This window comes from uncultured Roseivirga sp. (assembly GCF_963973945.1).
In the GTDB taxonomy this organism is placed as follows: Bacteria; Bacteroidota; Bacteroidia; order Cytophagales; family Cyclobacteriaceae; genus Roseivirga.
The window spans coordinates 57,672-98,292 of record NZ_CAXBBV010000013.1 but is presented as its reverse complement, the minus strand read 5'-3'; the positions used below and the strand labels follow the sequence as shown (position 1 = coordinate 98,292).

Below are 40,621 nucleotides of genomic sequence, written 5' to 3'. Positions count from 1 at the left end.
AGCTAAAAGCAGAATATCCTAGTGCCAACATCTTCACCAGTCAAAAGCGCAAGCTTGACTACCTCTACATCGAAAGCCTGAACGACTTTGACAAGGCCATCGCCCGCATGAAAGAGATCAGAAACGACACCCGATTCAAAAACAGCTGGGTGCATATTGCGAGGTTGAGTAGGTAAAAGAGAATGATATGCGCAACAAAATAGAAAGAGCAGCCAAACGGCTGCTCTTTCTAATTACATACAGCTAACAATCCAACTTAAATGCGAGGCTTAGCATTATTAAAGAGGTTGTTCTAGCAATGTTCTCTTTGTAAATTGGCCATTCTTGAAGTTAAAAGTTCCTACCATGAAATCATTCCTGCTCACTATTAGTGTTTGTCTATTCCTTAGTTTTCAAGCGGCCTCTGTTTTTGCACAGAAGACAGTGGAGAAGTATGAAAATGGTGAGAAGAAGTACCAAGGTAGAATGGCGGATGGGATCAAAATTGGTAAGCATTCCTTTTGGTACGAAGACGGTTCTAAGAAACGCGAGGAAAAGTATAACGACCGTGGAATTCTAATTCAATTGAAAGAATGGGATGAAGCTGGAAATATTGTGACGGATGAAAACCCTGAGGAGAAGTTTGAAAAAATTAGAGAGGATCAATTCAATAGCATAACATGGATTGAGGTAAAATATAACTTAGGGCTCTCAAAAGTGAAAGGAGAAATCCATACAGAGCCTATTTTAGAGCCTAGTGATATGGTTTTACACTACGCTACTTATTTAGAGAATGGAAAAGAAATTGATAGCTCCTTCAGAACAAAGAAACCAATAGGTATTAACCTAAAAAAGAGTGATTTGATTGATGGTTTTCAAGAAGGGCTCAAGTATTTTCAGGAAGGGGATAATGGTTTTATAAAAGTACCCGCACGAATGGCATATGGATCAGAAGGTACCCGTGAAGTGCCTCCTAACTCAACTCTTATTTTTCAGGTTTACATTTTAAAAAGGTAGAGTCTAAGTAGCTGAGAATTTCAAGTTACTCCGACATTCTGTATTTGGATGGATTCCCGCGGCTGTCTGAAAAAGACACCTTTCGGAATGATAGTCAGCTGTTAGTTCAGTAGTTGTGAAATCAAACTCACAGAGAAGATAGTTAACATAAACCAACCGATAAAGCCCTGAATAATCGCCAAGTAACGGGGTAAGCCTTTGATGGGAATCTCTCCAAATCCAAGTGTGGTAAAGGTGTTAATGCTTAGCATTAAGGCATTCAACATTTTTATAAAGACATCATATAGTAAGGCAATGACAAATGTAAAAATAAGCAGGGTTGTTTTGGCCGCTCGTTGGGGAGTAGGTAAATCAACCCACTTGCCTTTAAAAATATCTATTTTTTGAAGAAACCAAGAGGTTGTTTTGGTACTTGCAATGGACCATCTGTAGAGCGGTAAAGCTGTAGCTAGAAAAAACTTCGGAACAGTCTTTCCATTTTCAATAAAGAAACTTTTAAAACCATTATAATGTGCCAGTTCATCTTGTTTGTCTTCCAAGTAAACATCGTGCATACCCGCATCTTTATTCAAGTACTTAAAGAAGAATTGGTAACGGTGCAAAATTCTGTCCTTGCCATGGCTGTCCCAATGATTAGGGAAGAAAAGGTAGATTAAGGCAAAAGCAATAATAACATAGACTGAAAATGTAACTGCTTTGGCAGGCTCTGTACCATATGCTGAGAATAATTTGAGAAATTGGTTGATCCTCCACTTAAAGAAGCCGTCAAAGGTAGGGTTTTGATGATACAAATAGGCTAACCGCCTTGTCTCTAGGTCTTTAATTTCTATGTAAAATTGGTTGGCTGATGTTGCATCATGCCTGCTGTCGAAATAATTCTTAAACAAACCTCTCAAAGCCACTTCGGAGTTGTAGAAGTTCACATCTTCTATCATTTGTTTTTGCCGGTAGTTGTCTAAATCCTTTTGAGAATAGAAATCAGCTTGCTTCAATTGCATTTCATCTAATCTAGGAAGAATGTATCCCTTATAAGTTTCTTCATCAATCAGTTTCTCTGAGAGTGAAGCCCCGTCAATTAGTGTATTTATCCTATCCAATTCACTTATTGAAGTCAAGATTAGACCCGACCATCGATTACCTTTCATTGTAACTAAGTCGGTATTTTGATCATCGAAACGTAGGTTTGTTATGGGCACGTTAAATTCATTTTCATTGATCTCTAAGCCGAAAAGCCTCCCATTACTCTCGTTTTGGGTTTCTGCTGGTTCTGAACTAATTGTTAGATTCGCGGATCCTTCAACAACATTTTTATTGAATAGGATTGTTTGAAATACGGAACCTAAAATGGCAACCCTTTCTTTTTTTTCTTTGTTGGCACTAATAACATTTTCAAAAGATGTCAGATGAAGACTTCGTTTATCAGTAACTGAGTTGAATTGGGAAAATACTTGAGTGGAGCCACTGCTTATTACTAGGCCAGATTGAAAGTTAGAGCTGCATATATATAATGATGGAGGGAGAATGGGTGGTAATATTAATGCCAAATCTCGAATTTGACGATTATATTTAAAGGTTATCGTACTATTAAAGGTAGATTGAGTTACCATAAAATTGATGCAGTTGGTACATTGAACCGGTTTAGAAAATACGACTTTTCCCAACCCGAAAAGAAGAAACTCAGGGGTTGCCGTTGCAAAACTTTCTATCACGATATTGGTCAATTCCAATGCTTTATCAATCCGAATGGAATCTTCATTAGCCGATTTGAGGTTGAATGGCTTGTTGAGTTCGAAGGTCAGTATAAACTTTTGATCGGTCTCTTTATTAAATTTTAAAAAGGCATTAGATAATCTGAAGACTGAATCCTCTTCCTCTTCAATCATCTGAAAGAATTCAGTGAAAGAATATTCTTTGAGTTTGATTTCTTGCGAGGCAAGTTTGGGCAAACTAATTAGGCACAGGACAATGCAGATTACCCCTATTTTGATGGTTCTGATCATGGGTTGAATTTGGTATACCCTTTAAAAAGTCTATCAATATATCGAAATACTCAAGGCTAAACAACTACCTGAATTTCAGTGTCTTCCTTTATGGAATAGTCATTACGAGAAATTAAGCCTGTGATAACAAGGTTTAATGAATCGGCAATCTGTCTGTTCTTTACCGCTGCTGTTTTGAACGGACACCCCGAGGCACCGGAACCAGCGGTCGCTTGAAAAAGGCATCCCTGCGCCAACGCTGAATCTGAAGCGTAAGCTTTCGGAATGACGGTCGATTTTTGTGTTTTCTTCCTTTCACTGAAGCCAATGAGCAATGACGATTAATTGTTTAGCTCGTTTTCACTATTGACTATTGACTATTGACTTCTAACTCCTAACCATCCAAATCACTATCTTACAGCAAAGAGACATTGCAATGGCCCTGATCAGTAAAAAGAAGATTCCGTTTAAAATAAGCGAAGAGCTACGCGCCTATCTTTTGCGCTATAAAAGGCTCATTGAAGTACCTATTCAATACAATGATTTATTGAGGTACAACAATGCCATTCCGCTTTACAATTCTAAAGGCGATGACACTCTTTGGGAAACGGTTTTCTATGCTCAAGATGAAATGAAGGACATTTACTTGTCACTCAAAAAAATCTACTCTGTATTAATGGCCGATGGAGATGTTGGGGTGATGGAACATCTTAAAGTAGATAGGGTTGACCTCTGTGCTTTTGGCAATACGAAGCCTTTCAGGGTACGCATTGTAAACCAGATCAACGATAACTTCGATTATTTCTATGTGAAGAATGCTGATGCCTCCAGAATTTATGGGCTAGAGTTAGAACATTTGCTTTCGCCCAACCGCATGAGCTACGTGGTGCATAAAAACACTTTAATCGAAGAACACATTGTGGGTATTCCCGGAGATGAGTTTATAAAGAACCATATGAATAGCAAAATGCTTAATGAGATTAGACTGGCCAAAGAATTTGTTAAGTTCAATGAACGATGTTTCGTTCGGCTTTTGGGTGATATGCACTCTAGTAACTTTGTGGTAAACGTAACTCCTGATTTTGAAGAAGTGACGTATCGATTGAAGGCCATAGATTTCGATCAGCAATCTTATGAAGGGCGAAAAAGTGTTTACCTGCCTCAATATTTCAAACAGAATAATGAACTGATTGAATTGGGGCTTAAACATATGACGCCCGCTACGGTAAAGCAATATCAAAAGGAAGAGCGCTCATTGATTGCCAACCGACTTAGGGTAGAGCGTTATCGTGTGCTAGACCTTATCAATGCTATGATTAAAGATACGCTGGCTTTTCCCGAACAAGTAAAAAAGTTGCGAAAAGACCTCGCTAAATATTACGATGAAAAAGCATTTTTGTCCTGTACCAACATGGGGGAAATCGTAAAGCTTAGTCTTTGGATGGTCATTAAAAAGCCTGACTTGTATGGAGAGAAATGATTACCAGCATAGATGAATTTTGCAAGACGTGAAAACAAGTAAGATGGATACAGGTAAATTTTTAGAAGATGGCTTTTGCCTAATTAAAGAAGGTATTTCAAAAGAGGTGCTTAACAGGTTGAGAACAATTGCCAATGAAATAGAAAACGAAGCATTGGAGCTTCATCATAAAGGAAGTGCTCTGCAAGGCGCCTGTGTTACCAATGATTCTGTTGGGCCAAGAGTAATGCGCTTTGATGATTTACACCTAAAATATACTGATGATCTTCTGAATCTGCTGGCAACTCCGAGTTTATTAAAACTGATAAAGGTATACAGTGGAGTTACCTCGGTGGTGCTTCAAACAGATATTCTCTATAAACATCAACACCCTCACCCAGTGGTCAAGTGGCATCAAGATGCGCCCCACTCAAGAAATTATCCGTACCTGAACGTGGGTATTTATTTAGACGATGCCAACTTGAATGATGGGTGTTTAAGCTTTGTTCCCAAAACACAATTTAAGACCCAAGACCTGTTTGAACTGGAATCAAAATATGGTTGGAATCCGCCAGGAGTAGTTCAGCAACCAGCTAAGGCAGGAGATATTTTAATACATGATGCCATGATTCTTCATAGTTCAGCACCAAAGCGATCTGAGGGAGTGAGAAGAACAATATATGTTGAAGTCAGACCCATTGAAGCCGTTTTAGAAGATGCTCATCAAGATGAAAAATGGGCGCTCCTTAGAAAGCAGTGGATGAAAGAAATTCTGAAACGAGATGTTACCGGAGTGTTTACAGAAAATGAAAAGGCATATTTCGAATCTGAAGAGATAGAAATAGAGGATCTAATGCAACAAATCTCCGAACACAGGTGTGCACCTCTTCCTTCTGCTTATAACTTTAAGGAAGTGTCGGGGCCAGATTACCCAGTTCCGGCCGACCTTCAAATAAGTTGATAAAATCTAAATGGCAGCGGTAGCCACCATTTCTACCAGTAATTCTGGACGGGCAAAAGGCGCTTGAACACAGGCGCGGGCAGGAGGGTTTTCTTGGTCTACCCAAGCATCCCAAACCTCATTCATTTGCCCTACAAGACTCATGTCAGAAACAAAAACCTGAACCATCAGTAGCTTGGATTTATTAGAACCCACACTTTCTAAATGTGCATCTATTTTATCCAATACACTTTGGGTTTGGCCTTTCATGTCTTGCGTGTCGTCTTTACATACTTGGCCAGCCAAATAAATAGTGTCGCCATGCATTACAATCTGGCTCATTCGGTGCGATTTGTTCAGTCTTTCCATCTCTAATTTTTTTATGACTTATAATTCTAAGCTATTCAATCTTAGGTTGAAAAAGGAAGGTTTCAATGTTTATTTCAATTCTCAGTTTGCCCTTGGGCTACCAAAGCCCAAAATTGCGCTGTGTTTTTTGGGTAGGTAATGTTCATTAAATCAGTCTGTTCAGCGTTCGTCAAATCAGCATAGATATAATGGATTAAGTCAGTAGAAGTATAGCTGCTGCGGAATTCAGGTCGTAATTCTTCACTTTCGGCAAAACAAACAATTGAACTACCTTCTGGATTGTCAGGCCTAAAAGTGAGACCAATTTTTAAAAGATGTGCCACCAGTGCTTCTATCGCAGGAGACCTCTTATTGGATTGATAGGAGCTAATTTCTGACTTACTCAATCTTTCCATTGCGAATGCTTTATGGGCTTATGGTTCTAAGCTATTGAATTCTAATGTCAAATGTAATTCTCAAGACGCTTTATTTCAGTGCGGTATTATGAATAGATTTTAAAATTAAAGTGATACTTTGTTTTAGTAATTATGATGAAGAAAATGACTGAATTTCGAATTGATATATCTAAACCAAAAAAGGACTTTGCCGATCATTTAAACCTGGAAGGCAATAAACGCATCATTTTTTCGGGGCCTTTTGGTATCGGTAAGACTACCTTCATCAAGGAGTTTTCAGAAATTAACGAGAAGAAGTATAATGTGATACATCTATTCCCTGTAAACTATTCTGTCTCTTCAAATGAAGACATCTTCGAACTTATTAAGTATGATCTCTTTTATGAAATATTAAAGTTTGAACACATAGTATATGAAGCTTCGATTTCTAAGCTAGAGCACTTATCGTTTTTTGCAAAACAGGAGTTTCATAAGCTATTTCATATTTTTTTAAAGGCTGTACCAAAGATTGGAAAACCCATTTCAGAGGTATTAAAAGACTTAGACGGTTTAGTTGGTAAGTTCAAAGAAGAGCACGATGCTTTGAACAAAACAGAGTTTACCCACATAGCCTCTTTTATAGAAGATATGTCTGAATCGAAAGGCTCAATCTATGAATTTGATTTTTATTCCTCTCTCATTAAATCATTGCTAGAAAACATTAAAGGTGGGTTAGTCAAAGAGAATATTCTAGTGATTGACGATTTGGACCGCGTTGATCCAGATCATTTGTTTAGGCTACTTAATGTTTTTGCTGCGCATGTAGATTTTGATAAAGAAGAAGATAACAAGTTCGGTTTTGAGAAAGTGGTCTTCGTTTTAGACATTAAAAATGTTCATAATATTTTCCAAAACCGATATGGTCAGAATGTCAATTTTTCTGGCTATATAGATAAATTTTATTCCAAGACTGTTTTCGAATTTAATATTCAAGAAGAGATTGTAGAAAGCCTTAGAGCATTGTTCGAGTCTATAACAACTGGCCCTCATTCTGTAGCGGATTTTTCGTATTGGCGTAATGCTATTACAAGTGAAGTTGTCTTTTTAGTTAGAGCATTGATTAGATCACAAGCTTTGAATTTGAGGTCATTATTGAAGCTCAACGGTTTGATGTATAGTGAAATCGGAAGGAAAATTACTTTGTCAACGAAAACAAGTAGAGATGTAGAAAGCTCAAAACAATTGAACTTTCCACTTATTATCGAGTTTTTGAGATTTCTCTTTGGGTCTACAGAAGGACTTGAAACTGGGTTGATCAAGTTAAAAAATACAGGAGCACCAGTAATGGCTTCCGATAGCAATAGTAGCAATAAGGTTGAGGATAGAATTTCTGACCTAATTCCGCTGTTAGACAGGAGTAATTTTCCTTACAACGATTCTTTCACTGAGAAAAAATTATTTAGATATGATGACTATTTAACCCACATCTCTTTTGACTACACTATCACTAGGGATAACTATAGGTATGGGGCGGCAGTTCAAAGAGCTTTTATACTAGAATCAAACTTGGAAAGAGGGACTGAATTGGCGGATATTTCCTTAGAGGCTTATTTTGAATTGCTTTGGGAGACCTATCTTATATATAAGAAGTCAATTACCTAACCAAAAAAGGTGTCCTTTCGAGACACCTTTTTCAATTCAATATTTTGGAAATGCTTATACCGAAAAACTCTCTCCGCAACCACAAGTGCGCGAAGCGTTCGGGTTTACAAACTGAAAACCTTTTCCGTTCAGTCCGTCAGAAAAATCGAGGGTAGTACCCAACAGGTACAAGAGGCTTTTTCTGTCGACCAATATTTTAATTCCCTTGTCTTCAAAAACCTCGTCTTTTTCCTTTATTTCAGAATCAAAATCAAGGTCGTACATCAAGCCAGAGCAGCCTCCGCCTTGCACCGAAACCCTAATATTATTGTCATTTGATATTCCGTCCTTAGAACGAAGCTCAAAAATTTTATTTTTTGCTGAATCTGTTACTGTTATCATTAGGCCACAGGATTAAGTACTATACTAAAAACGGTTATGGTGTTGATGTCGCGTCCATAATATAATTTATCGAGCGCATCGTACATATTGCCCGCTCTGAAATACGAAGTGTGCAATTCTTTTTCGCCCTTCGCAATCCACTGAACGGTGTAAGACTGGTATTTGTCTTTGTAAGACTTTACGTAGTCCAACATTTTTCTCAACGCATCAAGCTTATCTATGCCCAACACAGACTGGAAAAGAAAAGATTGGTTGTGCCTTGGGCTAATCGTAATCAGGTCAAGCTTGGTTTTACCCTCGCTCTGCTGAAACTCAAAACTCAATTCGCTTCCTTTAATACTTAAATGGCTTTCAATCTCGCGTTGAAGCTTAATACTCTCTACATGGATATCTGTTCCGGCACCCGTCATATGCATTGATTTTTTTATGCTGCCCAAATGCGATAATTTGAGCCTCGATTAGAAACAGGCACAAGGCCTCGAAAGTTTCCTTTAATTTACAAAGATAGTTAATGATTCAATAAGTCTATGCGAAAGATAGAACACATCGGCATTGCCGTAAAGAACCTTGATAATTCCAACGCGCTATTTGCTAAGCTATTTGGTGAACCTCATTATAAGATAGAAGATGTACTTACGGAAGGAGTGAAAACCTCGTTTTTCCAAGTAGGGCCAAATAAAATCGAATTACTAGAAGCTACCAACCCCGACAGCCCAATTGCCAAGTTCATTGAAAAGAAAGGCGAAGGCATTCATCATATTGCTTTTGATGTGGAAGATATTGAAGCTGAAATCGCTCGCTTAAAAGCGGAAGGTTTTACCGTACTCAACGAAACACCCAAAAAAGGAGCCGACAATAAAATCGTCTGTTTTCTTCACCCTAAATCAACCAACGGAGTATTGGTTGAGCTTTGTCAGGAGGTAAAATAGTAGATTGGTCATTGGTCATTTGTGAAATGAGTTTTGTCTTCTTCATTGTTTTGATTGAAAGGATGAGCGCAAAATAAAAGAGGAAAATCAAGCAACCTCTTTCTACACACGTGTTTCAATTGACTATTGACTATTGACTATTGACTATTGACTAAAATAGTATCTTTGCGACCGAAACGAGGAAAAGCCATGTCAGAAAGCAGAACAGAATTATCTCAACTAGGTGAATTTGGTTTAATCAGCCGATTGGCCCAAGGAATCAACACACAAAACCACAGCACAGTAATGGGTATTGGAGACGATGCCGCGGTGATTAATGCTGGAGATGAATTTGGTCTATTGGCAGCCGATATGTTGGTAGAAGGAGTGCATTTCGATTTATCTTATGTGCCGTTACAACACCTAGGCTACAAGGCCATTTCGGTCAACGTTTCTGACATTGCCGCAATGAACGGTAAGCCAGAACAGGTAACCGTTTCCTTAGGGATCAGTAATCGTTTTTCTGTAGAAGCCATTGAAGCACTTTACGAAGGCATGAAAGCAGCCGCCAAAGCGTTTCAAGTAGATATAGTAGGCGGAGACACTACTACTTCGAATAGTGGGCTGATCATATCCATATCTATTTTTGGTAAGGTAGAAAAGGAAAAAGTTACTTACCGCAAAGGAGCAAAAGTTGGCGATATTCTTTGTGCTACTGGTGATTTAGGAGGCGCCTTTATGGGACTTCAAGTAATGGAGCGTGAAAAACAAGCGTTTTTGGCCAATCCAGATTTGCAGCCGCAGTTAGATAATTACGAATATATTGTTCAACGCCAGTTAAAACCGATTGCCAGAATGGATATTATTCATGAACTGGCGGAGTTTGGGGTAGTACCTACTTCCATGATCGACATTTCAGATGGGCTGGCTTCAGAATGTCTGCACTTGAGCTCCAATTCTGGTGTGGGCATTCAGATTTATGAAGATAAAATTCCAATCGACAGGCAGACTTATGAAACAGCAGTGGAATTTAACCTCGACCCAATTACTTGTGCTTTGAACGGAGGAGAAGATTATGAACTTCTTTTCACCATTAAGCAAGAGGATTACGAAAAGTTAGAAAAACACGAAGACATCCACTTTATAGGCCATACCCAAGAGTTAACCAAAGGCAATAGGTTGGTAACTAAAAACAATAATTTGGTTGACTTAAAAGCACAAGGTTGGGATCATTTAAGCAGCCAAGAGGAAAATAACTAAGGTAAGGCTAAAGAAACAGCCGATAATGGCAGCATTAAATTTTCGCTCGGGTTTTGTGTTGGGAATGATTCCAAAAAACCCAGCCAGTAATACGAGGCTCGCCAAGAAAAATATCATTGAAGGAGTGTTGTAGGTAAACTGAAATTGAGTCTCATTTGCCCTTTTGTATTTGAGGAAACCGTAAATGTGGCTTTTCTTCATTTCAAGAATTTCGCCTGCATAAATGGGGCTACCAAAAGTTACAGTCTTAAAGTTGCCAAATGAGGTGGCCACATGCATAAAATAGCGACCGCCATTTCGTCCACTGTAATCACTCACTTCGGCATGTTCAACTTCCGTAGTACCTAAATCGCCCTGAACAAGCCAATCGAAAAAGAAGGTTAGACTGAAAACCAGTGCCAAAGCACATAGTCTTGTGCTTTGTTTGGCGTAGATTTTAAAATTTGTGGGAACGGGTTGAGATTCAGGCTGGTAATATTGCCTTTGGGCGGGCTCTTCAAAATCTTCGAAGTTGATAATTATCGTTCCGCTGTCATAATGTATACGAGCCTCTTCATCGCCCAAAACCTCATAAGCCTCTTTCACTTCTTGAAAAATAGCAATGGCTTCAGGAGAAGGGTTTACATCGGGGTGAAGTTCAAGTGCTTTTTGCCGATAGGCCTTTTTTATTTCCTGCTGATCGGCTTCTTCGGTAATCCCCAATATTTGATAATAATCTTTAGCCATTACGGTGATCGTAGCAAATTTTTCCTTTTAAAGTTAAGGGTTTAACAAGAATGGCAAACAGGCATTAGGAGGAAATAACATCAAGAGTTTTTCGGTCAAACACTATTTCCGATTTTAAAAATATCAGCATCTTTACTCTATAATTTTTAGCTATGGAATCCATTCAATTCTTCAATGGTAATTTTGTTCCGAAAGAGTCGATTACCTTTTCAATTGACGATGTAGGTGTATTACGAGGTTTCGGAATTTTCGATTATTTCAAAGTGTATGATGGAGCGCCTGCTTTTATGGAGGCGCATTTAAACCGTTTTGAAAACTCTGCGCGTTTGTTGGGAATGGAAATTCCTTTTTCACGCAATGAAATTGAATCCGCCATCAGAAAGCTGATTGACCACAACAAGTTTCCACTTTCAGGTGTAAAGGTGTTAATGACAGGTGGTGCTTCGCCCGATGGTTTTTCGGCAGGAAAGCCGAATTTGATTATTACCAACACCGCGGTTGCAGAAACAAATCCGTCCTTTTATACTGAGGGCGTGAGTTTAATGACTCATCAGTTTACCCGCGAAATGCCCCAAGTGAAAACTACCAACTATGCTACCGCAGTTCGGTTAGAACCCATATGGAAGCAAAAAGGACATGTTGATGTACTTTATCATGATGGTCAATATATCAGTGAGGTTTCGCGCAGCAATGTGTTTTTAGTAGAAGGAAACAAATTGATTACAAATGAAGAAGGAGTTTTGCCCGGGATTACCCGAATGAATGTGATCAATATGGCTCCTCAGCTCGGTTTTAAAGTGGAAATCAGACCTATTACTTTGACAGAGGTTTTGGTAGCAGAAGAGCTTTTTATGACAAGCACCAATAAAAAAGTAATGCCTGTTGTGAAGATTAATGATGAAGAAATTGCTAGCGGAAAAGTAGGGGTTAAAACGAAAGTACTAATGGAGGGCTATGCAAAGCTAATGGAGAAAGAAACTAAGCAACCGTCATTTCAAAACTGATTACATCTAAAAGTACATCCATAATTTGAGCGGGTAATTGTTTTTCTACTTCCTTGTAGCGGTAATTGATTACATGACCGTCTTCTAATTGAAAAGCAATTCTTCCTGTTTGATGATTACTTTCAAAAATCAAAATTTCCAAAACGGTATTATCAATTCCGTTGCTATATGTGTTATTGATTCTCCATGTTAAATCAGCCCTCATATCTGAGAGCTTGGTGAGCAGACCACGCACCATGTTTCTTGTCTCTTCGGCAATTTCACCCATACATCAATTTAATGGAATATATTGAAAGGAGAACGAAGAATCTGAGGATTGGTTATCAAGCGCTATAGCGTATAAACCCTCCAAAAGTTGATATAGCAATATTGACGGTGTTAAATCACCTAGTTAAATGCTAAAAGGAGAACTTTTGGAGGGTTGTGAAGCTAAATTTTGCCGCTAATCCTCAGGATAAGGAATAAACAAGAAGTTTGTGAACTCTTGATCTACCACAAAAAGACAACAAAACTCATCAGGGTCTTTATAAGCTTTTTTAAAAGCCTCTTCATCTTCTACCAATTTGCGCTGCACAAATTCATCTAAATAAGTGATAGAGTAGTTCCAAGTAGTATTCATTTCATTCTTTCCTATTAACAGTTGCCCAACAGAAATGTCGGTTTTAGAAATAGGAAAAATGGGAAATTCAGAGAAACCTCTTTTCTTCACTTGGTAAGCCGCTTCTTTCAATGTTTCGGCCACCAGTACAAAGTCCTTGGTAATAGTGCCCAAGTATTTGCCGCTTAATTCTGGATCGTTCTGCATGTTTTAAAAATGGCTATTGTATTACTTAATAAATTTTGTCTACGTTTTTGTCCTTGATTTTGATCTTCTCCAAAGTCAAGAATTGCTCCCAGAACTGGTCATTTGGCAAGCCTGCGCGGATGATCAAAGGCTCTTTTTTTATTGGGTGTTCAAAGTAAAGTCCTTTGGCATGTAGGTTAATACTTTTGTCTGGATTTGGTTTAGAAAAACCATAGCGCAAATCGCCACGAATGGGGCAGCCCAATTCTGAAAGTTGAACCCTAATTTGGTGCGGACGACCAGTAATTGGCTTTACTTCGATCAAATAATGATCGTTCAATTTACCTAACACCTTAAAGTCAAGTTCTGCTTTTTGCGAACCTTCTTCTTGGTAATCGTAAGCAGTGGTGATGTTTTTAGAAGGATCTTTTTTCAGCCAACTGATTAATTTTCCTTCTGGCTGTCTCGGTTTTCTTTTCACCACAGCCCAATACGTTTTCTGCACTTTTCGGGTAGCGAAAAGCTTATTCATTCTTTCAAGCGCTTTAGAGGTGCGAGCAAAAACCACAATTCCACTTACAGGCCTGTCTATTCTATGAACCACACCTAAAAACACAGCCCCCGGCTTGTTGTATTTTTCCTTTAGGTAGTCTTTGCAATAATCTACCAATGGCTTGTCGCCAGTGTTATCACCTTGAACCAGTATTCCAGCAGGTTTATTCACAATCAGCAGGTGATTGTCTTCATAGATGGGTTGAACTATTTTTTCCATTAGAATTCGCTAGTAAAGTGAAAATCAATTTCAGGGAAATTGTCCTGAACCATTTGTAACCAAGCTCTTGATTCAGCCATAAACACCAGTTTGCCATCTTTATCTCTGGCAATATGGCGCTGTTTAGAATCCATAAAGTCCTGAAGTTTCTTTGGGTTTTTTGAAGAAAACCAGCAAGCCTTATGCACTTGAATCGGCACAAAATCTGCCGAAGCGCCATATTCATTTTTCAATCGGTATTGAATTACTTCAAACTGAAGTTGCCCCACAACACCCACTGCTTTTCTAGAACCTAATTCATAACTGAACAACTGCGCAACACCTTCGTCCATAAGTTGGTTCAAGCCCTTTTCAAGTTGCTTGGTTTTCATGGCATCGCGGTTAATTACTTCCCTGAAAATTTCAGGAGAGAAGCTTGGAATACCTTTGTAGGTGCCTTTCTCTCCATCCGAAAGCGTATCGCCAATTTTGAAGTTGCCAGTATCATACAAGCCGATGATGTCACCAGGCCAAGCCTCGTCAATGGTTTCTTTGTCCTGTGCCATAAAGGCGGTGGCTTGCGAAATTCTAAATTTCTTATCCTGACGGGTGTGATAATAATTGCTACCCCTTTCAAATTTACCAGAGCAAATTCTCAAGAAAGCAATACGGTTTCTGTGCTTAGGATCCATATTGGCATGCACTTTAAATATGAAACCCGTAAACTTTTCTTCTGTTGGCTCAACCAGTCTTTCGTCAGTACTTCTGGCCAGTGGTTTTGGTGAAATTTTAAGGAAAGTGTCTAGAAGTTCTTTCACCCCAAAGTTGTTCACCGCAGAGCCAAAAAATACTGGGGCGATTTCTCCATTTAAGTAGGCATCGATATCTAGATCGCCATATAGATCTTGAATTAGCTCAACATCTTCGCGAAGCTGTTTGGCATCTTTTTCTCCAATAAATTTCTCTAAATCGGGGCTGTTAATGTCCGATAATTTTACGGTTTCCTCGTAGAGTCTTTGCTTGCTAGGTTGAAAAAGTCTTAAGCTTTTGTCGTAAAGGCTGTAAACCCCTTTAAATGTTTTTCCGATTCCAATAGGCCAGCTAAGTGGGTGAACATTGATGTTCAAACGGCTTTCAATTTCTTCCAGTAAATCGTAAGGGTCTTTGCCCTCTCTGTCCATCTTGTTGATGAAAGAGATTACAGGCGTATTACGCATACGGCAAACTTCCATCAGTTTTTCCGTCTGGATTTCCACACCTTTAACGCAATCCACTACCATTACTACGGAATCAACTGCGGTAAGCGTTCGGTAAGTATCTTCGGCAAAATCTTGGTGACCAGGCGTATCGAGTAGGTTCACCTTCATGCCTTCATATTCAAAGGCCATTACGGAAGTAGCCACAGAGATACCTCTCTGCTTTTCTATCTCCATCCAGTCGGAACGCGCATGCATATCGATTTTACTCGATTTTACAGCTCCAGCCTTCTGAATTGCCCCTCCAAAAAGAAGTAATTTTTCAGTCAAAGTTGTCTTTCCCGCATCGGGGTGACTAATAATTCCGAAAGTTCTTCGTTTCGCTATCTCCTCCTTTAAACCCATACAATTTTGAATTGAGGTGCAAAGATAAAAGAAAAAGCGCGAGGCACATTGTCTTTTAGAATGTTAGCCTTTACTGGCCAATGCTTGCTCTTCTAGCCTCTCTTCTGCGGTCTTTTTTCTTTTCCATCGCTTGTGCGTCCAAAGCCAGTATTGAGGGGCTTCAATAATTTGTTTTTCTAGACACTTGGTATGAGCTTCTGTGATTTCGCCATGCTTACATAAGGTGGGCTCATCAAAGAGTAATTCAAGCTTGAACTCGTAATAACCGCGCTTTACTTTGTGGAGGCCTCCATAAAGAACAGGGTAGTTTTTTTCTATGGCAAACTTTTCTGCCCCAAACATTACAGCAGTTTCTTGATTCAGAAATTGGGTCCAGTACACCTTCTTAGCAATACTGGGCGATTGGTCAGATCCGAAAATAGTAGCTGTGAGCTGATCGTCTTGTTCAAAGAATTTTTTCACCTCAGGGCGAGGGATAAGTTTTAAACCAAACTTACATCTCGATTTTAACACTTTATTGTCTATAAACTTGTTCCCAAGTTTGTGGTAGATCGCTACACTCTGATGTTCAATGTAATGGTCGATTCCAACTGCTAACATCTCCCAATTATTATAATGACCCCCAACAATAATAACGCTTCGGTTGGCATCAGCAAATGGTTTTAAAATTTCAGGGTTGACAACCTTAAAGCGAGCCAATGTTTCTTCTTCAGTAATACTGAAATTCCGAAAACTCTCAAAAAGAAAATCTGTGAAGTGACTGTAAAATTTCTTTCTAATTTCCCTGATCTCCTTTTCGGACATATTTGGAAATGAGTTTTTAAGGTTGGTGGTTACCACCTTTTTTCGATAGCCAACAACCCTATAAATGATAAAGCATGAGATGTCGGAAATAATATAAGTTAGCCCCAAGGGTAATAGTGAAACGGGCTTTACAAACAGGTAGTAGAAAATAGCGGCCATAGTATTTTGTCAACTGCCAGACAAGTTATGCATTCATTATGTAGTCGGAAATTTATGATAAAAAATATGGAGGAACGGTTAAGCGTGTCCTTTTTTAATGAGTTGACTTCATGTGATGCATAAATAGGATTGGTTGTTATTGTACATTTAAACCCTTAACTTTTAGTCTAATTTTTTTAATTATACTTATTGTTTAATAATAACTTAACCTCAACCTCATGAGCGCAATACAATTGAATTTTATTAATAAGTCCAACGATCAGAATAATTCGGAGATCGTTCTTTTTCAGAAGAACATGGCTACTAGTTTCGATGAAATCGCAATAGCCTGGAAAGTTATTAAGAATTGTGGCCAAGGCGATTATCATCCTTTTACTTATTCTAGTGTACTCCAAGTAGCTATGAGTGATAGCTATGGGAATTACACTCCGCATCTATCCGCCATGCCCGGTCAGGCATTCGAAATGGTTTTGGCACCTTCTGGTGATTTAATTCAATACTCAGGATCAGCCGCTTCACCAAAAAGCATAGAATTAAAAAACTCGCTGCAAAGGGGAGCGGTTAGTGGTTATGTTTATAGAGATGGGAGCGTGATCGCAATGAAATCCAATATTGCACCAGGTCAAAAAGCCGTTTTCGAATTCACACCAACAATTTTTATTGGAGTAGCTTCTCAAATTACGCAAGGCCAAATCATGAATTCGGCTATTATTAGTAATATCAACACAGAAATTTCACTCTTAGGTTTGGCCTCTGCCGATATTGTAATGACAGGTGGAGGATCTGGAGCAAACGCGACCGCTTTTGTATTCTCTTTAGAAAACGTTAAGATGGCCTAATACAATTTTTGACGCTGTAAAACAGAAGTCTAGTCAGTCGGCTAGACTTTTTTTGTGCATCCTTCTGTCAATGTGTCACCAAATGTCAGGCAAATTCCTTTGGCACAACCATTGATAAATACGGAGTGAGTTTAAATAGCAACAGAAAAGAAATCATTTATACATCATGGGAAAAATTATTGGAATTGACTTAGGAACTACCAACTCGTGCGTTGCCGTAATGGAAGGTAATGAGCCTGTGGTAATCCCTAATAGCGAAGGAAGAAGAACAACCCCGTCTATTGTGGCATTTTTAGACAATGGTAACGGAGAGAGAAAAGTAGGAGACCCTGCAAAAAGGCAGGCAATCACCAACCCAAAAAACACCGTAAGCTCAATTAAGAGATTTATGGCAAAGAAATTCTCTAATGTTTCAGAAGAACTAAGAGGCATTTCATACGAAGTAGAAAAAGGAAATAACGACACCGTAAGAGTGAAAATCGGTGATAGAAAGTATACCCCACAAGAGCTTTCAGCAATGATTCTTCAGAAAATGAAGTCTACTGCCGAAGATTACTTGGGAACAGAAGTAACTGAAGCGGTAATTACTGTGCCAGCTTACTTTAACGATGCTGAGCGTCAGGCTACAAAAGAAGCGGGACAAATTGCTGGTTTAGAAGTAAAAAGAATTATCAACGAGCCAACTGCTGCGGCTTTGGCCTACGGACTTGATAAAAAAGATAAAGAGCAGAAAATCGCGGTATACGATTTAGGTGGAGGTACTTTCGATATCTCAATCTTAGAATTGGGCGATGGCGTGTTCGAAGTAAAATCTACCAATGGTGACGTTCACCTAGGTGGTGATGATTTTGACCAAGTAATCATCGACTGGTTGGCAGATGAGTTCAACAAAGACGAAGGAATTGATTTGAGAAAAGACCCAATGGCACTTCAGAGATTGAAGGAAGCAGCGGAGAAAGCAAAAATCGAATTGTCTTCTTCTAACTCTACTGAAATCAACTTGCCATACATTATGCCAGTTGACGGTGTACCAAAGCACTTGGTAAGAACATTGTCAAGAGCAAAATTTGAATCATTAGCAGATAACTTGGTAAAAAGATCAATGGAGCCAGTGAAAAAGGCTTTGTCTGACGCGGGTTATAGCACAGGAGATATTGATGAAGTAATCTTGGTAGGTGGTTCTACAAGAATCCCGAAAATTCAGGAAGTAGTAGAAGCATTCTTTGGTAAAAAACCTTCAAAAGGTGTAAACCCTGACGAGGTAGTTGCGATTGGTGCAGCAATTCAAGGTGGTGTGTTAACTGGTGAAGTAAAAGATGTATTGTTACTTGATGTAACGCCTCTTTCACTAGGTATCGAAACCATGGGTGGTGTGTTCACTAAATTGATTGAGTCGAACACTACTATTCCAGCCAAGAAATCGGAGACTTTCTCTACTGCTGCCGACAATCAGCCTTCTGTAGAAATTCACGTATTGCAAGGTGAAAGACCAATGGCGAAGGACAACAGAACTATTGGTAGATTCCACTTGAGCGATATTCCACCAGCACGAAGAGGTGTTCCTCAAATCGAAGTAACTTTCGATATCGATGCAAACGGTATCATGAGCGTGTCGGCTAAAGATAAAGGCACAGGAAAAGAGCAGAAAATTAAAATCGAAGCTTCTTCTGGTTTAACAGATGAGGAAATCGAAAAAATGAAGCAAGAAGCTGAGGCCAATGCTGAGTCTGATAAAAAAGAGAAAGAGAAGGTTGAAAAGTTAAACACAGCCGACTCATTGATTTTCCAAACTGAAAAGCAATTAGAAGAGTATGGCGATAAGCTTTCTGAAGGCAATAAAAAGCCTATCGAAGAAGCTCTTGCTAGTTTGAAAACTGCTCACGGAAGCCAAGACATTGAAGGCATTGATGCCGCAATGGAAACTTTGAACAAAGCTTGGGAAGCTGCTTCGCAAGAAATGTACGCTGCAAGCCAAGGAGCTGACGCTGCAGGTGCACAAGGCGGTGCGGATGCAAACGCAGGTGCAGAAGACGATTCAAAATCAGGTGACGTATCTGACGTAGAGTACGAAGAAGTTAAGTAGTACTCGATTTAATATAAATGAGAAGCCAACTGTCGAAAGACGGTTGGCTTTTTTGTTTTGTAAGGGGAGAAGAAATAATTTTTGAATTACTAGACTAATCGGTCTATTTTTATTTACTTTGAACATGCTATCGACAAAGGACAAGCTAATTCAGGTTACAGCAGGCTTAATTCGTAGGAAAGGTTATTCCGGAACGGGTATTTCTGAAGTGCTGAAAGAAGTGGGTGTACCTAAGGGTTCGCTATACCACCATTTTCCCGATGGCAAAAACGGACTCATTCGCCAAGCCATTCAATATGGAGGGGAAGCACAAATGCTTAAGTATGGTGAGGCATTAAGAGGTCAGCCAGCTTTAGAAGGCCTTTCTGCTATGGTAGATGTAATGATTAATGATTTGCTTGAATCTGATTACAAAGACGCTTGCCCGATTACCGCAGTAGCAGCTGTGGCCACTTCAATGGATGAAGATATTCGTTTGGCATGCGAGAATATATTCAAAGGCTGGCAAGAAAATTTGGCAGGTTATTTAGAACGCAGAGGAATATCTAAAGCCAACCAAAAAGCAGAGCAGTTATATGCGATGTTTGAAGGAGCCTTTGTTTTAAGCCAAGCACACAAGGATGTTAAATACCTTAAAAACCAGAAAATATATATTCCTATTATTCTGAATAGCTAAAAAATTTTTAACTCAAAATTAGACAGACTGGTCTATTAATATTATGATGAAAGAATTGATTAAAGAACCCGAAAGCCAAGTATTGGTGCGTTTTCAAGATTGCGACCCTTATGGCCATCTCAATAACTCTAAGTACTTAGATTATATGTTGAATGTAAGAGAGGATCATCTCATCAGCACTTACGATTTCGATGTTTTTAAAATGGCCAAGGAAGAAGGAAGATCTTGGGTAGTGGGGCATCACGAAATGACCTATGTTAGGCCAGTTTTTGTAATGGAAAAAGTGATTGTGCAATCAAGACTGATTGATTATACCGAAAAGTACGTACAAGCCGAAATGGTAATGTACGACCTTCATAAAACACATGTAAAAGCTGTGTTGTGGACGAAATTTTTCCACTTTGATATTAAAGCCCAAAGGGGAAAGGAGCATTCAGAAGATCATTTGATTTTATTTAAAAAGTTACTGGTGCCCATTGGTGATGAAAAAATTGAAAGACGAGGGCGTGCACTGACCGAAGAGTTGAAGGCAGTACGTTTTCAGTAAAAGGTACTTTGATTCTTTAATAATGAGTTAAAGTTTGGCTAAAAAAAGAAAGCCCCGATTCGGGGCTTTCTTACCTAAAATTGACCTTAATTAAACTAAACTGACTTTGACCTTGCGAATAGTGTCTGCGGTTAGATTGCTCTAGACCAAGACTTATTCTGATATTCTGTAATACTTTTGACCTGATACTTGAGTAAGAAAATCAGCTTGTTTTACCAATTGTCTTAATTCATCGTTTTCAGTAGTTAAGCCTTGAGCGACCAACTCATTCTCGGCATTAAAAACCTTTACGTACTTGGTTTGTTCAGCAGCAATTTCTGCATAAGCTCTCTCTGTGATCGTTAATCCATCGTCAGGGAAGATGTTATCGATTTCAGCTCTCAACTCAGCTTCTTCAATTGAGGCTAAGCTTCTATCAGAAACTTCGTTTGACTTTACTGCTCCTGCTTGAAACAATGTGATGACCGCAAGTGCTAGACCTAATATTGCACTTAAATTTTTTTGAGTTTTAACCGTTGAGCTATTCATGACCGTGTTGTTTAAATTTTCGTTTTGACTTTTTCTATTCGACATGCTATTCTTTATCCAATCCATGTGCCATTAAACTTAACTTGCATATAGTTAGATAGTTAACTAAAAAATGTGTTCGTATTCGTAAAAAATGTGTAACGAAAACGTACACAAAGCGATCACTTATAGCACAGTATTTTGATGAATCGGACAGAGTTAGGGAACGAGAATTCCTATTACAGAGAATTTTTCAAATACCTTTTCGGTATGTGGGGCATCAGGAAGTTCATCGGTTAAATCTTGACCAGCCCAATGTTCATAGTGCATGCCTTTCCTCCAAAGCTTTGAAGTGGTTACATCATAGATTCGCCCTTGATAGGCCACCCAAATTTCAGGGCGGTCTTGGCCGTTTCTTAGTGCCAACTGGGAGCGCGTATAGTTTTTAGTTTCCATAGCCCATTTGGTTCATATAGTTTTGAATATCTTCCTTGGATGTGTAGAAGGCAAACTCCAGCATTTGCGGGCCAAGGCCATGGTCCATGGCGATTTTGTCGGCAGTCTTTTCGAACTTGATTCGGTACTTGTCGGAAGAAACATAGCGCAACAGTCCGAATAAAGTGCCAAAATAGCCTCTTTCTTCATACTGAATAAAATGCGCCATTTCATGACCAAGTGCAGCCACTTGTTTGTTGAGAGAAAGTCTTTCCATAAAAGAGTTCTCCTTAATAATGATTTTATACACCTTAGCTCTGGCAGGTGTAACCACATTAAGAGGAGAAAAGCTGGCTTCCACAGGAGCACCTTTTACCTTTTTAATGATCACTTTGACCTTCCGGTTTTGCAGAAAAGGATAATGACTTATGGCTAAAAGTGTAGTCAATTCCATCTGCTCACTGTTTTTATAGCTTATTTTTTCACCGTAAACCTGCCTAAGCGAGTCGAGCAAAGGAGTATACTCTTCCTCGGAATAGGTTTTTGGGAAAGTCGATTCGGTTTGGGATAACGAAGTTATGTTGAAGAAGAAGGAAATCGCCAGTATATAAAAAGCAGTCTTTAGCATCCTACTTTGTCATATAATAAGTGTGATCTCTAAGTAACGTATACATGAATTTCACAGTGGGCATGTCGCTTTGTATGTTGTATTTCTCTTTAAGCTTTTCTTCAATAAGTAGTAGAGGCTTTTGTTTGGCGCCATCTCTAAAAACCGACAAAGCATCTTTAATCAAACGAATTTCATTGTCCGCTAGCTGTGCAGCTTCGGGTATTTTCGGTACATAGTTTTCATCCACGGTTTCCATGATCACTTTATTTCTGACGTTTGTAGCCGTGATTTTCTTCATCTTGATGACTGTAGTACCTGCCAAAAGGTCGCCAACACGCTGCCCGTTTTTGCTCAAAATGATAAAGACCACCCCAAGCCCCATAATGAAGAAATCAATGGGTTCCATAAGCCATCTTAGGAAATAGGCACTGAATGAAGGAACGCTTCCATCTAATTTCACCACTTTGATGTGCAGAGCCCTTTTACCTACGGTTTGGCCGTTGAAAAACACTTCTGATACGAGCCTATACAAATAAGCAACAATGCTGAGCATTACATTCATCGCCACGCTCATCGAGATGCCAGAGGCGCCTAATATTATATTGGTGATAAAGATAAAGCTGAGGATGATTATCGCATCTATAACAAAAGCCAAAATTCTATCGCCAATACCAGCCAGCGGGTACTCTAATTGAATGTTTTGTGAGGTTTGAATGCTTACCGCTTGCATAAGAACTATTATTGAATAATTTTTGACTTAAATACGAATCAAAGATGAGGGAATCCGCTTTCGTGAAAGCAAATATAAGTAAATGGGAAGAGTTCGAAAGGCAAATTTCCTCCAAAGCCAGAAAAGACCCTGACAGGCTTGCTAGTTTGTTTATTCAGCTGACGGACGATTTAGCCTATGCTAAAACGCACTACCCTAAAAGTGACATTACTGTTTACCTTAATAACCTTTCAACAAAAGTTCACCAATATATCTATAAGAATAAGAAACAGAGTTCGGGCCGATTTGTAAGATTTTGGCAAGTAGAACTCCCCGAAATATTCTGGGTTCACCGCAAAGCCTTTGGTTATTCATTAATCATATTTTTGCTGTCAAGTATTATCGGAGCATTTTCCGCAGCACAAGACGATACTTTTGTAAGGCTTATATTGGGTGACAACTATGTGAATAGAACCTTAGTGAATATTGAAAGTGGAAATCCACTTGGTATTTATGATTCTATGGGGCAGACGGATATGTTTTTTGCGATTACCTTCAATAACATTCGGGTATCATTTATGGCCTTTGCTGCGGGTATTTTAGCTTCAGTAGGAACGGGCTTTATGCTTTTCAAGAACGGAGTGATGTTGGGTTCTTTTCAATACTTCTTTTACCAAAAAGGACTTTTACTTACTTCGGTTCTTACGATTTGGATTCATGGTACCATAGAAATTATATCTATAGTAATGGCAGGTGGGGCTGGGCTCATTATGGGCAACTCAATGTTGTTTCCAGGTACTTACTCTAGGCTTGAATCTTTAAAAAAAGGAGCTTTGACAGGAGCAAAAGTGGTTTTAGGCTTGGTGCCTATGTTTATTATTGCTGGTTTTCTAGAATCTTTTGTTACCCGATTGTTCGGAATGCCGAGTGCTTTAAAAGCCACCATCATTTTGGGATCGTTGGCTTTTATGGTTTATTACATAATTATTTACCCTCGAAAATTGTTTAAAAATGGCGTATACACCGCAGATAGAATTTTATAAAAAGCGCCAGTTTGGAGACAAGCTGAACATGACTTTTGTTTTCCTTCGCGAAAACGCATGGCCTTATCTAAGGGCTCAATTGCTTATATCTGGCCCAATCCTTCTCATTTCAAATATCATGATGAGTCAGTTTTCTTTGAGTTTCCTTAATTTGGATGGAGGAGTCACACCTGATTTTGTTATTAGTATGATGGGTATGTATGGTGTGATGTTGATTTCGGTTGTAGTTACATCAGCCGTAATGCCTGCGGTGGCATATAGCTACATGAGGGTCTATCAAGGTAAAGCCCCGTCCGAAATTCGAATTCCGGATGTAACCAGAAACTTGCTCTCAAAGGTGTTCAACTTGTTGGTATTTAATATTATAGCTGCGATTGTTGTTGTTGTTGGGATGTTCTTTTTTTTCATCCCAGGTGTCTATTTAATGATTGTGCTATCATTAGGTTCTGCCATTATTGTGTTTGAAGACAATAACCCAATCGATGCTTTTGGAAGGTCTTTTAAATTAATTAAAGACAAATGGTGGAGTACTTTAGGCTTATTGTTTGTAACAGGAATTATTGGCTATGTTATCAATATGCTCTTTAGCCTACCAAGAACCTTTCTGCTTTTTGGTGATTTATTTACTTCTGTGCAAAAATCGGGCGATTTGAGCGGACTAGATGAATCAAATTTTGGTAGTAACCCCTTGGGCATACTCTTTTCCGTATTTGAAACTTTTGGAGCTATTCTTACCTACTCTATCAGCTTTTTAGCTTTGGCTTTTCAGTATTTTAATTTGGTTGAAAGAAGAGAATCTAGAGGTTTGATGTCGAGAATTGAGCAGATGGATGATGCCGGAAATGTGGAGGATGAAGAGACATATTAATCTATTATTCTTAATTCTGACACTTCAATTTGCTTTTGCAGGCTCCTCTGCTTTTGCAGCTTTACCTGATCAATCTCCACAAACAGAGATAAGGAGTTTTGACGCCCAAAAGCTAGATGAATACAGGGGCGATAAGCGCTTTCAGTACGAAGTGTATAAAGCCAAACCAAAGGGCTTTCTGGAGCGACTTTGGGATAGGATTGTAGGTTGGTTTAATAACCTATTTGGTTCTGCGGTAACAAGCGGTATATTAGAAATTCTATTCTATGGTTTGCTCATTGCGGCTTTCGTGTTTTTCATTGTCAAACTAGCAGGTATTCAGCCAACAACCCTTTTTAAGAAGACTAAGTCTGAAGCAAAGCCTTATCAGGTAGATGAAGAAACGCTACATGAAATTGATTTTGAAACTGAAATTCAACAAGCTATCAGCCAAGCGCAGTGGAGAATTGCGGTGCGCCTCACTTACCTCTATTCCTTGAAAAGAATATCAGATGCTAACCTCATTGCTATTCGAAAGGGGAAAACGAATCGAGAATATCTATACGAATTGTCGGGTCATAACATAGAAAAGGATTTTGCTAGTCTCAGTTTCCTTTTTGACTACACTTGGTATGGTCATTTTGAAGCTAACGAAACCATGGTTGCTAAGGCCAAATCCCATTTAGAGAGTATCGGAACTTTAAAGTCTTCGAAGAAATGAAAGACAAAAAATACCTGATATTCTTTATTGCCATTATTACCATTTATGTGGTGTACGAAATGCAGAAACCGAAACCTGAGGATTGGACGGTCACATATCATTACCGCGACCGTATTCCTTTTGGCACTTTCGCTACACACGATTTACTCAAAGATCTTTTCGATCAGGGAGATATACCTTCGAGTTTTAAAACCATTTATGAATTAGTAGAACAAGAAGAGGTAGACGATAACTTCTTGGCAATTGCTGGCAATTTGATTTTTGATGATAATGACTTCAATTCGCTTTTAAAGCATGTTGAAAAAGGGCATACGGTTTTTTTAGCAGCACAAGATTTTTCTACTCGTTTTGAAGATTCTTTGCGTTTTGAAGCCTATTTGGAGCAACGATTAAATCCTTCCGACTTTACCCAAATAGCAAATGAATTGGCAGAAGAAACTAAAACGAGGGTGCGATTTGCCTTGCCAAATGGAAATGAAGAGACTTTCGTTTTCCCGACTTTAACTACGGCTGCTTACTTTTCTAAAGTAGAAAGCGACAGCATTACCGAAATGGCTTGGCGAGAAGATGGTAAACCTGTTCTGCTTAAATACAATGGTGGTCAAGGCAATTTGTATTTGAGCACCATGCCGTTGGCTTTCACAAATTACTTTGTTTTACATGAAGAAACTTCTGCTTTTGCTTCCTCAATGTTGAGCCTCTTGCCTGAAGATGAGCTTTTAATGCATATAGAATATTACCAGATGGGTAAACTTGAGTCACGCTCAGAAATAAGGGCTTTGTTGAGTTATCCTGCTTTAAGGTGGGCTATTTTCATTCTGTTGGCTACGGTATTCATTTTCATTTTATTTGAATCGAAAAGAAGGCAACGCATCATTGCAGTGATTCCGCCAGTGAAAAATGCCACCCTTGAATTTGTGAATACACTGGGGCAGCTTTATCACCAGCAGAAGAACCATAAGAATTTGGCGCAAAAAAGAATTCTGTTCTGGAAGGATTATGTACGAAGTCATTACACGCTCAGAACAGATAAAGTGGATAAGGCCTTTAAACTAGAGCTCACGAGAAAATCTGGCGTTGAAAAGGCAAAGGTTTTTGCTTTGGTAGAATTAGTAGAGCGAATAGAAGCAAATGATATGATCGAAGAAGGCGAACTTCTGATGATGGAAAAATTAATGAACGAATTTTACGGAATAGTATAGCATATGGAAAATCAAGATACATTCGAAAACAGGGTAGACCTGACAAAACTAAAGGCAGGTGTAGAACAAATCCGTGAGGAGATTGGCAAAGTCATAGTGGGCCAGAAAAAAATGGTCGATTTGATTTTAACCGCTATTCTTGCCGATGGTCATATTCTTTTAGAAGGTGTGCCGGGTGTAGCCAAAACATTGGCGTCTAAACTGGTGGCGAAGAGTATTGATGTAGATTTTTCTAGGGTTCAGTTTACACCTGATCTTATGCCTTCCGATGTACTCGGCACCTCAATCTTCAATGTAAAAACTTCCGAGTTCGAATTCCGGAAAGGGCCTATCTTCTCGAATATTGTGCTTATTGATGAAATTAACCGAGCACCGGCAAAAACCCAAGCCTCGCTTTTCGAGGTAATGGAAGAGCGTCAGGTTTCCATTGATGGAACTACACACAAAATGGATGAGCCTTACATTGTTTTGGCTACTCAAAACCCGATTGAGCAAGAAGGAACTTACCGACTGCCAGAAGCGCAGCTCGATCGTTTTTTATTCAAAATTGAAATCGGTTACCCTTCACTCGATGAAGAAACAGAAATTTTAACCCGCCATGCGGCCAGAAAAGGCAGTCAACTCGATGGTGTTTCTAAAGTACTCAATGCGCAGGATATAGCTGCATACCGATCTACCTTAACTGAGATTGTAGTAGACGAAAAACTTCTTAAATACATTGCTGAAATCGTGACTCAAACACGTCACGACCACGCCATTTATTTAGGGGCTTCTCCTCGTGCTTCTTTGGCTCTGCTCAATGGCGCAAGGGCTTTCGCAGCCATTCAGGGACGCGACTTTGTAACACCTGAGGACATTAAATTCTTGGCTTCTCCTGTGCTCACCCATAGAATTATTCTTACACCTGAAAAGGAAATGGAAGGGGTTACTGCCGAAGAAGTAATCAACCAGTTGGTTGCTAAAACTGAAGTACCGCGTTAATGAATTACATCAAGTCTTTCTATCTCACCAATCGTTTTTTTGCCGTAGCAGGGGCTTTGGTGTTCTTGTTTATGGTGGGTTTTGCTGTTCCTGCAGTAGCCGCAATAGCAGAAACGCTCTTCTACCTGGCTTTGGTACTGCTAGTGCTCGATACGCTGCTTTTGTATAAGCAAAAAACACCATTGGTGGCAGAAAGAATAATGACCGAAAAGTTTTCTAACGGAGATGAAAATTCAATTCAGATTATTCTAGAACATCGGTTTCAACAACAAGTATTTATTCAGGTTTTTGATGAATTGCCCGTGCAGTTTCAAATTAGGAATCAGCAATTTAACCTGACTTTAAAGCCTGGAGAGGTCAAGAATATTAATTATTCCCTTCGCCCAGTAAAGCGTGGTGAATACGAATTTGGAATCATAAACGCCTTTGTGTTTACCAAGCTAGGTATTGTGAAACGAAGGTTTCAACTGGGGCAGCCCAAAGCAGTCTCCGTATATCCTTCTTTCATTCAAATGCGTAAGTACGAATTGCTCGCCATTTCAAATCAATTACAGCAGAGCGGTATCAAGAAGATCAGGCGAATTGGGAATAACATGGAGTTTGAGCAAATCAAAAACTATGTAGCTGGAGATGATTATAGAAAAATCAACTGGAAAGCCTCTGCCCGAAGGTCGGAATTGATGATCAATCAATTCCAAGATGAGCGTTCGCAGCAGGTATATTCTGTAATTGATAAAGGCCGAATGATGCAGATGCCTTTTGAGGGTATGAGCTTACTGGATTATGCGATTAATGCCAGTTTGGTGATTTCTAACATTGCCCTGAAAAAAGGCGATAAGGCTGGTTTGGTTACCTTTCAGCATAAAGTGAATTCAGTTTTGCCTGCTTCTTCTCGAAACATGCAGCTGAATTTAATTTTGGAGCATTTATATAAGCAGAAAACAGCCTATAAAGAAAGTGACTTTTCACAGCTCTATATTTCCTTAAAACGGAAGGTAACGCAGCGAAGCCTTATTCTACTCTACACTAATTTCGTTTCGGTTTCTTCCTTACAAAGGCAATTGCTTTACCTCAGAAAAATCAATCAACAGCATTTATTGGTATGTATTTTCTTTGAGAATACGGAAGTGAAGGAACTCATTGAAACCAAAGCTGATTCTTTGGAAGGAGTGTATACAAAGGGAATTGCAGAACAATTGGCTTATGAAAAGAAGCTGATTATGAAAGAGCTTCAGGCCCACGGAATTCATACCATTTTAACGCCTCCAAAAGAGTTGAGCGTGAACACCATTAACAAGTACCTTGAACTGAAATCTAGAGGATTGATCTGATATGGAAATGCGAAAGTACAGAACTGCGATGATTTTAGTAATTGGCGTTTTGGTGGCTATTATGCTATGGCAGTCCTTTAGCCAGCCTTCCGTTTCCGACCTCAAAGGTGGGTTTACCGAAGTGGCTTTTTACCGTAACGAAAACAATACTGGGCCAGTCGTTCGAGTGTACATTGTTACCGTAGCCGATCCTGAAAATGCTGAAATGGAAGCCTATGGCAATTATATGCTTCACACCAAATTCGGTAATACTAAAGTGTATTTCTTTCCAGAAGGCAGCCCAACGCCAACAAACATAAGTGGAGGCGATGTCAACTTTTCAGCAGAGTTTAACAGCTCCTACATTGCTAAATACGAGAAGAATGCTTCAGGATTGGTGGCGTTTGAGAAGAGAAATTAACCTTACAGTTAATGCGAAATCGGCTGCGTCCAAGCCATTTCATAATCACCTTCTTGAAACGGGTTTTCTTTGATTTTTGAAGAACTAATTCTAGCCCTGATGAAGAGCATTTCTTTGGTCAGTTCAAAAGAGGCTTCGGTTCCATTCACCGTTTCGAAGACCTCGCTTTTGTCGCTTCCTTTTCTTACTCCAATAAATTCGATGGTATAACTCACGCCAGCGTCTGCCTTAACTTTCAATTCGATTTCATTTTCATCTTGCTCTAAAGAAGCCAAGCTTACGCCAGTTGAAGCGTAGAAATTTCCAGCCTCCATGGTTTCAATAATGGATTTAGCGTCAAGCGATTTACTGTTTACCATCACCCAGCCACGGCCGCTATTGCTGTACTGTCCACCAAACAAATGGTAATTATGACTGTCATCTGTAGCAATGCCATACATCAAAGGCTGATTTCTGTTGAGGTAAGCAATATTGATTTGATCCCACATTTCCTCCATACCCATTCTGGTGGAATCTCCATAATTATGTACTTGAGGATGACCATTAAACACTTCGAAAAAACGTTCTCCACGAAGTGATTTCATGTCTTCTACAGTAACGGCCCAGCCAAAATTGGGATGGTTAATGTGAGGCATAATGGGTTCGCCTGTGGCTTCTCTTTGCTCCAATACCGCATCAATGTTGTTTTGCATTGTTTCGGCTACACTGTTTCCGTGCCTGGGCTGAATGAGTTCCTGAACATTAGTAGCATTCATATGCAATGGCTTTCCACCATAGCCATCGGTAATTTCTTGAGCGGTAATTATGGCAAATTTGCCAGCCTCTTCAAACAATGGTTTGTATTCAGGCTCAGTTTTCAGCTTTACACTAATGCCTGTGCTGTCTTCTTTATATTCTACCCAATCTTCTCCGAATTTCTTCAAGTAATCTTCAAAAGCTTGTTGGTAGATCATGCTTTTTGGAATCTTCTTCCACTTTTCGGTTCTGGCAATAATGTTATGTTCTGAAAGTGCAATAAACTGGTAGTCGTTGCTTTTGTACCAATCCAAAACCATTTCAGGAAATCCATCTCCATCGCTCCAATAGGTATGCGTGTGCAAATTTCCTTTTAACCAATTGGCTTCTTCTTGCTCACAACTTAGAATGCTTAGAAACAAAAATAGAGTAACGATATATCTGATTCTCATGGCTTTAGTGGCTTGATTTCTATAGAAATTTAGGCATTTATGTTTTAAGCTACCCAATTCGGGAGATCATCAAATCGTGAATTCTGTGATATCAGAAATTAGTATAAGTATTTAATTTATGATGATTTATAACTAAATAGAGTAACCTTATATTCAAAAACAAAACAATCAGTTACAAAATAAATATTGAATAATTATAAAAAGAGGTAGGGTATCCAAGCATTGATGCGTAGTACATGCAAGTAACATTGCGAAACGGTGAGTGGAGCAATGTAGAAAAATACCATTTTTATTTTAATGACCCAGCAAAAAGCTCTTTCACAGACGGTGTAAAGAGCTTTTTCATTTTTCTTCTGGAGCCATTAATAAACCAACTCTCCAAAAGTTGTGATGGGTCAATTGATGATTATATTCTGAAATTAACTTTTGGAGAGTTTCTGAAGATTATATCAACTTGGCTTGTGCCCTAATCCATCTTTCGGGCAATTCGCCATGGGTAGCATTGGTGTAGTCTTTGTAACTGCATGGCAAATAGGCTTTTTGGTTATGTTTATTGCCAAAAGTAACCAGCATCCACCATTTATCTGTCGATTTACTTTTGTAGAAAACCATTGTATCGTCAGTACCTTCTTGTGAAACTACATAACGAGTGTACTCGCTAGACTCAAATTTTCCGCTGTCTTTCCTATTGTAAAAGCCTTCCACAAAGTACCAAAGCATGGTGGCGATTACGGTAGCAGTCTTACCATGTTGGTCATCTAAGTCGGGGCTGAAGCCAGAAATACTAATGGAGCTTAATTTTTCATTCATTCCCGCATACCAACAAAGCTGGCAAGCTTCTTCGCCTGTTAAACCAAAGGGTTGGGCATCTGGGTTTGCAGGGGCATCGGCACTACGTATGGCAGTTATATCAAAAGTCATCATGTTGGCCATACGGACTAATGGTTCGGCTTCAGGAAAGTTCTCTCTTAATTGCCCTAGTCGCATGGCTTCAAAATAAAGCTTGTCTAATACGCCCAAATGATCTTGTCCCACCAAATAACTCTGATGCGCCAAATGATTATAAGAGAAAAGGTAGTTGGGGCTGTAAGTCAATATTTTGTCTAGGAAAGTAGCATTTCCCATACCTTCTGACTCAAGGTTTAAAGTAGCATCTACATTCAAGAGTGTAATTAGTTCAGGCAAAGATTCATAAGCCTGAAATTGACCGAAACTAAGGTCGTGCGACCCACCAATAACAATAGGTAGTATTTTGTGTTGAAGTAAAAACTCACAAACTTCTCTCAATCTATCGTTGGTATCTTCTAGTGTTTCTCCACTTTTTAAATTTCCTAGGTCGGCAATTCTGTAACGGCCTGCTCCTTTTTTCAACCTAAAAAAACGTTCTCTGATTTTTTCAGCACCATCGTTTTCAGGCTTGTTTTCACTCGCTCCTCTATTTTCTGTTAAACCCACAAGGGCAATATCACACTTGGTAATATCAAAATTATCGTTGCCAGAAGATTGAACAGAATGTCCTACACTGTTTGCTGGCAATTCTTCAGAAATATCTACGGGGCTAAAAAAGAGTTTAAGATTCATTCGGTTACTACCTAGTTCAGAAAAAATAAAGATAGGTGATTTTAGTCTATTCGGGAAAGTGGTGCAATGGGTTAGAGCATAAAAAAACCACTCATTGAGTGGTTTATATTTTATCTGCCTTTTTAATTAAGCAAAACTACTTCGGTTTACTAAGAATAAAGTGTTTACTGTAATTTCTGGGTAACCGATATTGTTGGCCTTTAAGGTCTAGTTTTTGGTGATCTCTATGTTTAAAGTACCGCAATCCTTAACAGAAAATGATTTGTTTTGAGATGAACCACCAATAGTATAGGTATGGCTACCTTCTGTTAAGCTTATGGTTTTTTGGCTTCCATTGCTGATGTTTCCTCTTAAAGTGCCATCAACAATTAAGGTAATAGAGTTTCCGTAACTATTGTAAAAAACTACAGTGGCCGAACCGCAAGAGGCTAAATCTTCGCAACTGGATAACGAGATACTAGCAATGAATAGAATTACTAAGACTTTGATTTTTTTCATCGAGAATTAATTTGGGTCTAAATTTTTTCTCAAGAAATAATAAACAAGAGGCTTAAGCGAATAAATGTCACCAGCTACCGAAAACTATTCACGAATAACTGGTCGTATTTCATTTAAAACTGAAGTATTCAACAAAAAAAATGGCCATCCTAAAAGAATGGCCACTGTGTATTTTTATTGCTTGGGTTTAATTAACCTCCGAAGTCATCAAATGCTACGTTTTCAGGTGGAACACCCCAGTCGTCACACATTTTAATTACTGCTGCGTTCATCATTGGAGGTCCACAGAAATAAAACTCGATATCTTCTGGAGAATCATGTTTGCTCAAGTATTGGTCAATCACCGCTTGGTGAACAAAACCTAAGAAACCATCACCTTCTTTATCGTTTACATCTTTTTTCTCTACCCAATTGTCTTCTGGCAACGGCTCGGAAAGCACCAAGTGGAACTGGAAGTTCGGGAATTCCTTTTCAATTTTCTGGAAATCATCTAGGTAGAAAAGCTCTCTTTTAGAACGTCCACCGTACCAGTACGATACCTTTCTTCCAGTTTTCAAAGTGTGGAAAAGGTGGAATAAATGAGACCTCATTGGCGCCATACCTGCACCACCACCAACATAAAGCATTTCTGCATCTGTAGGTTTAATGAAGAATTCACCGTAAGGGCCAGAAATCGTTACTTTATCACCAGGGTTTCTAGTAAATACATAAGAAGAACAAATACCAGGGTTAACATCCATCCATTTGTTATTTGCTCTGTCCCAAGGAGGAGTAGCAATACGAATGTTCAACATAATAATGTTTCCTTCTGCAGGGTGGTTGGCCATTGAGTAGGCACGGAAGATTTCTTCTTCGTTCACCATTTTCAAATCCCAAAGCTGGAACTTGTCCCAATCTCCTTTAAACTTATCTGGACCAGCCGGATCGTTTGGATGCGGCTCGATGTTGATTGTTTTGAAATCACAAACTACAGGAGGAACATCTACTTGGATATAACCACCAGCTTCAAATTCTAAGTGTTCACCTTCTGGTAACTTCACTACAAATTCTTTAATGAATGAGGCTACGTTATAGTTTGAAACCACTTCGCATTCCCATTTCTTGATACCGAAAATTTCTTCTGGTATCTGAATGCGCATGTCGCTTTTAACCTTTACTTGGCAAGAAAGACGAACGCCTTCTTTTTGCTCTGCACGGTTTAAGTGGCCAACTTCGGTTGGAAGCACATCGCCTCCTCCCTCGCTCACGGTACATTTACACATGGCGCATGTACCACCACCACCACAAGCAGATGGAAGAAAAATCTTTTTACCAGAAAGGGTGTTCAAAAGGGTACTTCCTGCGGAAGTAACAATAGGGTTCGCCTCATCACCGTTAACGATGATTTTCACGTCTCCCGACTGAACTAACTTGGACTGTGCATAAAGCAAAATCAGTACGAGCAATAAAATTACAGCCGAAAAAGCGACTACTGAAGTGATAATTACTGAAGACATTTAACAATCTCTTTTAAATCAACAATTGGATAGGCCGAAAACCGGCCTCCCGTAAGGGCTACAAATATATCCACTTAAGATTAAAATGGAGAAGGATTCAGTAAAAAAACCGCGCATTTAAAAGATACTCTCTAAACACTGATTTTTTCTCTCAGTTTTTGCCCTTTTCTCAACTCAGAAATCTCGCTTTCTAGCGCTCCAAGGTCTAATTCTTCCGAAATTTCGGTTTCGTTGTCAAACTGCACTACACTAATTTTGGAGTTATAAACCCATTTGGATTGGAGTAGTTTCGAAAGCTTGATTTTACCGATCACATAACTTCTATCAAAGCAGAAGAATTTTTCAGAAACAGTCTCAAACTCATTCAGGTCAATGTGCTCTGGTTTTTCGAAACTGGCATATACTGTTACGGCATTTTCACTGCTGAAATGAACCTTACCTTGATTGTAGTGCTTTTTGTATTCGTATTTGTAATCATAACTTAAGGCCGATATATCTGAAAGTACGGCTGCTCCAGTGGGCAAGCTTCCTGCTCCTTTACCTATAAACAACTGATCGTCACAGAATTCACCGTTTAGCGTAACCGCGTTGAACTCGTTGTTCACATTCCGGAGGTTGTGATTTTCCTTTACAAACTGAGGAAGTACACAAGCAAATACTTCATCATTTTTACGCGAAGCTTGGGCAATTAGCTTGATTCTATAGCCATGCTTTCTGGCAAACTCTAAATCGCTTGGCTGTAAATGATCGATACCTAAATTGGCAATTTTCTCTGGCGACACATTGATGCCAAACGCGTGGGTAAGCAGTATGCTCAACTTAAATTTAGGATCGAAGCCTTTCACGTCTAATGTAGGATCGCTTTCAGCAAAACCCTTTTCTTTGGCTTCTTCTAGAGCTTGAGCGTAATCTAGTCGCTCATCAAAAATCTTGGTTAGTATATAATTGGTAGAGCCATTGAAAATACCTTTGATTTCATTCAGTGGTTCATGCCCAAAATATTCTTCCAGAGTTCTGATGATCGGAATACTACCGCAAACAGCACCCTCATATAAAATCCCCTTCCCTGTTTTTTCTTGTAGGTCAATCAGGTATTCTAGGTTTTCTGCAACCATTTTTTTGTTGGCCGTAACTACCGATTTGCCATTTTTTAAAGCCGTAGTTACAATTTCAAGTGCTGCTTCCGCATTGTCGATCAACTCAACAATCACATCAATTGAAGGATCGTTTAGAATCTCCTCTTTATTATAAGTGAAAACAGATTCTGGAAGACTCCTTACTTTATGTCGGTCTTTCACGCAAATCTTTACGATTTCGCCTTCAAAATTTTTGGAGTTGTTGATGGTTTGATAAAGACCTTGCCCTACACAGCCAAAGCCAAATAGACCTATTTTAATTGCTCTCATTTTTTCAAGAATGGTTTTAGTATTTCAGATATTTTTCGAGTTTCGATTAAAAAGCCATCATGGCCATAATCAGATTGAATGATTTCAAATGTTGAATTTGGTAAGTGATCTGCTATTGTTTGTTGGTCTGTTAATGGAAACAGAATGTCACTTTCAATACCTATTATTAGAGTTTCCGTTTTTATGCTTGCCAATGCTTTCTGAACACTTCCCCTTCCGCGCCCCACATTATGAGTGTCCATGGTTTTGCCTAAGGTGTAATAACTGCGGGCATCAAACCTATTGCTCAGCTTGATACCTTGATAGCGTTGATAGCTTTCTGCCTTATAATTCTCTAGTGCTTCATTGTCATCTCTTTGACTCTGATTAAAAGTTTCTGGAGTGCGATAGGACAACAGCGCCATAGCTCTTGCGGCCTCCATTCCCTTTTTTCCTCCGTTAACCGAACTAGAGAAAAAGGAAACATCTGCTTCAATGGCCATGCGCTGTGAGGCTCGAATGGCCTTTCCCCATGGGCTGCTTTGGGCCGAAGTGGCAATTATGAATAACTTATCGAAAATTGGGTCTTCAATGGCCCATTCTAATATTTGCTGACCACCGGTAGAACCACCCATACCTAACGCAATACGTTCAATTCCTAAATAATTTTTAAGTAGAATATGGGCTTTCACCTGATCGCGAATAGTGATATTTGGGAAACTGGAAAGATATCTTTCACCTGTTTTTGGGTCGAAATCTCTAGGGCCTGTAGTACCATAACATGAGCCCAAAATATTCGCACAAACAATAAAATACTCTTCAGGATTTATCAGGTAATTATAGCCAACCAAACCAGGCCACCACTGTATTGGGTCTGTATTTGCCGTTAGGGCATGACAAACCCAAACTACATTGCTTCTGTCAGAATTAAGTGTGCCGAAAGTTTGATAGGCAATCTGAATATCATTGAGAACTTCACCAGATTCCAATCGGAATTCACCTGAATGATGATAATAGTGTAACGAATCGTTCACTTTATTAGAAGTTTGAGTAAATGGAATAGATACAATCATGACACAAGAATTATGGATTTGAAACAGCAGGGGTGGGTTCTGTAGGGTACAGAGTTATGCTGGAATCAAACAACAAATTTGGACATGAAAATTTAACCCTGACTTAGAGGGTTTGGTGTTTAGCGGACACTTGTCCACAAAGGATAAATAGGTTTGCATAACTGTCAAATTTATATTCTCCCGAAAACCACTTGGCTTTCTTTTGGGATTAGGAATTAGCACCTTTCCTCTACGGATGGTTGCTAGCGTTTCATAGAGCCTATCTCTCCACGCTTCTGTATAAATCGATTTTTGAAACTTGGCTGATGCCAGATCAAAAATTCTCGACTTGTGGGCACAAACGTACAAGCCATTTTACGAATTTCAAAATAGATGAAGAAAAAAATGAATTGTTAATTCAGTTTTTAGCTACGGATAATCTCTTTTGAATAGACATGATTTAGTTACTGAAAGTAAGAATAAGAGAGATTTGTGAGACAGGGGTTTAAATGTTTTGAGCTAGTATTGAGTAGATGAAATTTATTTATAACTTAATTTTTAGTTTAGTGCGTTGAGTGTCAAACTGACTTTTTGATGATCATTCTATTTTCATATTATGAGGTGTATCTTTCTATTCGTGATTATTCTTTTTTCTTGTTCTGGTAAGAGGGATAAATCGGTTCTTGTTCCGATTAATTTGACTTCTGAGACGCTACCTTTTCGGGTTGGGATTGGTAGGGTTGAGCATATTCTCTATCAAAACGATAACTTGATAATCACCAAAGGCAATCCTGATGAGCAAATTGTAATTTTTAATTTATCTGAAGGCAGTAGAAAAATAGAAGGAGTAAAAGGGTCTGGGCCAGGAGAAATCATGAATCCTTGGAGTTTGCAAAAAGGAAAGTCTGCCGATGATTTTTGGGTGGGCAGTATTGGTCAGAAATTACTTTCTCAATTTAGTATTCAGGATGAAAACCCTTTGGCAAAAAGACAGATAAAGCTCGTGGGAGATGCTATTGGGGTATTAGAGCCTCTGTTTCTAAAAGAAGATTTATACATTGGTACTAACCTCGATGGAAAATCGATTTTCACTTTTTTTAATGAAAAGGGTGATGTGAAAAATAGAATCGGAGATTGGGCTGAAAAGAAGGACTTTGGAGAGTACCCTAATCATGTGATATCCTCAGTTTATGAAGGTAGGTTGAGAACAAATTCATCTGGCACGAAGGTTTCTTATGTCTGTATTGCCTTGGATAGATTTATGATTTTGGATGTTGAGCGTGAAGAAGTTCGAGAGTTTATCGGGCCATTTGATATCAAACCAGATTTTAAAGTAGTTCCAGATCGAGGTGTTTCAGTTTTTGCCCCAAGCCCAGACACGAAGTTTGGCTTTATAGACAGCTACCTTTCAGATGACAAACTTTACCTTTTATACTCAGGGCTTTCCGCAAAGGAAATTACACAAACTGGAAAAATGGCAAACCAAATCCTAGTGTATAGTTTCAAAGGTGAATTACTAGACTATTATGAACTGGATGAATCTTTAAAATCCTTTACAGTTGATGAAGAAAACGGAGTAATATACGGCCTAACCAGCTTTGTAAATGACAATGTCAAAATCGTAAAATTTCACCTATAGTTATTTCTTCTTTGGAAGGTAGAATTCATGAAGCTCGTAGGTCACTCCATCGAAGGCTAGTATTTTGTCTCTTACGATAGTAAATGACATATACCAAGTGTCATCTTTACCATTATTGAGCTCAATTATTCTTGAAAGTGAAATATTAGAGTCTGATATTGTGAAGTTAAAAATGTGATTTAGAGTGGATTTAGCTTTGGTTTTATTGTAGCCAATAGTAAGAATGTAAAGTTCATTGCCAGATAAAGTGGCGTCTGACATGAAAGTAGCTGTGCCACGCATTTTGGTCTCGCTCCTCTCTCTTTCCTTTGCTTGCTCAATGTAATTTTCAAAATATTCAGGATAATAGAGTTCCTCGGTTTTGTTTCCTTCTGAATCAAATCTTTCGATTACAGGCTCATTTTCACTTACAGCTATAATTTGGTTCTTAAACGGAAATAAGAAAAAGACTCTAGGTCTATCATGATTGATAGTAGTGAGTCGTCTGTTTTGATAACCGAAATAGTGGATTGAATCTTTGCTCGTTAAGCTGTAGGAAAAAAGTGGCGGGGTAGATTTATCATATTTACTTCCGTACAGTTTATTATCTTTAATGAAGAATCCTCCGTTGTTAGGAATCTCTCTGCCAAATTGGTGACTAATTGTCCCATCTAAATTGAAGACCTTGATTTTCTGGTGACCTTCATCCAATATGAGCAATTGATTATTGTGAATTTGAGAGGCTTTTGGATATTGCAACTCGGCTGGCCCGTCACCTTTCTGTCCGAAAATTTGCTTTAATTGATAATCTTCATCTAACTCTAAAACTCTACCATTTTTTACTTCAGTTAGAAAAAGACTTCCGTTGTTATAATGAATGTCTAAGGTTTGATCAACGAAAGTTGAATCATTAAACTCATTAACTCTCTTTTGAATCTCGATGGATATTTCAGGAATAGGGGCTTTTGAGTTTTTGTTATGGCAACTAAATAAGACCAACAGTAAAAATAAGTAGGATAGATTTTTCATAAAAATGGCATGAAGTATAGTTTACTGAGTTTGGTCTAATATGGTTGTGAACTAGTCTCCTACACTGGGAAGAAGAAGTTCAAAGGGGCTTGTTTAAACCCGAAATAGTGAGAAAAAAGTTTCGTGTCTTCTTTCTCCCAATCCAGTATATTGCGGCCTATGTTATCCATTTCGCACGAAGTTTTTTATGCTGTAGCCAGCCACCTCAGCTTTTCTAAAGCTGCTGAAATTCTTTGTATTTCGCAGCCAGCCGTAAGTAAACAGATAAAAAAGCTCGAAGGAGAAATGGAGGTGCCTCTTTTTCAGCGCAAGGGCAATGCTGTTTTTTTAACCCCCCAAGGTGAAAAAATGCTACTTTATTTAAGAGAAGCTAAGCACGTCCAGAAGCGCATGGAGTCGGATATGGACATTATTAAAAGTCAGCTAACAGCTAAAGGCGAACTTAGGATAGGTGCCAGTACTACGCTTTCATTATATGTGTTGCCCAAGGTGCTTTCTTCGTTCCGAAAAAAATGGCCTTTGGTGAAAATCACTTTGGTCAATCGAAACACGGAAAACATTCTTAAAGCCCTTGCCAATGAAGAAATTGATTTGGCAGTGGTAGAAGATAAGCATGAAGCAAGCGGGCTTCATTACGACTTCTTTATGGCGGATAAAATCATTCCAATTTGTTCTACTCATAGCCCTTATGCTGGGCGTGAAATTTCAATAAAGGAACTTAGGGAAATTCCTTTGGCCTTGCGCGAAGTGGGTTCAGGAACACTTTCGGCCTTGGCGCGAAAAATGGCACAGTCCAATATTAAAATGAGTGACTTGAACATCACTGTGCGTTTGGGCGGAACTGAGGTACTTAAGAACTTCTTAATAGAAGATACAGCCGTAGGCTTTCTTTCGCCATTGGCAGTAAAGCGCGAAGTAGCATTGGGTTTACTGACACAAGTAAATATTTCTGATTTAGCCATAGAACGAAGCTTTAACTTTGTTACCCGAACAGGTGAAACCATGCCTGATGTGGTCAAAGCATTAATTAAAGAAGCCAAATTAATATATAACCAAAAGTTATAATAGGTTACTTTTATTCATTTGATTGGTTATGATTCATGACGCACTTTTGCATTATGAATTTCACCAAAACACAAACTTCGCTCGCTACTCATTTAGAATGTTCTAAGTGCAGTAAATCTTATAATCTTCACGAGGTACAAAGCTTTGCTACTTGTTGCAATAAACCCTTAGTGGTGCAATATGAGCCCACATCGTTATTTCAAACTTCTGAAATAAAAAATCGCGCCTCTAATATGTGGCGCTATCGCGAAATGCTGCCTGTTTTGGATGATGCTAACATTGTATCGCTTGGCGAAGGCATGACACCCATATTGTCGCTCAGGCGATTGGCCACTCAATTGGGGTTAAGTGACCTTCAAATGAAAGATGAATCACTCAATCCAACTGGGTCTTTCAAGGCACGAGGCTTAAGCATGGCCGTTTCAAAAGCAAAAGAGTTTGGAGTAACGCATTGTGTAGTACCTACTGCTGGAAATGCTGGAGGAGCAATGGCTGCCTATTGCGCTTCGGCTGGTATAAAAGCCACGGTAATTATGCCAAGCCATACGCCAAAAATATTTCAAGAAGAGTGTCAGTATTACGGAGCAGAATTGATTTTGGTAAAAGGCCTGATTAATCAATG

General features: G+C 39.0%; 44 protein-coding genes and 1 riboswitch (1 of these 45 running past the window's edge). Of the genes, 21 read left to right on the top strand and 23 right to left on the bottom strand.

Annotated elements, in window-relative coordinates:
* The first annotated feature begins 345 nt into the window (after positions 1 to 345).
* The gene (locus AAC026_RS17215; RefSeq protein WP_339700661.1) at positions 346 to 996 is read left to right on the top strand and encodes an FKBP-type peptidyl-prolyl cis-trans isomerase; all 651 of its coding nucleotides are present in this window, start codon (positions 346 to 348) and stop codon (positions 994 to 996) included.
* A 101-nt stretch (positions 997 to 1,097) separates the two neighbouring features.
* Here the strand turns inward: AAC026_RS17215 and AAC026_RS17210 are convergent, their stop codons facing one another.
* Positions 1,098 to 2,996 (bottom strand): potassium channel family protein, encoded by a 1,899-nt coding sequence (locus tag AAC026_RS17210; protein ID WP_339700658.1) that lies wholly within the window; start codon positions 2,994 to 2,996, stop codon positions 1,098 to 1,100.
* 56 nt (positions 2,997 to 3,052) lie between these two features.
* A complete protein-coding gene (locus AAC026_RS17205; protein WP_339700655.1) occupies positions 3,053 to 3,310 on the bottom strand; it encodes a hypothetical protein in 258 nt (85 codons plus the stop codon).
* 101 nt (positions 3,311 to 3,411) lie between these two features.
* Here AAC026_RS17205 and AAC026_RS17200 point away from each other — a divergent pair, with 101 nt between their 5' ends.
* Both AAC026_RS17200 and AAC026_RS17195 read left to right on the top strand, forming a co-directional pair.
* Complete coding sequence (locus AAC026_RS17200; RefSeq protein WP_339609216.1) at positions 3,412 to 4,455, top strand: hypothetical protein; 1,044 nt, start codon at positions 3,412 to 3,414, stop codon at positions 4,453 to 4,455.
* Positions 4,456 to 4,498: 43 nt separating this feature from the next.
* Entirely contained in the window at positions 4,499 to 5,395 is an 897-nt protein-coding gene (locus AAC026_RS17195) for a phytanoyl-CoA dioxygenase family protein (protein WP_339700652.1), read from the top strand.
* A 6-nt stretch (positions 5,396 to 5,401) separates the two neighbouring features.
* Here the strand turns inward: AAC026_RS17195 and AAC026_RS17190 are convergent, their stop codons facing one another.
* Together AAC026_RS17190 and AAC026_RS17185 are read right to left on the bottom strand one after the other, a co-directional pair.
* Positions 5,402 to 5,743 (bottom strand): RidA family protein, encoded by a 342-nt coding sequence (locus AAC026_RS17190; RefSeq protein ID WP_339700649.1) that lies wholly within the window; start codon positions 5,741 to 5,743, stop codon positions 5,402 to 5,404.
* 74 nt (positions 5,744 to 5,817) lie between these two features.
* Positions 5,818 to 6,138 carry a hypothetical protein gene (locus AAC026_RS17185; protein WP_339700646.1) on the bottom strand — a complete coding sequence of 107 codons (321 nt, stop codon included), beginning with the start codon at positions 6,136 to 6,138 and terminating at the stop codon, positions 5,818 to 5,820.
* Between the two features lie 144 nt (positions 6,139 to 6,282).
* Between AAC026_RS17185 and AAC026_RS17180 the strand changes: the two genes are divergently transcribed.
* The gene (locus AAC026_RS17180; protein WP_339700643.1) at positions 6,283 to 7,779 is read left to right on the top strand and encodes a P-loop NTPase fold protein; all 1,497 of its coding nucleotides are present in this window, start codon (positions 6,283 to 6,285) and stop codon (positions 7,777 to 7,779) included.
* Positions 7,780 to 7,833: 54 nt separating this feature from the next.
* On the opposite strand, the gene AAC026_RS17175 is transcribed toward AAC026_RS17180, so the two are convergent.
* Entirely contained in the window at positions 7,834 to 8,160 is a 327-nt protein-coding gene (locus AAC026_RS17175; protein WP_339609224.1) for an iron-sulfur cluster assembly accessory protein, read from the bottom strand.
* On the bottom strand, positions 8,160 to 8,597 hold the full coding sequence (locus tag AAC026_RS17170; protein WP_323758533.1) for a hypothetical protein: 438 nt from the start codon (positions 8,595 to 8,597) through the stop codon (positions 8,160 to 8,162). The genes AAC026_RS17175 and AAC026_RS17170 overlap by 1 nt, the downstream gene beginning before the upstream one ends.
* Positions 8,598 to 8,687: 90 nt before the next feature.
* Here AAC026_RS17170 and mce point away from each other — a divergent pair, with 90 nt between their 5' ends.
* Both mce and thiL read left to right on the top strand, forming a co-directional pair.
* Positions 8,688 to 9,089, top strand: coding sequence for a methylmalonyl-CoA epimerase (gene mce / locus AAC026_RS17165; protein WP_339700640.1), 402 nt, complete (start codon positions 8,688 to 8,690; stop codon positions 9,087 to 9,089).
* A gap of 189 nt (positions 9,090 to 9,278) precedes the next feature.
* Positions 9,279 to 10,328, top strand: coding sequence for a thiamine-phosphate kinase (gene thiL / locus AAC026_RS17160; protein ID WP_339606772.1), 1,050 nt, complete (start codon positions 9,279 to 9,281; stop codon positions 10,326 to 10,328).
* Here the strand turns inward: thiL and AAC026_RS17155 are convergent.
* Entirely contained in the window at positions 10,302 to 11,054 is a 753-nt protein-coding gene (locus AAC026_RS17155; protein ID WP_339700637.1) for a J domain-containing protein, read from the bottom strand. The two genes, thiL and AAC026_RS17155, sit on opposite strands and share 27 nt — an antisense overlap.
* A 152-nt stretch (positions 11,055 to 11,206) precedes the next feature.
* On the opposite strand from AAC026_RS17155, the gene AAC026_RS17150 reads away from it, so the two are divergent.
* Positions 11,207 to 12,058 carry an aminotransferase class IV gene (locus AAC026_RS17150; RefSeq protein WP_339700634.1) on the top strand — a complete coding sequence of 284 codons (852 nt, stop codon included), beginning with the start codon at positions 11,207 to 11,209 and terminating at the stop codon, positions 12,056 to 12,058.
* Here AAC026_RS17150 and AAC026_RS17145 read toward each other — a convergent pair.
* From AAC026_RS17145 to AAC026_RS17125, 5 genes are all read right to left on the bottom strand, one after another.
* A complete protein-coding gene (locus AAC026_RS17145; protein ID WP_339606768.1) occupies positions 12,033 to 12,326 on the bottom strand; it encodes a hypothetical protein in 294 nt (97 codons plus the stop codon). The two genes, AAC026_RS17150 and AAC026_RS17145, sit on opposite strands and share 26 nt — an antisense overlap.
* Positions 12,327 to 12,500: 174 nt before the next feature.
* Positions 12,501 to 12,863, bottom strand: coding sequence for a hypothetical protein (locus AAC026_RS17140; protein WP_339606767.1), 363 nt, complete (start codon positions 12,861 to 12,863; stop codon positions 12,501 to 12,503).
* Between the two features lie 25 nt (positions 12,864 to 12,888).
* Positions 12,889 to 13,614 (bottom strand): RluA family pseudouridine synthase, encoded by a 726-nt coding sequence (locus AAC026_RS17135; protein ID WP_062589049.1) that lies wholly within the window; start codon positions 13,612 to 13,614, stop codon positions 12,889 to 12,891.
* Positions 13,614 to 15,194 (bottom strand): peptide chain release factor 3, encoded by a 1,581-nt coding sequence (locus AAC026_RS17130; RefSeq protein ID WP_339700629.1) that lies wholly within the window; start codon positions 15,192 to 15,194, stop codon positions 13,614 to 13,616. Before AAC026_RS17130 ends, AAC026_RS17135 begins: the two co-directional genes overlap by 1 nt.
* Before the next feature lie 63 nt (positions 15,195 to 15,257).
* The gene (locus AAC026_RS17125) at positions 15,258 to 16,157 is read right to left on the bottom strand and encodes a lysophospholipid acyltransferase family protein (protein WP_339700626.1); all 900 of its coding nucleotides are present in this window, start codon (positions 16,155 to 16,157) and stop codon (positions 15,258 to 15,260) included.
* 218 nt (positions 16,158 to 16,375) lie between these two features.
* Here AAC026_RS17125 and AAC026_RS17120 point away from each other — a divergent pair, with 218 nt between their 5' ends.
* The 4 genes from AAC026_RS17120 to AAC026_RS17105 all read left to right on the top strand — a co-directional run bounded on the left by AAC026_RS17120 (position 16,376) and on the right by AAC026_RS17105 (position 20,302).
* Positions 16,376 to 16,996 carry a hypothetical protein gene (locus tag AAC026_RS17120; RefSeq protein WP_339700623.1) on the top strand — a complete coding sequence of 207 codons (621 nt, stop codon included), beginning with the start codon at positions 16,376 to 16,378 and terminating at the stop codon, positions 16,994 to 16,996.
* 166 nt (positions 16,997 to 17,162) lie between these two features.
* Positions 17,163 to 19,079, top strand: coding sequence for a molecular chaperone DnaK (dnaK, locus tag AAC026_RS17115; protein WP_339700620.1), 1,917 nt, complete (start codon positions 17,163 to 17,165; stop codon positions 19,077 to 19,079).
* A gap of 124 nt (positions 19,080 to 19,203) precedes the next feature.
* A complete protein-coding gene (locus AAC026_RS17110) occupies positions 19,204 to 19,755 on the top strand; it encodes a TetR/AcrR family transcriptional regulator (RefSeq protein ID WP_339606761.1) in 552 nt (183 codons plus the stop codon).
* Positions 19,756 to 19,798: 43 nt separating this feature from the next.
* Complete coding sequence (locus tag AAC026_RS17105; protein WP_339700617.1) at positions 19,799 to 20,302, top strand: acyl-CoA thioesterase; 504 nt, start codon at positions 19,799 to 19,801, stop codon at positions 20,300 to 20,302.
* A gap of 153 nt (positions 20,303 to 20,455) precedes the next feature.
* On the opposite strand, the gene AAC026_RS17100 is transcribed toward AAC026_RS17105, so the two are convergent.
* The 4 genes from AAC026_RS17100 to AAC026_RS17085 form a co-directional block, all read right to left on the bottom strand.
* Entirely contained in the window at positions 20,456 to 20,896 is a 441-nt protein-coding gene (locus AAC026_RS17100) for a hypothetical protein (RefSeq protein ID WP_339700614.1), read from the bottom strand.
* Positions 20,897 to 21,028: 132 nt separating this feature from the next.
* Positions 21,029 to 21,265 (bottom strand): cytochrome b5 domain-containing protein, encoded by a 237-nt coding sequence (locus AAC026_RS17095; RefSeq protein ID WP_339700611.1) that lies wholly within the window; start codon positions 21,263 to 21,265, stop codon positions 21,029 to 21,031.
* Positions 21,255 to 21,872: a hypothetical protein gene (locus AAC026_RS17090; protein WP_339700608.1), complete on the bottom strand. Its 618-nt coding sequence runs from the start codon at positions 21,870 to 21,872 to the stop codon at positions 21,255 to 21,257. The genes AAC026_RS17095 and AAC026_RS17090 overlap by 11 nt, the downstream gene beginning before the upstream one ends.
* A 1-nt stretch (position 21,873) precedes the next feature.
* Positions 21,874 to 22,584, bottom strand: coding sequence for an RDD family protein (locus AAC026_RS17085; RefSeq protein WP_339606757.1), 711 nt, complete (start codon positions 22,582 to 22,584; stop codon positions 21,874 to 21,876).
* Positions 22,585 to 22,628: 44 nt separating this feature from the next.
* On the opposite strand from AAC026_RS17085, the gene AAC026_RS17080 reads away from it, so the two are divergent.
* The 7 genes from AAC026_RS17080 to AAC026_RS17050 are packed head-to-tail and all read left to right on the top strand — an operon-like array spanning position 22,629 to position 29,088.
* A complete protein-coding gene (locus AAC026_RS17080; RefSeq protein ID WP_339606756.1) occupies positions 22,629 to 23,606 on the top strand; it encodes a stage II sporulation protein M in 978 nt (325 codons plus the stop codon).
* Positions 23,575 to 24,474, top strand: coding sequence for a hypothetical protein (locus AAC026_RS17075; protein WP_339700605.1), 900 nt, complete (start codon positions 23,575 to 23,577; stop codon positions 24,472 to 24,474). The genes AAC026_RS17080 and AAC026_RS17075 overlap by 32 nt, the downstream gene beginning before the upstream one ends.
* Positions 24,458 to 25,174, top strand: coding sequence for a hypothetical protein (locus tag AAC026_RS17070; RefSeq protein WP_339700602.1), 717 nt, complete (start codon positions 24,458 to 24,460; stop codon positions 25,172 to 25,174). The genes AAC026_RS17075 and AAC026_RS17070 overlap by 17 nt, the downstream gene beginning before the upstream one ends.
* Entirely contained in the window at positions 25,171 to 26,376 is a 1,206-nt protein-coding gene (locus AAC026_RS17065; RefSeq protein WP_339700599.1) for a DUF4350 domain-containing protein, read from the top strand. Before AAC026_RS17070 ends, AAC026_RS17065 begins: the two co-directional genes overlap by 4 nt.
* Positions 26,377 to 26,379: 3 nt before the next feature.
* Entirely contained in the window at positions 26,380 to 27,357 is a 978-nt protein-coding gene (locus tag AAC026_RS17060) for a MoxR family ATPase (protein WP_339606752.1), read from the top strand.
* Positions 27,357 to 28,688 carry a DUF58 domain-containing protein gene (locus tag AAC026_RS17055; protein ID WP_339606751.1) on the top strand — a complete coding sequence of 444 codons (1,332 nt, stop codon included), beginning with the start codon at positions 27,357 to 27,359 and terminating at the stop codon, positions 28,686 to 28,688. The genes AAC026_RS17060 and AAC026_RS17055 overlap by 1 nt, the downstream gene beginning before the upstream one ends.
* 7 nt (positions 28,689 to 28,695) lie before the next feature.
* Positions 28,696 to 29,088: a hypothetical protein gene (locus tag AAC026_RS17050; protein ID WP_339700596.1), complete on the top strand. Its 393-nt coding sequence runs from the start codon at positions 28,696 to 28,698 to the stop codon at positions 29,086 to 29,088.
* 8 nt (positions 29,089 to 29,096) lie between these two features.
* Here AAC026_RS17050 and AAC026_RS17045 read toward each other — a convergent pair whose 3' ends face one another.
* From AAC026_RS17045 to metX, 6 genes are all read right to left on the bottom strand, one after another.
* Complete coding sequence (locus tag AAC026_RS17045) at positions 29,097 to 30,275, bottom strand: histidinol-phosphatase (protein WP_339700593.1); 1,179 nt, start codon at positions 30,273 to 30,275, stop codon at positions 29,097 to 29,099.
* Positions 30,276 to 30,719: 444 nt separating this feature from the next.
* On the bottom strand, positions 30,720 to 31,856 hold the full coding sequence (locus AAC026_RS17040; protein WP_339700590.1) for a formimidoylglutamase: 1,137 nt from the start codon (positions 31,854 to 31,856) through the stop codon (positions 30,720 to 30,722).
* Between the two features lie 207 nt (positions 31,857 to 32,063).
* On the bottom strand, positions 32,064 to 32,354 hold the full coding sequence (locus AAC026_RS17035; protein WP_339606746.1) for a hypothetical protein: 291 nt from the start codon (positions 32,352 to 32,354) through the stop codon (positions 32,064 to 32,066).
* A 191-nt stretch (positions 32,355 to 32,545) separates the two neighbouring features.
* A complete protein-coding gene (nqrF, locus tag AAC026_RS17030) occupies positions 32,546 to 33,850 on the bottom strand; it encodes an NADH:ubiquinone reductase (Na(+)-transporting) subunit F (RefSeq protein WP_339700587.1) in 1,305 nt (434 codons plus the stop codon).
* A 131-nt stretch (positions 33,851 to 33,981) separates the two neighbouring features.
* The gene (locus AAC026_RS17025) at positions 33,982 to 35,256 is read right to left on the bottom strand and encodes a homoserine dehydrogenase (RefSeq protein WP_339700584.1); all 1,275 of its coding nucleotides are present in this window, start codon (positions 35,254 to 35,256) and stop codon (positions 33,982 to 33,984) included.
* Positions 35,253 to 36,308 carry a homoserine O-acetyltransferase gene (metX, locus tag AAC026_RS17020; protein WP_339700581.1) on the bottom strand — a complete coding sequence of 352 codons (1,056 nt, stop codon included), beginning with the start codon at positions 36,306 to 36,308 and terminating at the stop codon, positions 35,253 to 35,255. Before metX ends, AAC026_RS17025 begins: the two co-directional genes overlap by 4 nt.
* Before the next feature lie 167 nt (positions 36,309 to 36,475).
* Positions 36,476 to 36,594, bottom strand: a riboswitch (SAM riboswitch).
* Between the two features lie 309 nt (positions 36,595 to 36,903).
* Here metX and AAC026_RS17015 point away from each other — a divergent pair.
* Positions 36,904 to 37,926, top strand: a complete 1,023-nt coding sequence (locus tag AAC026_RS17015) for a BF3164 family lipoprotein (RefSeq protein ID WP_339700579.1) — start codon at positions 36,904 to 36,906, stop codon at positions 37,924 to 37,926.
* On the opposite strand, the gene AAC026_RS17010 is transcribed toward AAC026_RS17015, so the two are convergent.
* The gene (locus AAC026_RS17010; protein ID WP_339700576.1) at positions 37,927 to 38,934 is read right to left on the bottom strand and encodes a hypothetical protein; all 1,008 of its coding nucleotides are present in this window, start codon (positions 38,932 to 38,934) and stop codon (positions 37,927 to 37,929) included.
* 159 nt (positions 38,935 to 39,093) lie between these two features.
* Here AAC026_RS17010 and AAC026_RS17005 point away from each other — a divergent pair, with 159 nt between their 5' ends.
* Both AAC026_RS17005 and AAC026_RS17000 read left to right on the top strand, forming a co-directional pair.
* Positions 39,094 to 39,999 (top strand): LysR substrate-binding domain-containing protein, encoded by a 906-nt coding sequence (locus AAC026_RS17005; protein ID WP_339700573.1) that lies wholly within the window; start codon positions 39,094 to 39,096, stop codon positions 39,997 to 39,999.
* A 35-nt stretch (positions 40,000 to 40,034) separates the two neighbouring features.
* Positions 40,035 to 40,621 carry the 5' portion of a threonine synthase gene (locus AAC026_RS17000; protein ID WP_339700570.1) on the top strand. 610 nt of this gene lie beyond the right edge of the window, so 587 of the gene's 1,197 nt are visible here — the first part of the coding sequence; its start codon is at positions 40,035 to 40,037; its stop codon lies beyond the right edge, outside the window.

What these genes read in the sequence shown, in the direction of transcription:
- AAC026_RS17215 (WP_339700661.1), top strand. Translation starts at nt 346, where the DNA reads ATGAAATCATTCCTGCTCACTATTAGTGTTTGTCTATTCCTTAGTTTT.
- AAC026_RS17210 (WP_339700658.1), bottom strand. Translation starts at nt 2,996, where the DNA reads ATGATCAGAACCATCAAAATAGGGGTAATCTGCATTGTCCTGTGCCTA.
- AAC026_RS17200 (WP_339609216.1), top strand. Translation starts at nt 3,412, where the DNA reads ATGGCCCTGATCAGTAAAAAGAAGATTCCGTTTAAAATAAGCGAAGAG.
- AAC026_RS17195 (WP_339700652.1), top strand. Translation starts at nt 4,499, where the DNA reads ATGGATACAGGTAAATTTTTAGAAGATGGCTTTTGCCTAATTAAAGAA.
- AAC026_RS17190 (WP_339700649.1), bottom strand. Translation starts at nt 5,743, where the DNA reads ATGGAAAGACTGAACAAATCGCACCGAATGAGCCAGATTGTAATGCAT.
- AAC026_RS17185 (WP_339700646.1), bottom strand. Translation starts at nt 6,138, where the DNA reads ATGGAAAGATTGAGTAAGTCAGAAATTAGCTCCTATCAATCCAATAAG.
- AAC026_RS17180 (WP_339700643.1), top strand. Translation starts at nt 6,283, where the DNA reads ATGACTGAATTTCGAATTGATATATCTAAACCAAAAAAGGACTTTGCC.
- AAC026_RS17175 (WP_339609224.1), bottom strand. Translation starts at nt 8,160, where the DNA reads ATGATAACAGTAACAGATTCAGCAAAAAATAAAATTTTTGAGCTTCGT.
- mce (WP_339700640.1), top strand. Translation starts at nt 8,688, where the DNA reads ATGCGAAAGATAGAACACATCGGCATTGCCGTAAAGAACCTTGATAAT.
- thiL (WP_339606772.1), top strand. Translation starts at nt 9,279, where the DNA reads ATGTCAGAAAGCAGAACAGAATTATCTCAACTAGGTGAATTTGGTTTA.
- AAC026_RS17155 (WP_339700637.1), bottom strand. Translation starts at nt 11,054, where the DNA reads ATGGCTAAAGATTATTATCAAATATTGGGGATTACCGAAGAAGCCGAT.
- AAC026_RS17150 (WP_339700634.1), top strand. Translation starts at nt 11,207, where the DNA reads ATGGAATCCATTCAATTCTTCAATGGTAATTTTGTTCCGAAAGAGTCG.
- AAC026_RS17145 (WP_339606768.1), bottom strand. Translation starts at nt 12,326, where the DNA reads ATGGGTGAAATTGCCGAAGAGACAAGAAACATGGTGCGTGGTCTGCTC.
- AAC026_RS17140 (WP_339606767.1), bottom strand. Translation starts at nt 12,863, where the DNA reads ATGCAGAACGATCCAGAATTAAGCGGCAAATACTTGGGCACTATTACC.
- AAC026_RS17135 (WP_062589049.1), bottom strand. Translation starts at nt 13,614, where the DNA reads ATGGAAAAAATAGTTCAACCCATCTATGAAGACAATCACCTGCTGATT.
- AAC026_RS17130 (WP_339700629.1), bottom strand. Translation starts at nt 15,194, where the DNA reads ATGGGTTTAAAGGAGGAGATAGCGAAACGAAGAACTTTCGGAATTATT.
- AAC026_RS17125 (WP_339700626.1), bottom strand. Translation starts at nt 16,157, where the DNA reads ATGGCCGCTATTTTCTACTACCTGTTTGTAAAGCCCGTTTCACTATTA.
- AAC026_RS17120 (WP_339700623.1), top strand. Translation starts at nt 16,376, where the DNA reads ATGAGCGCAATACAATTGAATTTTATTAATAAGTCCAACGATCAGAAT.
- dnaK (WP_339700620.1), top strand. Translation starts at nt 17,163, where the DNA reads ATGGGAAAAATTATTGGAATTGACTTAGGAACTACCAACTCGTGCGTT.
- AAC026_RS17110 (WP_339606761.1), top strand. Translation starts at nt 19,204, where the DNA reads ATGCTATCGACAAAGGACAAGCTAATTCAGGTTACAGCAGGCTTAATT.
- AAC026_RS17105 (WP_339700617.1), top strand. Translation starts at nt 19,799, where the DNA reads ATGATGAAAGAATTGATTAAAGAACCCGAAAGCCAAGTATTGGTGCGT.
- AAC026_RS17100 (WP_339700614.1), bottom strand. Translation starts at nt 20,896, where the DNA reads ATGGATTGGATAAAGAATAGCATGTCGAATAGAAAAAGTCAAAACGAA.
- AAC026_RS17095 (WP_339700611.1), bottom strand. Translation starts at nt 21,265, where the DNA reads ATGGAAACTAAAAACTATACGCGCTCCCAGTTGGCACTAAGAAACGGC.
- AAC026_RS17090 (WP_339700608.1), bottom strand. Translation starts at nt 21,872, where the DNA reads ATGCTAAAGACTGCTTTTTATATACTGGCGATTTCCTTCTTCTTCAAC.
- AAC026_RS17085 (WP_339606757.1), bottom strand. Translation starts at nt 22,584, where the DNA reads ATGCAAGCGGTAAGCATTCAAACCTCACAAAACATTCAATTAGAGTAC.
- AAC026_RS17080 (WP_339606756.1), top strand. Translation starts at nt 22,629, where the DNA reads ATGAGGGAATCCGCTTTCGTGAAAGCAAATATAAGTAAATGGGAAGAG.
- AAC026_RS17075 (WP_339700605.1), top strand. Translation starts at nt 23,575, where the DNA reads ATGGCGTATACACCGCAGATAGAATTTTATAAAAAGCGCCAGTTTGGA.
- AAC026_RS17070 (WP_339700602.1), top strand. Translation starts at nt 24,458, where the DNA reads ATGAAGAGACATATTAATCTATTATTCTTAATTCTGACACTTCAATTT.
- AAC026_RS17065 (WP_339700599.1), top strand. Translation starts at nt 25,171, where the DNA reads ATGAAAGACAAAAAATACCTGATATTCTTTATTGCCATTATTACCATT.
- AAC026_RS17060 (WP_339606752.1), top strand. Translation starts at nt 26,380, where the DNA reads ATGGAAAATCAAGATACATTCGAAAACAGGGTAGACCTGACAAAACTA.
- AAC026_RS17055 (WP_339606751.1), top strand. Translation starts at nt 27,357, where the DNA reads ATGAATTACATCAAGTCTTTCTATCTCACCAATCGTTTTTTTGCCGTA.
- AAC026_RS17050 (WP_339700596.1), top strand. Translation starts at nt 28,696, where the DNA reads ATGCGAAAGTACAGAACTGCGATGATTTTAGTAATTGGCGTTTTGGTG.
- AAC026_RS17045 (WP_339700593.1), bottom strand. Translation starts at nt 30,275, where the DNA reads ATGAGAATCAGATATATCGTTACTCTATTTTTGTTTCTAAGCATTCTA.
- AAC026_RS17040 (WP_339700590.1), bottom strand. Translation starts at nt 31,856, where the DNA reads ATGAATCTTAAACTCTTTTTTAGCCCCGTAGATATTTCTGAAGAATTG.
- AAC026_RS17035 (WP_339606746.1), bottom strand. Translation starts at nt 32,354, where the DNA reads ATGAAAAAAATCAAAGTCTTAGTAATTCTATTCATTGCTAGTATCTCG.
- nqrF (WP_339700587.1), bottom strand. Translation starts at nt 33,850, where the DNA reads ATGTCTTCAGTAATTATCACTTCAGTAGTCGCTTTTTCGGCTGTAATT.
- AAC026_RS17025 (WP_339700584.1), bottom strand. Translation starts at nt 35,256, where the DNA reads ATGAGAGCAATTAAAATAGGTCTATTTGGCTTTGGCTGTGTAGGGCAA.
- metX (WP_339700581.1), bottom strand. Translation starts at nt 36,308, where the DNA reads ATGATTGTATCTATTCCATTTACTCAAACTTCTAATAAAGTGAACGAT.
- AAC026_RS17015 (WP_339700579.1), top strand. Translation starts at nt 36,904, where the DNA reads ATGAGGTGTATCTTTCTATTCGTGATTATTCTTTTTTCTTGTTCTGGT.
- AAC026_RS17010 (WP_339700576.1), bottom strand. Translation starts at nt 38,934, where the DNA reads ATGAAAAATCTATCCTACTTATTTTTACTGTTGGTCTTATTTAGTTGC.
- AAC026_RS17005 (WP_339700573.1), top strand. Translation starts at nt 39,094, where the DNA reads ATGTTATCCATTTCGCACGAAGTTTTTTATGCTGTAGCCAGCCACCTC.